Below are 56,464 nucleotides of genomic sequence, written 5' to 3' on the forward strand. Positions count from 1 at the left end.
GTGACCGGGAGGCGGGGGAGGAGCAGGGCGGTGTGCACCTCGCGGCCGGTCTCGCGGGCGAGGGTGTGGGCCTCGTCGAGGGCCGCGAGGGCGCCCTCCCGGCCGGTGAGCGGGACGAGCAGCCGGGGCGGGACGCCCCGGGGGAGGGGGGCGGGCCGGGTGCGGGCCGGCGCGGGAGGCGGTGCTGCGGGGACGGTCGCGGTCACGGGGGCTCCCACGGTGCGGCGAGGTCTCCCCCGGTCCCGGAGGACCGGCCGCGCCCGGGCCGGAGGCCGGGACTGACGGGCGGCGGCTTCGCGGATGCGGTCGGGTACTCCCCTCGCAGGAAACACGATACAGGAAATGCTCTTCCTGTACAGGGGTCCGGAGGTGCGATGGCCGCCGGCGGCGCCGTGCCCGCCGGGCACCCGCGCCGTCTACGGTTCTCCCGTGACCGCGTCCTCGCCGGGGTGGACCTTCCTCTCCAACCACGGGCACGTGCTGGTGAGCCTCGCCGTCGACCCCGAGGCCCGCATCCGCGAGATCGCCGGCCGCGTCGGCATCACCGAGCGGGCGGTGCAGATGATCCTCGCCGACCTCGAGGAGGCAGGCTACGTCGTCCGGGAGCGCGTCGGGCGGCGCAACCACTACACCGTCGTCGAGCGCGGCCGGTTCCGGCACCCGCTGGAGGACCACGTGCGGGTCGGCGACTTCCTGGAGCTGGTCGTGCGTGACCGGCCCTCGGCCGACTCCGCCTGAGCGTCCCCGCGCTCAGGCCGCGGCGCCGGTGCCCAGGCCCGCCGCGGCCGCCCCCACCGGGGCGAGGACCGAGGTCGGCAGCAGCCAACGGACGAAGGGGAATTGGGACAACGCGCTTCGCCTGTCGAGTCGACGACGCCGACGGCGACCGGCCGGTGTCCGCGGAGCGGCGGGACGTGGCCGCCGCTGTCGATACCCTGGGAGGCAGGAGGCGCGTGGCCCGGTCGGACCGGGACCTCGCCGTGTCGCCGGTCGGGTGGACCGGGCCGGCCGCGCCGCGAGCTGTGACGAGGACGTGCTGTGTTCGAGACCCTCTCCGACCGCCTCGACAAGGTCTTCACCGGCCTGCGGGGCAAGGGCCGGCTGACCGACGCCGACATCGACGCCACCGCGCGCGAGATCCGCATCGCGCTGCTCGAGGCCGACGTCGCCCTGCCGGTGGTGCGGGCGTTCATCGCCGCGGTCAAGGATCGGGCGCGCGGCGCCGCGGTCTCGCAGGCGCTCAACCCCGCCCAGCAGGTCATCAAGATCGTCAACGAGGAGCTCATCGAGATCCTCGGCGGCGAGACCCGCCGGCTGCGCTACGCCAAGCAGTCGCCCACGGTGATCATGCTGGCCGGCCTGCAGGGCTCCGGTAAGACCACCCTCGCCGGCAAGCTCGGCCGCTGGCTCAAGGGCCAGGGCCACACCCCGCTGCTGGTCGCCGCCGACCTGCAGCGGCCGAACGCGGTCAACCAGCTCTCGATCGTCGCCGGCCAGGCCGGGGTCGACGTCTTCGCGCCCGAGCCGGGCAACGGCGTCGGCGACCCGATCCGGGTGGCCGCCGACTCGATCGAGCACGCCCGCCGCACGATGCACGACGTCGTCGTCGTCGACACCGCCGGCCGCCTGGGCATCGACGCCGAGCTGATGGCCCAGGCCGCCGGCATCCGCGACGCCGTGCAGCCCGACGAGACGCTGTTCGTCGTCGACGCGATGATCGGCCAGGACGCCGTCACCACCGCCGAGGCCTTCCGCGACGGCGTCGGCTTCTCCGGCGTGGTGCTCACCAAGCTCGACGGCGACGCCCGCGGTGGTGCGGCGCTGTCGGTCCGCTACGTGACCGGGCAGCCGATCATGTTCGCCTCCACCGGCGAGAAGCTCACCGACTTCGACGTCTTCCACCCCGAGCGGATGGCCTCGCGCATCCTCGGCATGGGCGACGTGCTCACCCTCATCGAGCAGGCCGAGCAGGCCTTCGACGCCGACCAGGCCGAGAAGATGGCCGGCAAGCTCGTCAGCCGCGAGGGCTTCACCCTCGAGGACTTCCTCGAGCAGATGATGGCCATCCGCAAGATGGGCCCCATCGCCAACCTGCTCGGCATGCTGCCCGGCGCCGGCGCGATGAAGGAGCAGCTCAAGCAGGTCGACGACCGCGACCTGGACCGCACCGCGGCGATCATCCGCTCGATGACCCCGCAGGAGCGGGTCGACTCGAAGATCATCAACGCGTCGCGGCGGGTGCGCATCGCCAACGGCTCGGGCGTCACCGTCACCGAGGTCAACCAGCTGCTGGAGCGCTTCGCGCAGGCCCAGAAGATGATGGGCCAGATGGCCGGCAGCATGGGCCTGCCGGGCATGGGCCCGATGTCGAAGAAGGCCCGCGGCCGCCAGATGCAGGCGCAGTCGAAGAAGGGCAAGGGCAAGAAGGGCGGCAAGGGCAAGGCCCCGGCCCGCCGGCCGATGGGCGCCCCGGCGCTGCCGCCGGGCGCCGGCTTCGGCGGCGGGCTGCCCGGCGGGATGCCGTCGCTGCCGCCGGGCCAGGCGCTGCCCGACCTGTCCACGCTCGACTTCAGCAAGTTCGGGGACGAGCGGCCCGGCCGGTGAGCGCCCCGGCGCTGCACCTGTCCGGCGTCGTCCTCCCCGAGGGCGAGCACCGCGACCTGTGGGTCCGCGACGGCCGGATCACCACCGAGCCGGTGCCCGGCGCGGAGACCGTCGCCCGCGGTGGGTGGCTGCTGCCGGGCCTGGTCGACGCGCACTGCCACGTCGGCATCGGCCGCGGCGGGGTGCTCGTCGAGGACCTCGCCGGCCTGCGGGAGCAGGCGCTGGCCGAGCGCGCCGCCGGCGTGCTGGCGCTGCGCGACTGCGGCTCCCCGGTCGACACGAGGGCCCTCGACGACGAGCCCGACCTGCCGACGATCGTGCGCGCCGGCCGGCACGTGGCCGCGACCCGCCGCTACATCCCGGGGCTGGCCGTCGAGGTGGAGCCCGCCGACCTCGTCGCCGCGGTGCGGGTGCAGGCCCGGCGCGGCGACGGGTGGGTCAAGCTCGTCGGCGACTGGATCGACCGTGCCGTCGGCGACCTGGCACCGGAGTGGCCCGACGACGTGGTGGCCGAGGCGATCGCCGCGGCCCACGAGGAGGGCGCGCGGGTCACCGCGCACACCTTCGGCACCGACGCGCTGCCCGGCCTGGTCCGCGCCGGCATCGACTGCATCGAGCACGGCACCGGGCTGACCGAGGACCTCGTCGCCGAGATGGCCGCCCGCGGCACCGCCGTCGTCCCGACCCTGGTCAACGTGGAGAACTTCCCGGGCTTCGCGGCGGCGGGGGAGAAGCGCTTCCCCTCCTACGCCAGCACGATGCGGCGGCTGTACGCGGGCTCGGGTGCGGTCGTGCGGGCCGCCTACGAGGCCGGGGTGCCGGTGTTCGCCGGCACCGACGCCGGCGGCGGCATCGAGCACGGCCGCATCGCCGACGAGGTCCGCGCGCTGTGCGGGGCGGGGCTGCCGGCCGAGGCGGCGGTGGCCGCGGCGTCGTGGTCGGCGCGCAGCTGGCTCGGGCTGCCGGGCATCGAGGAGGGCGCGCCGGCCGACGTCGTCGTCTACGACGCCGACCCGCGCACCGACCTCGACACCCTCACCCGGCCGCGGCTGACGCTGCTGCGCGGCCGCGTGGTGGCCTGAGCGCCCCGGGCGGTCTCAGACGGCGGGGGTGGACCCGAAGCTCTCGGCCAGCCGCCGGCCGATGAGCCGGCGGGCCGCGTCGGCGTCGTCCACGATGCTGCCGAGCAGGACGAACGGGTGCACCTGGCCCCGGAAGGACTCGTAGAGCGTCGGCACGCCGGCGTCGGCGAGGGCCTGGGCGTAGGCCGCGCCCTCGTCGCACAGCGGGTCGCACTCGGCCGTCACGACGGTGGCCGGTGCCAGCCCGGACAGGTCGGGCGCGAGCGCCGGTGAGAGCCGCACGTCGGTCCGGTCGGCGTCCCCGGCGTAGGCCTGCAGGAAGTAGTCGATGTCGCGGTGGGTGAGGAAGTGCCCCTCGCCGTAGGTGCGGTAGCTGGCGGTCCGGCCCGTGCGGGCGTCGGTCAGCGGGTAGACCAGCACCTGGTGGGCCAGTGCGGGCGTGGCGTCGCGCAGGGCCTGCGCGACGCCGGCGGCCAGGTTGCCGCCGGCGCTGTCCCCGGCCACGGCGACCCGCGCCGGGTCGGTCCCCAGCCCGGCGGAGCCGTCGAGCAGGGCCCGGGTCACCGCCAGGCAGTCGTCGTAGGCGGCGGGGAACGGCGCCTCGGGCGCGCGGCGGTAGTCGACCGACACGACGACGGCGCCGGCGTACCGGGCGATGTCCCGGCAGGTCGTGTCGTGGGTGTCCAGGTCGCAGAGCACCCAGCCGCCGCCGTGGAAGTAGGCCACGGCGGGCAGCCCGTCGTCGGCACTGGGGCGGTAGACCCGGACCGGGACGGGACCGGCGGGCCCGGGCAGCGTCGTGTCCCGCACGTCCGCGAGCGGTGCGGGGTCGCCGGTCAGGGGGACGACGGCGGCGAGCTGCGCGCGGTTCTCCTCGACGGTGCAGCTGTCGAGCGGGGGTGCGTCGGCGACCATGTCGAGGAAGGCCTGCGCCTGGGGGTGTGTCGGCATGGGGCGGCACGCTAGGGGCGGCCCGGACCGGGGTGTCACCCCCGGGCGGGGGGACGCCCCGGCCGGGTGACACCCCGCCCGGGGACCGCGGTCTCAGACGCTGACGCCGGCGGCGGCGCAGGCGGTGCCGAAGTCGGTGGCCGGCTGGGTGAGGCCCTCGAAGGCGACGAACACGTCGGTGCCCGACTCGATGTCGTCGATCGCCGCGTCGGTGGCGGCCGAGACGTCCTCGGCGGCGGCCAGCACCGGGGCGCTGGCGTCCTGGTGGTCGGCCGGCGCGTCGCGCAGCGCCTCCAGCAGCGGGACGACGTTCGCCGGGTCGACGTACCCGGTCTCGTCGACCGAGATCAGCGCCAGGCCGGCGTAGCCGAACCACCCGGCCACCGCCTGGCACAGGCCGGCGTCGCCGGGGACACCGGCGCCGGGCACGGGCAGGTCCTCCCCGCCGGTGTCGGCGGGCACGGACTCCGCGGTCGGCTCGGCCGGCGTCGGCTCGGTGGGCTCGGCGGTCGGCTCGGCGGTGGGCTCGGCGGAGGTCGTCCCGCCGGTCTCCGGGGTGGCGGCGGTGGCGTCCTCGGCGGCGGAGACGAGCGTGGCCTCGCCGGTCACCGACGTCGTGCAGGCGGCGAGGGAGGCGCCGGCGGCGAGGGCGAGGGCCAGGCCGGCGAGACGGGGGCGGGTGCGCATCGGGGACTCCGGGAGGTCGGTGGCCACCGGTCGGTGGCTCGCTGCCGACGACGCTCGCGCGGGGGCCTTGCGGCGCGATTGCGAGTGACTGGCCCCGACGTGCACAGGTGTGCGGAGAACCGGTTCGCGCGGCCTGGGAGACTGCTCGCGTGCTGCTGCGGATGTCCACGCTGTTCCTGCGCACCCTGCGCGACGACCCGGCCGACGCCGAGGTCCCGAGCCACCGGCTGCTGGTGCGGGCCGGCTACATCCGGCGGGCCGCGCCCGGTGGCTTCACGTGGCTGCCGCTGGGCTACCGGGTGTTCCGCAACGTCGAGCGCGTCGTCCGCGAGGAGATGGACGCGATGGGCGCCCAGGAGGTGCACTTCCCGGCGCTGCTGCCGCGGGAGCCCTACGAGGCCACCGGCCGCTGGACCGAGTACGGCCCCAACCTGTTCCGGCTGCAGGACCGCCGGGGTGCGGACTTCCTGCTCGGCCCCACCCACGAGGAGATGTTCACCCTCCTGGTGAAGGACCTGTACTCGTCGTACAAGGACCTGCCGCTGTCGATCTACCAGATCCAGGACAAGTACCGGGACGAGGCCCGGCCCCGGGCCGGGCTGTTCCGCGGCCGCGAGTTCACGATGAAGGACAGCTACTCCTTCGACGTCGACGACGCCGGCCTCGACGCCTCCTACGCCGCGCACCGCGCCGCCTACATCCGGATCTTCGACCGGCTGGGCCTGGACTACGTCATCGTCTCGGCGATGTCGGGGGCCATGGGCGGGTCGAAGAGCGAGGAGTTCCTGCACCCCACCGAGATCGGCGAGGACACCTTCGTCCGCTCGCCCGGCGGGTACGCCGCCAACGTCGAGGCGGTGGGCACCGTCGTCCCCGACCCCGTGCCGCTGGACGGCCTGCCCGAGGCGCACGTCGAGGACACCCCCGACACCCCGACCATCGAGACGCTGGTCGCCGTCGCCCGCGAGCTCTTCCCCGACGCCGGGTACACCGCCGCGGACACGCTGAAGAACGTCGTCGTCACGCTGGTGCACCCCGACGGCACCCGCGAGCCGCTGGTCGTGGGCATCCCCGGCGACCGCGAGCTCGACGTCAAGCGGCTGGAGGCCCAGGTCGCCCCGGCCGAGGTGGAGCCGTTCACCGACTTCGCGGCGCACCCCGCGCTGGTCAAGGGCTACATCGGCCCGCAGGTGCTCGGCAAGGACAGCGAGTCGGGCATCCGCTTCCTCGTCGACCCCCGCGTGGTCCCCGGCACCCGCTGGGTCACCGGCGCCAACGCCCCCGGCCGGCACGTGTTCGACCTGGTGGCCGGCCGCGACTTCTCCTGGGACGGCACCGTCGAGGCCGCCGAGGTGCTGCCCGGTGACCCCGCCCCCGACGGCTCGGGCCCGCTGGAGCTGGCCCGCGGCGTCGAGATCGGGCACATCTTCCAGCTGGGCCGCAAGTACGCCGAGGCCCTGGACCTGCAGGTCCTCGACGAGAACGGCAAGCTCGTCACGGTCACCATGGGCTCCTACGGCATCGGCGTCTCCCGCGCCGTGGCCGCCATCGCCGAGTCCACGCACGACGAGCTCGGCCTGGTCTGGCCGCGCGAGATCGCCCCGGCCGACGTGCACGTCGTGGCCACCGGCAAGGACGCGGCGGTCTTCGAGGCCGCCGAGGCGCTGTCGCAGGAGCTGGTCGGGGCCGGGCTGACCGTCCTCTACGACGACCGGCCCAAGGTCTCGCCCGGCGTGAAGTTCAAGGACGCCGAGCTGCTCGGCATGCCGACCATCGTCACCGTCGGGCGCGGGCTGGCGCAGGGCGTCGTCGAGGTGCGCGACCGGGCCACCGGCGAGCGGTCGGAGGTCGCGGTGGCCGACGCCGCGGCCACGGTGCTGGCCCGCGCGCGGGGCTGAGCGGGGGCCTCACCCCCGGGCGGCCAGCGCCCGGTAGCGGGAGGGGGTGAGGCCGTAGGCCGCGCGGAAGGCCCGGCCGAACACCGACGGGTCGGCGAAGCCGCAGCGGCGCGCCACGGCCGACACCGGCAGGCCGCGCGCGTCGGCCCGGCCGAGCTCCTCGCGGGCCCGCTCCAGACGCCGGCGCCGCACGTGGCCGGCCACCGTCTCCTGGCGGGCGGCGAACAGCCGGTGCAGCTGGCGGACGGAGACGAAGTGGGCCGCCGCGATCTCCCGCGGGCCGAGCCCCGGGTCGGCGAGGTGCTCCTCCACGTAGGCCCGGACGGCGCCGACCAGGGCGTCCTCGCCCCGCGGCGACCCGGCCGGCCGCGGCGGCGCGGCGCCGGCCGCGGTGGTGACCAGGTCGAGCAGCTCGGCGGCGAGCCGGTCGCCGGGGTCGGCGGCGGTGACGTCGGGGCTGTGCACCAGGTCGGTCATCATCCGGCCGAGCACCCCGGTGAGGCCGGCCGAGCCGTCCAGGCGCCGCGCGGTCAGCGCGCCGGCGGAGGCCTCGGGGCGGCACCAGGTGACGACCAGGAGGGACCAGGCCGGCGCCGTCCCGGCCGACAGCTCCCAGGTGAAGGGGCGGTCGGTCTCGTAGAGGGCGTAGTCCCCGGGCTGCAGCCAGCACTCCCGGCCGTCCTGCTGCACACGGGCGGCGCCCCGCTCGAGCAGCCCGACCTGCACGTAGCGCCGCCCGTCGGCGCGGGCGAGACCGGCCGTGCGCACCGCCCGCTGGTCCACCGACCCCACCCGGGACAGCTGCAGCGACCCCAGCGTCCGGCTGGAGACCTCGCCGGAGACCGGCCGGTCGGTGACCGGGGCGACGTCGAGGTCCACGAAGTGCTCGCCCAGCAGGTCCCGCCACGGCCGGACGCCGCTGCACCGCGTGGTGGTCGACGTCGGCATCGGACCTCGCTCGGGGTCGGCCGCGCGGGCCCGCGCGCGGCACCGTCCTGGGCAGGACGGGCCGAGCGTGCCACGCGTCACCGGCCCCGCGGAAGGCGCTGGGGGTCGAGGGCGCGGCACGCACCGTCGAACCGGCGGCCCCGCGGCGCGCGACGATCCCCGCACCGCGCCGGGGACGACGTCCCCGGGGGAGGAGGACGACCATGGCCGTGACCGACCTGCCGGTGCCGGGGACGACGGGGACGACGACGGTGCACGGCGCCTGTCCGCTGGACTGCCCGGACACCTGCGCGATGGAGGTCACGGTCGAGGACGGCCGCGCCGTGCGGGTCCGCGGCGACCGGTCGCACCCCTACACCCGCGGCGTGCTGTGCGTGAAGATGAACGACTACGAGCGCACGGTCTACAGCGAGGACCGGGTGCTGCACCCGCTGCGGCGGACCGGCCCGAAGGGCAGCGGGCGGTTCGAGCGGATCTCGTGGGACGAGGCGCTCGACGAGATCGCCGGGCGCTTCACCGAGATCGTCGAGACGTCCGGGGCCGAGGCGATCATGCCGGTCAGCTACCTGGGCACGCAGGGGATCCTCAACGGCCTCAACGTCGGCGACCCGTTCTTCAACCGGCTCGGCGCGACCGTCAGCGAGCGCACCTACTGCGACTCCGGCTCCTGCACCGCCTACGCGATGACGGTGGGCGCCACCGCCGGCGTCGACCCGGAGTCCTTCGTGCACGCCCGCTACATCGTGATCTGGGCCAACAACATGCTCAGCACCAACCTGCACCTGTGGCCGTTCGTGGCCGAGGCGCAGCGGCGCGGGGCCAAGGTCGTCGTCATCGACCCGGTCCGCCACCGGACGGCGCAGCACGCCGACTGGTACATCCCCATCCGTCCCGGCACCGACGGCGCCCTGGCGCTGGCCATGATGAACGTGATCATCGGCGAGGGGCTGACCGACGAGGACTACGTCGCGCGGTACACCGTCGGCTTCGACGAGCTCGCCGAGCGCGTGGCGACCTACACCCCCGAGTGGGCCAGCGGCGAGACCGGCATCCCCGCCGAGGACATCCGGACGCTGGCGCGCGAGTACGCCGCGGCCGACCCCTCGGTCATCCGGATCGGGGTCGCCATCGAGCGGCACGCCGGCGGCGGGCAGACCGTGCGGGCCATCTCCTGCCTGCCCGCGCTCACCGGGGCCTGGCGCCGTCCGGGCGGCGGCCTGCTGCAGCTGCCGCTGTGGGCCTTCCCGGTCAACTGGCCGGCGTTCCTCGGCGCGGAGTTCATCCGGCCCGGGACGCGGGTGGTCAACCAGTGGCTGCTCGGCCGGGCGCTGACCGGCGAGCTGGACCTGGACCCGCCGATCCGGGCGCTGGTGGTCTACAACAGCAACCCGCTGGTGGTCTGTCCCGAGCAGGACCGGATGGTCGCCGGGCTCTCCCGCGAGGACCTGTTCACCGTGGTTAGCGAGCACTTCCTCACCGACACCGCCGACTACGCCGACATCGTGCTGCCCGCCACGACCCAGCTCGAGCAGCGGGACCTCATGTTCTCCTGGGGTCACCTCTACGTGACGCTGAACGAGCCGGCCGTGGCGCCGCTCGGCGAGGCGGTGCCCAACACCGAGCTGTTCCGCCGGCTGGCCGCGCGCATGGGGTTCACCGAGCCGGTGTTCCGCCGCACCGACGAGGAGATGATCGCCGAGGCGTTCGACTGGTCCTCGCCGGTCCTGGAGGGGATCACGCCGGAGACGCTGGCCCGGGACGGCTGGGCGCGGCTGCGGCTCCCCGGCCCGGACGAGTACGCCCCGCACGCCGAGGGCGGGTTCCCCACGCCGTCGGGCAAGGTGGAGTTCCTCTCCTCGGCCGCCGCCGGCGGGAACTTCGTGCTGCCGCTGTTCCGCCAGGGGTCCAACGACCACCAGGCCGGCGAGCCGGTGGACCCGCTGCCGCACTACGTCCCGCCGCGCGAGCGGCCCGACGGCCGCTACCCGCTCACGCTGCTGTCGCCCAAGTCGCACGCCTACCTGAACTCGAGCTTCGGCGACCGCCCCGGTCAGCAGCGGGTGCAGGGCGTGCCCGCCGTGCACGTGCACCCGGAGGACGCCGCGGCCCGGGGTCTCGCCGACGGCGCCGAGGCCACCGTCGTCAACGACCGGGGCCGGTTCACCGCCCGGGTGCACGTCACCACCGACGTCGCGCCCGGCGTGGTGGTCTCCCCGATGGGGGCCTGGCGCAAGCACTCGCGCGGGGCGACGGTGAACGCGCTGAGCCCCTCGGTGTTCGCCGACCTCGGCCGCGCCCCCACCTTCTCGGACAACCTCGTGGAGATCGAGCCGACCTGAGGAGCGGCGCCGTCCCCGGCTGGCTCCTGCACGCCCGCGCGCGTCTGGCATGATGGTCGGTCGAACACGGCGGCGCGCGGCCCTCTCACCGTCGCCGGCCGTGTCCCTGGCTCCGCCCCGGCGTAACCCCACGCGTCCGTCCGGCGAGCACCGACGAACAGCGTTCGAGGAGAATCCGAGCCACCGTGGCCACCAAGATCAAGCTCATGCGTCTGGGCAAGATGCGTGCTCCGTACTACCGGATCGTCGTCGCCGACGCGCGCACCAAGCGCGAGGGCCGCTCGATCGAGACGATCGGCAAGTACCACCCGAAGGAGGACCCCTCCTTCATCGAGGTCGACAGCGAGCGCGCGCAGTACTGGCTCGGCGTCGGCGCCCAGCCCACCGAGGCCGTCGCGGCCATCCTCCGCGTCACCGGTGACTGGCAGAAGTTCAAGGGCGAGCCGGCTCCGCCGCCCATGAAGGTCGCCGCCCCCAAGCCCGACCGCAAGGCCCTCTACGAGGAGGCCGTCCGCAGCTCCGGCGAGGAGCCGGCCGCGGGTGCCACCACCCCGAAGAAGAAGGCCGCCCCCAAGGCCGACGCCGCCCCGGCCGCCGACGCCACCCCGGCCGCCGACGCCACCCCGGCTGCCGACGCCACGCCCGCCGCCACCGACGGCGCGGCCGAGACGCCCGCCGAGTAAGACGTGCTCGAAGAGGCGCTCGAGCACCTGGTCAAGGGAATCGTCGACCACCCGCGCGACGTCACCGTCGACCTCGTCGGCGGTCGCCGCGGCAAGACCCTCGAGGTCCGGGTCCACCCCGACGACCTCGGCAAGGTGATCGGCCGCGGCGGCCGCACGGCCAAGGCCCTGCGCACCGTCATGGCCGGCGTCGGCGGCCGCGGCCTGCGGGTCGACGTCGTCGACACCGACGGGCGCTGAGCCCCCGCGTCCCGGACGTGGGACCCACTCCTCCGGACACCGTGGTGGTCGGCCGCATCGGCCGGCCCCACGGTGTCCGCGGTGAGGCCACCGTCGAGCTGCGCACCGACGACCCCGACGCCCGGTTCGTCCCCGGCGCGGTCCTGCGCACCGATCCCGCCGACCGCGGTCCGCTGACCGTCGCCGGCGCCCGCTGGCACCGCGAGGTGCTGCTGCTCGCGTTCGAGGGCTACGACAGCCGCGAGGCCGTCGAGACCCTGCGCGACACCCTGCTCGAGGTCCCGGTCGCCGACCTGCCGGCGCTGGAGGACCCCGAGGCCTTCTACGACCACCAGCTCGTCGGCCTGGCCGCGCGGCTCCCCGACGGCACGCCGCTGGGCGAGGTCACCGCGGTCCGCCACGAGGGCGCCGACCTGCTGGTCGTCGCGCGGGCCGACGGCGGCGAGCTGCTGGTGCCGTTCGTCACCGCGATCGTGCCGACCGTCGACCTCGCCGGCGGCCTGGTCGTCGTCGACCCGCCCGAGGGGCTGCTCGACCTGTGAGCGACCCGTACCGCGTCGACGTCGTCACCATCTTCCCCGAGTACCTGGCCCCGCTGCGGCAGTCGCTGCTGGGCAAGGCGGCCGAGCGCGGGCTGGTCGCCGTCGGCGTGCACGACCTGCGGCAGTGGACCGACGACGTCCACCGCACCGTCGACGACGCCCCCTACGGCGGCGGGCCGGGCATGGTGATGCGGCCCGAGCCGTGGGCGCGGGCGCTGGAGGCCGTCCGCCCGCCGGGCACCCGGCTGGTCGTGCCGACGCCGGCCGGGCGGCCGTTCACCCAGGCGGTCGCCGCGGAGTGGGCCGCCGAGCCCGGCCTGGTCTTCGCCTGCGGTCGCTATGAGGGCATCGACCAGCGGGTGGCCGAGTGGGCCGCCGCCTCCGGCCCCGTGTCGGAGGTCTCCATCGGCGACTACGTGCTCGCCGGCGGGGAGTCGGCGGTGCTGGTGATGGTCGAGGCGGTCACCCGGCTGCTGCCCGGCGTCGTCGGCAACCGCGAGTCGGTGGAGTTCGACTCGCACGCCGACGGCCTGCTCGAGGGCCCCTCCTACACCCGGCCGGCGTCGTGGCGCGGCCTCGACGTCCCGCCGGTGCTGCTGTCCGGCGACCACGCCGCGGTGGCCCGCTGGCGGCGCGCGGAGTCGCTGCGGCGCACCGCCGACCGCCGTCCCGACCTGCTGGCCGCGCTGCCCGAGGACGCGCTGTCGCCGGCCGACCGGGCGGTCCTCGACGGTGCCTGAGCGGCCCTGGGTCCGGCCGACGGCGCGGGTGGTCGTGCTCGATCCCGACGGGCGGGTGCTGCTGCTGGGGGCCCGGTTGACCGACCCCGCGGTCCCGCCCGGCGAGGTGCTGTTCTGGTACACGCCCGGCGGGGGAGTGGAGGACGGCGAGAGCGTCCGGCAGGCCGCCGCCCGGGAGCTGGCCGAGGAGATCGGGCTGGTCGTCGACCCCGCCGCGCTCGAGGGTCCGGTGTGGTTCCGCCGGCACGTGGGCCCCTTCGCCGGCGTCGACGTCGACTCGCGGGAGACCTTCTTCGTCCTGCGCGACGTCGTCCACGAGGTCGACCCCGCCGGCCGCACCGAGCTGGAGCTGCTGGGGGAGGAGCCGCACCGCTGGTGGACGGCGGAGGAGATCGCCGCCGGCGACGTGGAGTTCGCGCCGCGCGAGCTCGCCGCGGTGCTGCCCGAGCTGCTCGCCGGGCCGTGGCGTCGGCCACCCCGCGTGGTCGACTGACCTCCCGCGCTCGGCACGTCGGCCCGGATGTGGCACAGTAGAGAGTCGCTGCAGACCGGAGGCGCCCGCCGACGGGCACTCCCTCCCGGAGTCGCAGCCGCACACCTGGTCCGGAGCGTGGGGCACCCCGCTGCCCGGGCCGACACACGAGCCACCGCTGATCCACCGCTGAGACCGAGGACAAGCTGCGATGAACACCCTGGACGTACTCGACGCCGACTCGCTGCGCGACGACATCCCCGAGTTCCGCCCCGGGGACACCGTCAAGGTGCACGTCCGCGTCGTCGAGGGCAACCGCTCGCGCATCCAGGTCTTCCAGGGCGTGGTCATCCGGCGCCAGGGCGGCGGGATCCGCGAGACCTTCACCGTCCGCAAGGTCAGCTTCGGCGTGGGCGTGGAGCGCACCTTCCCGGTGCACACCCCGGTCGTCGAGAAGATCGAGGTCGTGACCCGCGGTGACGTCCGCCGCGCCAAGCTGTACTACCTGCGCGAGCTGCGCGGCAAGGCCGCCAAGATCAAGGAGCGTCGCGAGACCGTCGCGCGCTGAGTCGTCCCGGGCGCTGTCGAGGGCGCTGACAGCCCGGCCTGACCACGGCGGGTCTCCCGCGGCCGTACGCTGACTCCGATGAGCAGTGACCGGTCCGGGGGGCCCGCCGACGTCGTTCCCGGGGAGGACCCGCCACCCGAGTCGTCCGCCCGCCGCCGCCTGCCCTGGCAGCGCCGCGCCGCCCGGCCGGAGAAGAAGACCTCGCTGCTGCGCGAGCTGCCCGTCCTGCTGGTCGTGGCCTTCGTACTGGCGCTGCTGGTGAAGACCTTCCTGGCGCAGGCGTTCTTCATCCCGTCGGGGTCGATGGAGCAGACGCTGCACGGCTGCCCGGGCTGCACCGGTGACCGGGTGCTGGTCAACAAGGTCCCGTACTGGTTCGGCGACCCCGAGCCCGGCGACATCGTCGTCTTCCAGGGGCCGGACACCTGGGTGCCCGAGGTCGAGATCTCCGAGCCGTCGAACTGGTTCACCGGCGCCCTGCTGTGGCTCGGCCGCGCGGTCGGCGTCGCCCCGCCGAGCGAGGACGACTACGTCAAGCGCGTCATCGCCGTGGGTGGGCAGACCGTGCAGTGCTGCGACGCCGAGGGCCGGGTGACCGTCGACGGTGAGCCCCTCGACGAGCCCTACATCTACGAGAACACCCCGATCGAGACCCGCGCCTTCGGCCCGGTGACCGTGCCGGAGGGGCGGCTGTGGGTCATGGGCGACCACCGCTCGGCCTCCGCCGACTCCCGCTCGCACGTCGGTGACCGCTACGGCGGCACGATCGCCGTCGACGACGTCATCGGCAAGGCCGCGCTCATCGTGTGGCCGATCGACCGCTTCGGCACCCTCGATTCTCCCGACATCCAGGGCACCGAGGCCGCCGCGGCGGGGGGTGCGATCGGGGGCGCGGTCGGGCAGGTCGCCCCGCTGGGCCTGGGCCTGGCCGGCGCGGTCCCCGTGGCGGTGTGGAACCGCGACCGCCGCCTGCGCCCGCCCCCGGGCTGACCCCGCCCCGCGTCCTCCGACGGCGCCGTCCCGCCCCCGGGACGGCGCCGTCGTCGTTCCCGGACCTCTCGGACGACCATTCCCGGAATGGTCGTCGCCATGTCGACAACCAATCGAGGTCGTTTCCCGTGTGACGACGGTCGCGGACACTCGGCTCAGAAAAATCCCCAGAATGTGTTCAAGCAATGGTCGGTGGAACCCGATGGAGTGGTCGAGAGCAAATCGGTTCCCCGAAATGGAGTAAGTCGTGTCCGCACCCCTGGCCAGCGCCACCCGCGGCGTCACCCGCGTGCTCCTCCTGGCCGACGCCCCCGTCCTGCGCCGTGGCCTGGTCGGCATGGTCAACGAGACCGCCGGCATGCAGTCGGTGGGCACCCCCGGCGAGCTGCGCCGGGCCCTGACCCTGGTCGAGACCGCCCGTCCCGACGCCGTGGTCGTGGAGCTGGGCGCCGGGCGCGCCGCCACCCTCAACGTCATCCGCGACCTGCGCCGCCGCTTCCCGCGGGTCGCCGTGGTGGCCCTGGCCACCTCCGAGGACCCCGCCGTGGTCAACGAGGCCGTCGCCGCCGGTGTCCGCGGGTACCTGATGCTCAACACCTCGCCGACCCTGCTCGGCTGGGCGATCCTGGCCGCTCGCGCCGGCCGCACCGTCGTCGACCCGCAGATCCGCCGGGTCGAGCCCACCGCCGCGCCCGTGGGCAAGCCGCTCACCCCCGAGGTGCCGCTGACCCGCCGCGAGTCCGACGTCCTCGACGAGCTGCTGCAGGGCCAGTCCAACCGGCAGATCGGCCGCAACCTGTTCATCAGTGAGGACACCGTCAAGTCGCACGTCAAGGCGATCCTGCGCAAGCTGGGTGCCCGCGACCGGGCGCACGCGGTCTCGCTGGTGCTGTCCGCGCGGGGCTCGGCCTCCTGCACCTGCGGCGCCCACGGCCTGACCACCCCGGCCTCCGTGGAGGCATGAGCCCTCTCGTTCTGTCCGGACCGTCCGCCTCCTCGGCGGTCCGGCCCGCGGGCCCCGGCGCCCGCTCCGGTCCGCGGGCCGGTCCCCTCTGACCCCGGGGACCGGCCCGCGGTCGTTCTCGCCGACCGACCTCCTGCCGATCGCCGCCCGGTGGGCGGGCCGACCGTCCGGCCGGGCCGTCGGTGCCGGGTCGTACTGTCGGACGGCGATGGCAGGCCGTCTTCCCCCCGCCCAGCGGGCCGCCGCCGCGCCGGCCGCCCGCACCCGCCGTCCCGTCCCGCCCGCGGACGCCGGCACCGACGCCCCCGGCGACGCGCTGTGGGACATGGAGCGCTCGCTGCGCCGCCGCGGCTTCTCCGCCGTCGCCGGTGCCGACGAGGCCGGACGCGGTGCCTGCGCCGGCCCGCTGGTGGCCGCCGCCTGCGTGCTGCCCGCCGGCCGGCGCGGCCGCGTCCCGGGCCTGGCCGACTCCAAGCTGCTCACCGCCGCCGCCCGCGACCGCGTCTACGACGAGGTCGTCGCCCGCGCGGTCTCCTGGTCGGTGGTCGTCATCCCGGTGACCGACCTCGACGCGCGCGGCATGCACGTGACCAACCTCGAGGCCCTGCGCCGCGCGGTGAGCACGCTCGACCCCGCGGCCGACTACGTGCTGACCGACGGCTTCGCCGTGCCCGGCCTGGGCGTGCCGACCCTCGCCGTGTGGAAGGGCGACCGGGTCGCGGCCTGCGTGGCCGCGGCGTCGGTGCTGGCCAAGGTGACCCGCGACCGGATCATGCTCGACCTGCACGAGCGCTTCCCGCAGTACGACTTCGCGGTGCACAAGGGCTACACGACCGAGGCCCACACCGCCGCGCTGGAGCGTCACGGGCCCTGCCCCGAGCACCGGTCGCGCTTCGTCAACGTCGTCCGCGCCCGCGACGCGCGCGCCGGCCGGGAGCTCCAGCTCACCGCCGCGGGCGGCATGGTCGATGATGGGGGCATGCGCACCGTCTCCGGAGAGCCGCGATGAGCACCGAGGACCTGGAGAAGTACGAGACCGAGATGGAGCTGCAGCTCTATCGCGAGTACCGGGACATCGTCCGGCAGTTCACCTACGTGGTGGAGACCGAGCGCCGCTTCTACCTGGCCAACTCCGTCGACCTGCAGGTCCGCGAGGCCGGCGGCGAGGTGTTCTTCGAGCTCAAGCTCTCCGACGCCTGGGTCTGGGACATGTACCGGCCGGCCCGGTTCGTGCGCAACGTGCGGGTGCTGACGTTCAAGGACGTCAACGTCGAGGAGCTCGACAAGCCCGACCTCGAGCTGCCCGACGGGCCCCGCATCACCTGATCCGCTCTCCACGCCCCGGAGGCTGACCCGCCGGGACGACACGACCGCCCCGGCCGTCCACAGCCCGCGCCGCCGTCCACAGACCCCGGCGGGCCCCGCCGCCGGCGCCCGGCGGCGGTCACGGTCGGCGGGTGTCCACCACCACCTCCCTCGGCAGCCGCGGCGAGTCGATCGCCGCGGCCTACCTCACCGACGCCGGGCTGCGCGTCCTCGACCGCAACTGGCGCTGCCGCGACGGCGAGCTCGACATCGTCGCCCGCGAGGGCGCGGCGATCGTCTTCTGCGAGGTGAAGACCCGCCGCGCCACCGGCTTCGGCCACCCCGTCGAGGCGGTGCCGGCGGCCAAGCGGCGGCGGCTGCGCACGCTGGCCCAGCGCTGGCTGGCCGCGCACGACGAGCACGCGCCCGACCTGCGCTTCGACGTCGTCGGCGTGCTCGTCCCGCCGACGGGGCCGGCCGTCGTCACCCACCTGCGCGGGGCCTTCTCGTGACCCTCGCCCGCACCTGGTCGGTGGGCCTGGCGGGGGTCACCGGCGCGATGGTCGAGGTCGAGGTGGACATGTCCGCCGGGCTGCCCGGCGTCGTCCTCGTGGGTCTCCCCGACGCGGTGGTGCGCCAGTCGGTCGACCGCGTCCGCGCCGCCGTCGTCAACACCGGCGCCTCCTGGCCGATGCGCCGGATCACCATCGGGCTGTCGCCGGCCGCCATGCCCAAGCAGGGCAGCGGGTTCGACCTCGCGCTGGCCGCCGCGGTCCTGGCCGCCGCGGGCACGCTCCCGGCCGAGTCCGCCGACGGCCTGGTCCTGCTCGGCGAGCTGGGGCTCGACGGGTCGGTGCGCCCGGTCCGCGGCGTGCTGCCGGCCGTGCTCGCCGCGGCACGCGCCGGTCACGCCACCGTCGTCGTCCCGGCCGGCAACGCCGACGAGGCGGCGCTGGTCGCCGGGGTCGACGTCCTCGCGGCCGCCACGCTGGGCGACCTGGTGGACCACCTGTCGGGCCGCACCCGCCTGACGCCGCACGTCCGGGGGCCGCTGCCGCCCCCGGCGCCCGTTCCCGACCTCGCCGACGTGGTCGGGCAGGCGGCCGGGCGGCGCGCGGTCGAGGTGGCCGCCGCCGGCGGGCACCACCTGTACCTCACCGGCCCGCCCGGGGCGGGCAAGACGATGCTCGCCGAGCGGCTGCCCGGCCTGCTGCCGGTGCTCGACGAGGAGGCCGCCCTCGAGGTCACCGCGATCCACTCGGTCGCCGGCACCCTCCCGCCCGGCGCACCGCTGGTGGGCCGGCCGCCCTTCGAGGCGCCGCACCACTCGGCCACCATGGCCGCGCTCGTCGGCGGCGGCTCGGGGGCGATCCGTCCCGGCGCGCTGTGCCGGGCCCACCGCGGGGTGCTCTTCCTCGACGAGGCGCCGGAGTTCCCGCGCGCGACGCTGGACACCCTGCGCCAGCCGCTGGAGCGCGGGTCGGTGACGATCAGCCGGGTCGCCGGGTCGGCGACCTTCCCCTGCCGGGCGCAGCTGGTGCTGGCGGCCAACCCGTGCCCGTGCGCGAGCGCCGCCGGGGACGTCGCGTGCACCTGCAGCCCGCTGGAGCGGCGCCGCTACCGGTCGCGGCTGTCGGGTCCGCTGCTCGACCGCATCGACCTGCGGGTGGAGCTGCCGCCGGTCACCCGGGCCGCGTGGCTGGCCGCCGACGTGGCGCCGGAGCCCACGGCCACGGTGGCCGCGCGGGTCGCCGTCGCGCGGGGGGCCGCCGGTGCCCGGCTGCGGGGAAGCGGGCTGTCGCTCAACAGCCAGGTGCCCGGGCGGCTGCTGCGGGAGCGCTGGCCGCTGCCGCGGACCACCCTGGCGTTGGCCGAGCGGGCGCTGGACCGCGGTCTGCTGTCGGTGCGGGGCCTGGACCGGGTGCTGCGGGTCGCCTGGACGCTGGCCGACCTCGACGGCCGGACGACGCCCGGCGGCGACGACGTCGCCGAGGCGCTGGGCATGCGGCTGCAGCGGGCGGCGGCGTGAGCGGGCTGGAGGACGACCTGGCGGCGGCCGTCGACGACCCGGCCTCACCGGCCGGCGCCGCGGGGCTGCGGCGGGCGCGGGCGTGGCTGACCCGCGCGGCCGAGCCGGGTTCGGTGGAGCTGTGGCGGTTCGTCGAGGACACCGGCCCGGCCGGGGTGGTGCGCGCGCTGCGCGACGGCACGGCGCCGGCCGCCCTCCGCGCCCTCGTCGGCGCCCGGGCCGAGCAGGACGCCAGCCTGGCCGACCTGCGCCGCGCGCAGCGCTGCGGCGCGCGGCTGGTCGTCCCCGAGGACGACGAGTGGCCGGGCCCGGCGCTGCACCCGCTGACGCTGGCCGCGCACGCCGGTGGGCACGGCGACGACCCGGGCGCCCGGCGCGACCGTACGACCGCGCTGGTGCCGCCGCTGGCGCTGTGGGTGCGCGGTGCGGCCCCGCTCGACGCCACGGTCGACCGCTCGGTGGCGGTGGTGGGGTCCCGGGCGTCGACCGCCTACGGCGAGCACGTGGCCGCCGACCTCGGCGCCCAGCTGGGGGAGCGGGGCTGGACGGTGGTCTCCGGCGGGGCCTACGGCATCGACGTCGCCGCCCACCGGGGCGCGCTGGCCGCGGGGGCGCCCACCGTGGTGGTGCTCGCGTGCGGGATCGACCGGGCCTATCCGGCCGCCCACTCGGCGGTGTTCGAGCGCGTCGTCGACGGCGGCGGCCTGCTGGTCAGCGAGTGGCCGCCGGGCGCGGCGCCGCACCGGCACCGTTTCCTGGTCCGCAACCGCATCATCGCCGGGCTGACCCGCGGCACCGTGGTGGTCGAGGCCGCGGCCCGCTCCGGCGCGCAGGCCACCGCCCGGCGGGCCCGCGCGCTGGGCAAGCAGGTGCTGGTCGTCCCCGGCCCGGTCACCTCGGCGATGTCGGTGGGCTGCCACGAGCTGCTGCGCGAGGAGGAGAGCGGCGCCCGGCTGGTGGGCAACGCCGCGCAGGTGATCGAGGCGGTCGGCAGCCTCGGGGAGGACCTCGCCGACCCCGCCGAGCGGCCGGTGTCCCCGCGCGACGGGCTCTCCGACCTCGCCCGCCGGGTGCTCGACGCCTGCCCGGTCCGCGTCGGGGTCAGCGCCGAGCGGCTGGCGGCCGTCGCCGGCTGCGACCCGCTGGAGGCGATGCGGGTGCTCCCGGGCCTGGAGGTCGCCGACCTCGTGCAGTGGACCGGCACCGGCTGGCGACTGGCCCCGGCGCCGCGGGAACGGGGGCGCCGCTGAGGTCGGTGGGACAGCGGTTCCGTCGCGGGCGACCGACCGGCGCGGCGCCTTGACCGGGCGACGGCGCCGTCGGACGGTCGGACCGTGACCGCCCGCACCGCCGACGCCCGCGCCGCGCTGCCCCCGGTGCTCGCGGCGGCGCTCGAGGGCTACGAGGAGTTCCTCACCGGCGAGCGGGACCTGTCCCCGCACACCGTGCGCGGGTACGTCACCGACGCCGTCTGGCTGCTCGACCACCTGGCCCGCCGCGGCGGCACCCGCGTCGACGAGCTCGACCTCGCCGCGCTGCGCAGCTGGCTGGCGCAGGGCAGGACGCGGGGCGCCGGCCGCGCCACCACCGCCCGCCGCGCGGCCGCCGCCCGCTCCCTCACCGCCTGGCTGCGCCGCGCGGGGCTCACCCCGGAGGACGTCGGCCAGCGGCTGGTCAGCCCGAAGGCCCACCGCACGCTGCCCGACGTGCTCGCCCCCGACCAGGCCCGCGCGGTCGTCGAGTCCACCGCCGACGCCGAGGAGCCGGTGGGGCTGCGGGACGCCGTCGTGCTGGAGCTGCTCTACGCCAGCGGGATCCGGGTCAGCGAGCTCGTCGGCCTCGACGTCGACGACGTCGACCGCGGCCGCCGGCTGCTGCGGGTCCTCGGCAAGGGCCGCAAGGAGCGCAGCGTCCCCTACGGCGCCCCGGCCGAGCGGGCGCTGGACGCCTGGCTGGTCCGCGGCCGCCCCGCGCTGGCCACCGCCGAGTCCGGACCGGCCCTGCTGCTCGGACTGCGCGGGCGCCGGCTCGACCCCCGCGAGGCCCGCCGCACGGTGCACGCCGCGGTGGCCCGCGCACCGGGTGCGCCCGACGTCGGACCGCACGGTCTGCGGCACTCCGCGGCCACCCACGTGCTCGAGGGCGGCGCCGACCTGCGCTCGGTCCAGGAGCTGCTGGGCCACGCTAGCCTCGCCACGACGCAGATCTACACGCACGTGACGGTCGAGCGGCTGCGCGCCGTGCACGCCCAGGCCCACCCGAGGGCCTGACCGGGGCCCGTGCCCGACTCCACCCAGTCCACCGCCTCCCCGCGGCACCGCGGGGACCGAGCCCACCACGAAGCGGGGAGTGCCGACGTGCCCGAGGCGACCATCCACCGGATCGGCGGCGACCCCGACGAGGACGCCGACGCCGCACTCGCCGACCTGTGGGCGCAGTACGTCGCCGACCGGTCACCGGCGCTGCGCGACCGGCTGATCCTGCACTACGCGCCGTTGGTGAAGTACGTCGCCGGCCGGGTCGGCAGCGGCCTGCCCGCGCACGTCGAGCACGCCGACCTCGTCTCCTACGGCACCTTCGGCCTCATCGACGCGATCACCCGCTACCAGCCCTCGCGCGAGGTCAAGTTCGAGAGCTACGCGATGTCCCGCATCCGCGGCGCGATCATCGACGAGCTGCGCAGCACCGACTGGATCCCGCGGTCGGTGCGCATGCGGGCCCGGCAGTTCGAGCGGACCGTCGCCGCCCTGGAGAGCCGGCTGCAGCGCAGTCCCACCGACGAGGAGATCGCGGCGGAGATGGACATGGACGTCGAGGAGGTGCGCAAGTTCCTCGGCCAGCTGTCGCTGGTCAACGTCGTCGCCCTCGACGAGCTGCTCACCGACGACGACGGTGGCGCCCCGCGCCTGGTGGACACGCTGCAGGACGCCAACGCCCTCGACCCGCAGGCCGTCGCCGAGCACGGGGAGTCGCGCCAGCTGCTGGCCCGCGCCGTCGAGCAGCTGCCCGAGCGGGAGAAGGTCGTCGTCAGCCTCTACTACTTCGAGGGGCTGACGCTGGCCGACATCGGCCGCGTCCTCGGCGTCACGGAGAGCCGCATCTGCCAGCTGCACACCAAGGCCGTCCTGCACCTGCGCACCAAGCTCGCCGACATCGCCTGACGTCGGCGCGCGGGAGGTCACCCGAGCGGCAGCAGCCGCACCCGCGGCGGCCGCAGCAGCGCCAGGGGGTCGAGGTACACCTCGCCGCGGCGCAGCCCCCAGTGCACGCAGGCCGCGGCGGGGCAGCCCTCGTGGCCGGCGGCCAGCGTGCCCAGCGGGTCCCCGCGCCGCACCTGCTGCCCGGCCCCGACGGCGGGCGCGACCGGCTCGTAGGTGGTCCGCAGCCCGCCGGCGTGGTCGACGCTGACCACCGGCCGGCCGGCGACCATCCCGGCGAAGACGACGACGCCGTCCCCGGCCGCGCGGACCACGTCCCCGGGCGCCCCGGCCAGGTCCGCGCCCCGGTGCCCCGGCCCGTACGCCGACGGCGGGGGAGCGAAGGGCCGGGTCACCGCCGGCGGCTCGCCGAGCGGGGAGACCCACGGCGGCGCCGCGACCGGGACGGCGGGACCCGCCGCGGCCCCGGCCGGGGCGAGGGCGGCCGCGCAGGCCACCAGGACGGCGAGGAGCAGGTGGGCGCGCACCCGCAGCAGCCTCGCCGTCCGGCGGCCGGGAGGAGAGCGGTCGCCGGGGCCTGTGGACGGCGCCGCCCTCGGGGGAGGAGGCCGCCCGCCACGGCGTATGCTCGTCGGCGCGACCCGTGTGCACGGGTCGACTCCGCGCGTCCTCCTCCCGCCCGCACCGGCGGGGCAGCCCCACCTCGGTCCCGGTCCCGCACCGGGTCGGTGGCGCCGCGGGACGCCAGGGCGGGCCGTCACCCGGCGCCCGCGTCAACCGAGGAGCGTGGCCGCCCGGCGGCCGCGCGCAGACAGGAAGGCTGCGGCCATGGCAGTCGTCAGCATGAAGCAGCTGCTCGACAGCGGCGTCCACTTCGGGCACCAGACCCGTCGCTGGAACCCGAAGATGAAGCGGTTCATCTTCACCGAGCGCAACGGCATCTACATCATCGACCTGCAGCAGACGCTCGGGTACATCGACTCGGCCTACGAGTTCGTCAAGCAGACGGTCTCCCACGGCGGGACGATCCTGTTCGTCGGCACCAAGCGCCAGGCGCAGGAGGTCGTCGCCGAGCAGGCGCAGCGCGTCGGCATGCCCTACGTCAACCAGCGCTGGCTGGGCGGCATGCTCACCAACTTCCAGACGGTGCACAAGCGGCTGCAGCGGCTCAAGGAGCTCGAGGACATGGAGCAGACCGGCGTGCTGGTCAGCCTGTCCAAGAAGGAGCAGCTCGGCCTGACCCGCGAGAAGGCCAAGCTCGAGCGCAGCCTCGGCGGCATCCGCGACATGCAGAAGGTGCCCAGCGCCATCTGGATCGTCGACACCAAGAAGGAGCACATCGCCGTCGGCGAGGCGCGCAAGCTCAACATCCCGGTCGTCGCGATCCTCGACACCAACTGCGACCCCGACGAGGTCGACTACAAGATCCCCGGCAACGACGACGCAATCCGCAGCATCACCGTGCTGACCCGCGTGGTCGCCGACGCCGTCGCCGAGGGCCTCATGGCCCGCTCGGCCGCGCAGGCCAACGCCGGGCGCGAGGACGGCGGCGAGCCGGCCATCGGCGGCGGCGAGCCGCTGGCGGACTGGGAGCGCGAGCTGCTGACCGGCCAGGCCGACGGCGCCGCCGCGGACGCGCAGGCCGCCCCGCTGCCCGAGACCCCGGTCGCCCCGCCCGCCGTGTCCGCCGAGGAGATCGCCCCGGTCGAGGGCGTGCCCGCCACCGGCGACACCGCCACCGGCACCCAGGGCGCCCAGAACGGCTGACCCGCCGGCGCCGCCGTCCCGCGCACCTGCGCCCGGGCGGCGGCGCCGCCGCACGTCCGCACCCACCCCGCTCTCCACCTGAGGAGGAAGTGACATGCCTGCCTTCACCGCCGCCGACGTCAAGCGGCTCCGCGACGCCACCGGCGCCGGCATGATGGACGCCAAGAAGGCCCTGACCGACGCCGACGGCGAGTACGACAAGGCCATCGAGCTGCTGCGCATCAAGGGCGCCAAGGACGTCGGCAAGCGCCTCGAGCGCTCCACGACCAACGGCATCGTCGTCAGCAAGCACGGCGCGCTGCTCGAGCTCGACTGCGAGACCGACTTCGTCGCCAAGAACGCCGACTTCGTCGCGCTCGCCGAGCGGCTCATCGAGATCGTGCTCGAGAAGTCCCCGGCCAGCCTCGACGAGCTGCTGGCCACCGAGGTCGACGGCCAGACCGTCGCCGCGCTGATCGAGGGCGAGTCCGCCCGCATCGGCGAGAAGCTCGTCCTCTCCCGCTTCGCCACCTTCGAGGGCCCGACCGCGGTGTACCTGCACAAGCGGGCGACCGACCTGCCCCCGGCCATCGGTGTCGCGGTGCAGTACCAGGGCGGGGACGAGGAGGCCGCGCGGTCGCTGGCGATGCACATCGCCGCCGCCCGCCCGCGCTTCCTCAGCCGCGAGGAGGTCCCGGCCGAGGCGGTCGAGACCGAGCGCCGCGTCGCCGAGCAGACCGCCAAGGAGGAGGGCAAGCCCGAGCAGGCGATCACCAAGATCGTCGAGGGCCGGGTCAACGCCTACTACAAGGACTTCGTCCTGCTCGAGCAGCCGTCGATCACCGAGCCCAAGCGCACGGTGAAGCAGATCCTCGACGACGCCGGCCTGACCGTGCAGCGGTTCGCCCGCTTCGAGGTCGGCCAGGCGTAACGAGCCGCACCGAAGGACCCCGTCGTCCCCGTCCGGCCCCGTTCCCTTCCTGGGACGGGGCCGGTGGCGTGTCCGGGCCCGGCTGGCAGGATCACCCAGAACGACGTCGAGCGAGGGATGAGCAGTTGACCGAGACCGCCACGCCGCAGACGACCCCCCTGACGCACGCACCGCTGTCGGCGCCCACCGCGTTCGCACCCGCCGACGGCGCGGGCTACAAGCGGGTGCTGCTCAAGCTCTCCGGTGAGGCCTTCGGCGGCGGCAACGTCGGCGTCGACTCCGGCATCGTGCAGTCCATCGCCGGTCAGCTGGCCGCCGTCGTCCGCGGCGGCACGCAGGTCGCCGTCGTCGTCGGCGGGGGCAACTTCTTCCGGGGCGCGGAGCTCGCCGAGGCCGGGATGGACCGCCGGCACGCCGACTACATGGGCATGCTCGGCACGGTCATGAACGCCCTGGCGCTGCAGGCGTTCTGCGAGCAGGTCGGCCTGCAGACGCGGGTGCAGACGGCCATCGAGATGGGCCAGGTCGCCGAGCCCTACATCCCGCGCAAGGCCGTGCGGCACATGGAGAAGGGCCGGCTGGTCATCTTCGGCGCCGGCGCCGGCATGCCCTACTTCTCCACCGACACCGTCGCCGCCCAGCGCGCCCTGGAGATCGGCTGCCAGGTGCTGCTCATGGCCAAGAACGGCGTCGACGGCGTGTACGACGACGACCCCCGCACCAACCCCGACGCGGTCCTGTACGAGGACCTCGACTACGCCACCGTGCTGGCCAAGCAGCTGAAGGTCGCCGACGCCACGGCGATCAGCCTCTGCATGGACAACAGCATGCCGATCGTCGTCTTCAACCTGCTCAGCGACGGCAACATCGCCCGCGCCGTGGCAGGTGAGAGGATCGGGACGCTGATCAGCTGAGGCGGGCGCCCACCGCGCCTGCCGCACCGCAGAGCACGGCGGGGACGCCCCGCCCCAGGAGGAGAGACCCGTGATCGACGACACCCTGCTCGACGCCGAGGAGCGGATGGACAAGGCCCTGTCGGTCGCGCGGGAGGACCTCGGGTCGGTGCGGACCGGCCGCGCCGCGCCGTCGATGTTCAACAAGATCCTCGTCGACTACTACGGCGCCCCCACCCCGGTCCCGCAGATGTCCTCGATCACCGTGCCCGAGGCGCGGATGGCGGTCATCAAGCCCTACGACAACGGCCAGCTCTCGGCCATCGAGCGGGCGATCCGCGACAGCGACCTGGGCGTCAACCCCACCAACGACGGCCAGATCATCCGCGTGGTCTTCCCGCAGCTGACCGAGGAGCGCCGCCGCGACCTGGTGAAGATGGCCCGCAGCAAGGGCGAGGACGCCAAGGTCGCCATCCGCAACGTGCGCCGCCGGGCCAAGGACGAGCTCGACCGCATCGGCCGGGACGGCGAGGCCGGCGAGGACGAGGTGCGCCGCGCGGAGAAGGAGCTCGACGACCTCACCGCCCAGCACGTCGCGAGCATCGACGAGGCCGTCAAGAACAAGGAGGGCGAGCTGCTCGAGGTCTGAGCCGCTCCCTCCGCGTCCCTCCGCGCTCCTCCGATGACCTCCCGTCCCGACGCCGCCGGGGCCGGCCCGTCCGGCGACGCAGCCGACACCGGGCCGATCCCGGTCGTCCGGCGCACCGGGCCGTTGCCGCCCCCGCCGGTCGTGCCCGGCGCCGGCCCGGCTCCCGACCCGGTCCGGCCGGTCGGGCCGCCCACCGCGCCCGTCGCCCGGCCGCAGGCGCCCACGCCGGCCACCCAGGAGATCGCCGTCCCGGTGGCCGCCCCCGCCGGCGCCAGCGCGGCCACGGGACTCGACGCGGACGGCGCCCTCGGCCCGGGCGGCGTGCCGGACCCCGAGCCGGACCTGGTGCCGCCGACGAGCAGCCGCGCCGGCCGCAACCTGGTCGCCGCCATCGCCGTCGGGCTCGGGCTGGGCGCGGTCATCCTCGCCTCGCTGCTGGTCTACCGGCCGGCGTTCCTGCTGGTCGTCGGCGTGGCGATCCTGGTCGGCGTCGTCGAGCTGGTCCGCGCGCTGGAGGCCGGTGGCGCGCGTGCCCCGCTGGTGCCGCTGCTGGTCGGCACGGTCGCCATGCTGGCGCTGGCCTGGACCCGCGGGGCCGACGGGCTGGTGGCCGCGTTCCTGTTCACCGTGGTCGCCGTCCTGCTGTGGCGGCTCGCCGACGGGCCCGAGGACTACCTCCGCGACGCCACCACCGGCGTCTTCGTCGCCCTGTACGTGCCGCTGCTCGCCGGCTTCTGCGTGCTGCTGCTGGTGCCCGACGACGGCGCGGCGCGGGTGCTCGCCTTCATCGCCACCGTCGTCGGCAACGACGTCGGCGGGTACACCGCCGGCGTGCTGTTCGGCCGGCACCCGATGGCGCCGTCGGTCAGCCCGAAGAAGTCCTGGGAGGGGATGGGCGGGTCGATCGTGGCCTGCGTCGCCGTCGCCACCCCGATAGTCACCCTCGCCCTCGACGGGCCCTGGTGGGGTGGCGTGCTCCTCGGGGTCGCCCTGGCGGTCACCGCCACGGTCGGCGACCTCGGCGAGTCCCTGATCAAGCGCGACCTCGGCATCAAGGACATGGGCACCCTGCTGCCCGGCCACGGCGGGATCATGGACCGCCTCGACAGCCTGCTGCCCTCGGCCGCGGTGGCCTACCTGCTGCTGTCCTGGGTGGCACCTGCAGGCTGAGGGCCGGTCACGTCCCAGACCGAGCCGACGACGGCGAAGCCGCGCCGCGCGTACCAGTGGCGCGGCCAGTCCGCGGCGTCGGCCTCCAGCACGACCAGGTCGCACCCGGCGCCGGCGGCCAGCTCCAGGGCCCGCGCGAGCACCGCGTCGGCGTGCCCGCGGCCGCGAGCCTCCGGGTCGGTCATCACCGACTCGACGGCCGCCGTGGCGCCGTCCACCCGGAGCTGGCCGGCCGCCACCACCCGGCCGTCGGTCCGCACGACGACGTCGTGCACCGCCACCACCCGCCCGGTGCGGTGCTCCCGGCCGACGAGCTGCGCGACGACCTCGTCGAGGTCGGGCGCCCCGGCCAGGGAGCGGCGCCACGAGGCCTCCCACAGCGGGTGCACCACCCGCTGGTCGACCACCTCGGCGCGCTCGGCGCCGGGCAGCCCGGGGGCCGGTGAGCGGGCCATGACCAGCAGCTCCTCCGCCTGCCACCCGCGCCCGGCCAGCCGGGCGGCGACCTCGCCGGCGCCGTTCCAGGTCAGCGTCGCGGCGGGGTGCGGCAGGCCCACCTCGACGGCGGTCCGGGCGATCGTCTCGGCGTCGACCGGTTCCCCGAGCACCAGCCGGTTGTCGTCGTAGGAGTGCGGGAACTGCCGGTCGAGCACCGCGACGCCGCCGGCGACGTCGCGCACCTCGGCGGCCCGACGTGTCCGCACCGACAGCGACAGCGCTCCCGCCCGGCCCAGCGCGTCGTCCGGCGCCGGGAGCACGGGCTCGGCCGGCGGCCGGTACGGCACGACGGCGACCACCGCGCTCGTCGGGAGCGGCCCGTGGAACCGCGGGGAGCGCGTGCCGTCGGCGCCGGGCTCCTCCCGCACCGGGTCCGGCAGCCGGGCGGGGTCGACGACGAGCAGCACGAGGTCGCGCCGACCGGGGTGCAGCCGCGCGGCGGGCAGGTGCACCTGCCCGGGGTGCCAGAGGTGCACGACCGGGCCGGGTGGCCGCAGCGCCCCGGCGTCGAGCGCGGCCCGCCAGTCGGCCGGCGTGCAGAGGTGGACGAGCGTGCTCACGCCACCGGGGCGTCCGGGTCGACGCCGCGGGCGGCCAGCGCCGACTCGATCGCCTCGCACACCGTGCGGACGACGGCGACCCGCGCGTAGCGCTTGTCGTCGGCCGGCACGACCGTCCAGCGCCCGCCCGGGTGGTCGGTGCGCTCGAGCATCTCCTCGACGGCGTCCTCGTAGGCCTCCCGCTTCTCGCGGTTGCGCCAGTCCTCGTCGGTGAGCTTCCACGCGCGGTAGGGGTCGTCGCGGCGGGACTCGAAGCGGCGCAGCTGCTCCTCGGGGGAGACGTGCATCCAGAACTTGACCAGCACGGTGCCCTCGGCCGCCAGCGTGGTCTCCAGGTCGACGATCTCCTGGTAGGCGCGTTGCCACTGCTCGTCGGTGGCGAAGCCCTCGACCCGTTCCACGAGCACGCGGCCGTACCAGGTGCGGTCGAGCACGGCCATGCCGCCCCAGCCGGGCAGCACCGGCCAGAAGCGCCACAGGAAGTGGTGCCGCTTCTCGTCGTAGGAGGGGGCGGCGAACTGGGCGACCCGCACGTGCCGCGGGTCGAGCTCGTCGACCAGCCGCTTGATCGCCCCGCCCTTGCCCGAGGCGTCCCAACCCTCGAAGAGCACGCACAGCGGCGGGCCGAGCTCCCCGGACCCGATCTGCCCGCCGAGCAGGAGGCGCAGGTGCACCAGGCGCTGCTGGGCCTCGGCGAGCTGCTGCTTGCCGTCCTTCTTCGACAGCTGCGCGGACAGGTCGACGTCGTCGAGTCGGCTCACCCCGCCGAGCCTGGCCCACCGGGCCGGGGTCGGCACGCGGGAGCCTCAGCCGGCCCCGAGGTCGGCGTGCTGCCGGATCCACGCGTGCATCGCGATGCCCGCCGCGACGCCGGCGTTGATCGAGCGGGTCGACCCGAACTGGGCGATGGACAGCACGTCGCCGGCCACCCCCCGGGCCTCCTCCGACAGCCCGGTGCCCTCCTGGCCGAACAGCAGCACGCACGCCCGCGGCAGCTCCGCCGTCTCCAGTGGCCGGGCGCCGGGCAGGTTGTCGACGGCGAGGACCGGCAGGCCGGCGTCGCCCGCCCAGGCACCCAGCGCCGCGGCGTCGGGGTGGTGGCGCACCGAGAGGTAGCGGTCGGTGACCATCGCGCCGCGGCGGTTCCAGCGGCGACGGCCGACGACGTGCACCTCGGCGGCGAGGAACGCGTTCGCGGTGCGCACGACCGTGCCGATGTTGAGGTCGTGCCGCCAGTTCTCGATGGCGACGTGGAAGTCGTGCCGCCGCGGGTCGAGGTCGGCCACGATCGCCTCGACGGTCCAGTAGCGGTACCGGTCGACGACGTTGCGCCGGTCGCCGGCGGCCAGGAGCTCCGGGTCGTAGCGGGGGTCCTCGGGCCAGGGACCCTCCCACGGGCCCACCCCGACGCTGTCGAGCGGGACGGGCGCCTCCTCGGCGTGACTCACCTCCCCGACGCTAGCTGGCCGCGCCTCCGGCACCCGGCCGCGTCCGTCCGGCACGATGACTCCTCCGGGTGATCTCTGAATGACGATGCGTTACGGCGAGGTGGGATGACGGCACAGCAGGACGACGAGGTGCCGGAGGTCCCGGACGGAGCCGGGACCGCCGCCGACCAGGAGACGGCGCCGGGGGCTCCGCTGCCGTCGGCGGTGGAGGAGTGGCAGGACTGGCTGCCCGAGTGGCTGACGGAGCCCGCGGAGCCGGAGCCCGAGGCGGGGGGTCCCGCGGAGGCGGCTCTCCCGGCCGACCCCGCCACGGGGGAGGAGGTCCCTGCCGAGGTCCCCGCCGAGGTCGACACCGAGGTCCCCGAGCCGGCGGAGGTCCCCGAGCCGGCGGAGGACCCCGAGCCGGCGGAGGACCCCGAGCCGGAGGCAGACCTCGAGGAGCTCGCCGCCTACGAGGAGACCGACGCCCCGGAGGAGACCGGCGCCTCCGAGGAGGCCGCCGTCCCCGAGGAGGTCGCCGTCCCACCGGCGTTCGCCGATCTCTCCTGGCCGGACGCGACCGACACCGGGACCGTGCCGCCGCGGGTCGTCGTCCGCCCGCGGGAGCGGCCCCGCCGCCGGCTGGGGGTCGCCGTCCTGGCCTGCCTGTTCGCGATCGGCGGCATCGTGGGCGCGGCCCTGGTGGAGCGGTCCTCGTCCGGGACGGCGCCGTCGGCCGCCGTGCAGGCCTCACCGAGTGCGGGACCCACGCCCAGCAGGGCGGCCCCCACACCCCGGGACACCGGCATCGGCGACGCCGTCGCGGCCGCGCCGACGACCGACGTCCCGGCACCGACGGTGGCCGAGCAGCCGCCCTCCCCGGCCCCGGTGCCGACCCGAGAGCCGGAGCCCGTCCTCGCCGCGACGCCTCCCGCCACCCCGCCCGCGCCCGTGCCCGTCGCCGCGCCGGCGCCGCCGCCCGCGGCCGCCCCGTCCGCGGCGCCCGAGCCGTCGCCCGTCCTCCCGCAGCAGCCGGCCGCGCCGACCTCGATCGGCACGGGTTCGATCGGCAGCGGGCCGGGTCCGCGGCCGGCCCCCGGCGGGACGCCGTCCCCCGAGCCCGAGCCGACGCCGACGTCCCCGTCGGCCCCGCCGCCGCCGATCACCCCCGACCCGCCGGTCCCGCCGCCGGTCGACGACACCACCGAGCCGGAGGACCCGGAGGGACCGACCGACCCGCCGGAGCCCGACGGCGGGCAGGCCGAGCCCGCGCCGGTGGCCACCCCGACCGACGCCGGGCAGCCGGGGGCCTGAGCGAGCCACCTCACCGGCGGGCGGGCCCACGGGCGGCACGCGGGTGGGACCATGGGAGGGCCATGACTGCCCTGCCGCTCGTCTTCGACGCCCCCCGCCGGGGCAAGCCGCCGCGCCACCTCGCCGACCTCACCCGCGAGGAGGCGCGTGCCGCCGTCACCGAGCTCGGGCAGCCGGCCTTCCGCGCCGACCAGCTGGCCCGGCACTTCTTCCGCGGGGTCACCGACCCGGCGGAGATGACCGACCTGCCCGCCGCCGCGCGCGACAGCCTCGCCGGGACGCTGCTGCCCGGGCTGCTGACGCCCGTGCGCACCCTGAGCGCCGACGGCGGCCGCACGCGCAAGACGCTGTGGCGGCTGCACGACGGCGCGCTGGTAGAGAGCGTGCTCATGCGCTATCCCGACCGGGCCACCGTGTGCATCTCCAGCCAGGCCGGCTGCGGCATGGCCTGCCCCTTCTGCGCCACCGGCCAGAACGGGCTGACCCGGAACCTCTCGGCGGCGGAGATCATCGGCCAGGCGGTCGCGGCGGCCGCGGCGATGGCGAACGGGGAGGTCCCCGGCGGGCCGGGACGGCTGTCCAACGTCGTCTTCATGGGCATGGGAGAGCCGCTGGCCAACTACGCCCGGGTCCGCCGGACCCTCGACGCGCTCGTGACGCCGGCACCGCACGGCCTGGGCCTGTCCCAGCGGTCGGTGACCGTCTCCACGGTCGGCGTCGTCCCGGCCATCCGGAAGCTCACCGAGGAGGGCCTCGCGGTCACCCTCGCGGTCAGCCTGCACGCGCCCGACGACGAGCTGCGCGACACCCTCGTGCCGATCAACACCCGGTGGAAGGTGGGCGAGGTCGTCGACGCCGCCGACGCCTACGCCGCCCGCACCGGCCGCCGCTACTCGGTGGAGTACGCGCTCATCCGCGACGTCAACGACCAGCCCGAGCGGGCCGACCTGCTCGGCCGGCTGCTGGCCGGGAAGCGCGCCCACGTGAACCTCATCCCGCTCAACCCGACGCCGGGCAGCCCGTGGGACGCCAGCCCGCTGCCCGCGCAGCGGGAGTTCGTGGCCCGGCTGCGCGCCGCCGGGGTGCCGACGACGGTCCGCGACACCCGCGGGCAGGACATCGACGGCGCCTGCGGGCAGCTGGCCGCCGCCGACCGGGTCGAGGGCGTCCCCGCCGTGGCCGTGCCCGCGCCGTCCCTCGAGCCGCCGGTGGAGCTGGGCGCCGAGGCGGACGAGTGACCTCGGAGGCCCCGGCCGAGGCCCACGAGCACAGCCACGCCGACGTCTCGGGCGGGTGGCTGCGGGCCGCCGTCTTCGGCGCGATGGACGGGCTGGTCACCAACACCGCGCTGGTCGCCGGCGTCGGCGGCGGCGGCGCCTCCTCGCGCGCGATCGTGCTCTCCGGGGTGGCGAGCCTGGTCGCCGGCGCCATCTCGATGGCGCTGGGGGAGTACACCTCGGTGCGCACCCAGAACGAGCAGCTCGACCTCGAGGTGGAGAAGGAGCGGCGCGAGCTCGAGCGCAACCCCGGCGGTGAGCTTGCCGAGCTGGTGGAGATGATGCGGGTCCGCGGGGTGGACCCCGGCCTGGCGCGGCAGGTGGCCGTGCAGCTGCACCGCGACCCCGACGTCGCCCTGCGGCTGCACGTGGTCGCCGAGCTCGGGCTCAGCCCGAGTGACAAGCCCTCCCCGCGGACGGCGGCGGTCTCCTCGTTCCTCACCTTCGCCACCGGTGCGGTGGTCCCGCTGCTGCCCTACCTGCTCGGGTTCTCGCTGCTGTGGGTGGCGCTGCTGGCCGGCGGGATCGGCCTGTTCACCGCCGGGGCGCTGTCCGCGCGCTTCACCCCGCGGCCGTGGTGGTACGCGGGCGGGCGCCAGCTGCTGTTCGGCGCGCTGGCCGCGGGGATCACCTACGCCGTCGGCGCGGCCATCGGGGTCACTGCGGCGACGTGACGAAGGACCCCCTCCTCCCCACCGCTCGCAGGCTCGCGGCGGTGCCCTGGAGGGGGCCGACTAGATGAGTAAGTCCGAACCCAATCAGTGGTCGTAGGCGATCAGGGATCGGGTGATCGGCTGTCCGGTGGCGCGGTTGTGCCAGATGGCGGCGGTGAGCGCCAGCAGCCGCTGGGCGACGCGAGTGGCCACCCCGGTCAGGCTGCGACCGCCGTGTAGTTCCAGGTCGAGTTGGCCTTTGAGGGTGTCGTAGACCGACTCGATCAGCTGCCGGATCGGCGCGAGCAGCGCCTGCCCGGGCCGGGGTGCGCGGTTGCGGTAGGAGGGCCGCAGCAGGTCCGCGCCGCGGGCGTGCAGGTAGTCGTCGAGCTCGGCGGAGACATAGCCCTTGTCCGCGATCAGCAGCAGCCCCGGCCGGGCGGCGAGCAGGTCGGCGTCGCCGTCGAGCACGCACAGCAGCACCTGGCGCTCGTCGATCGTCGGGGTGGCCAGTGCCCAGGTGATCGGCAGCCCGGCCGGCGTGCAGATCAGGTGCAGCCGCAGTCCCCAGAACCAGCGCGAATGGGACGGGCAGTAGCCGTAGCCGGCGATGCCGGCCAGGTCCGAGCGGGCCACGGTCGGCCGGGAGCGGGCGCACTCGACCGCCGTGGAGTCGACCAGCCACACCGGGTCGGCCCACAGGTCGGTGTCGGCGGCGAGCTCCCGGATCAGGCGCTTGAGCAGCGGCAACGCCGAGCGCAGCCGCTTGTTGTAGCCCGACTGGCCGGGCAGGTACGGAAAGGCGCCGGGCAGCGCGGCGGGCACCAGCCGCAGCCAGCGGGCCTCGGAGGGCACGCCGAGCAGCGCTTGGGCCACGGCCAGGGTGAGCAGCTCGGAGTCGGTCAGCCGCGGGCGGCGTCCGGCGCGCACACGAGGGCTCAGGTGGTCGTCGATGCGGACGTAGAGTGCGGTCAGGAGGGTGTTGAGGTCGGTCGTCACAACCCGAGCCTGAACACCCTCCGCCCGCGTCTACAGCGCCCTTCGACCCTCCCGGCCGTTCGGACTTACTCGTCTAGGGGCGCCAGGCGGTGCGCTTGCGGCGCAGGTCCCACAGCAGCATGCCGGCCATGATCGCGGCGATGGCCAGCAGCCACAGGTCCTCCATGCGGGCCTCGTGGTTGCCCCACAGGTAGGACAGGATCGCCAGGGTCATCACCCAGCCGACGATCTGCGCCCACTTGCCGGCGCGGGCGTGCCAGCCCCAGTCCTCGGGGCGCTCCTCCTCGATCGGGTGTGCCCCGGCCCGGACGACGCCCTCCTCGCGGTTGGGCTGGTTGACCCGCGCCGTGGCGGGGTTGTCCTGCGCGATCCGGGCGCGGTGCAGCTCGCTCACGGTCCCCATCCTGCCAGCCGCCCCCGCGTCGCACCGGCCGAGGGGACGGCGGGTCGTCAGCCGTCGCAGGACAGCCCGGCGGCGGCCACGGTGGCGTGCGTCCCCGCCGTCGCCTCGCGGGCCAGCGTGCCGCCCTCCGGCTCGCCGGCCGGCAGGACGGTGACCGGGCCGACGTCGGCCCGGGCCAGGGACGCCAGGTCGGCGACGGAGGTCCCGGGGTCGACGGTGAGGGCGCCGGAGGCGGCCCAGGCCACCGACTGCAGCCGCCACGGCGCGGCCAGGGCCCGCTGCACCTGCTCGGTCAGGGCGGCCAGGACGCTGCCCGCCGCGCCGGCGCGGCCGTCGGGGTCGACCGGCGCGGGCACCCAGGCGCCGTCGACGAGGTGCTCGGGGTGGCGGGAGCGGACGAGGGCGAGTGCGGTGGCGCCGTCGACGCGCTGGCGGCCGGCGCGTTCCAGCAGCAGGCCGGCCGGCTGGTCGCGGACGGGCTCGGGGACGTCGACCTCCAGCCCGCCGGCGGCGTCGACCACCGCGGCGAAGCCGGCGAGGTCCACGCCGGCCAGGTGGTCGGTGGGGATGCCGAGGCCGCACAGTGCGGCCACGGTGGTCTGCGGGCTGTCGAGCCACGTCAGTGCGAGGCGCCCGGGGCGCCCGTGGACGCGGACGACGAGGTCGCGCGGGACCGAGGTGACCGTGGTGCCCGCGTCGGTCTGGTGGACCACCAGGACCACGTCGGCCCGGCTGCCCGGCACGGCCTCCTCGGTGCCGAAGTCGCGCGGGTCGGCGCCCTCGGGGAGGCGGGCCCGGGAGTCCAGGCCGACCAGGACCCAGGTGCGGCCGTCGGAGTCGTCCGCGGCCAGGTCGACGTCGACCTCGCCGACCCGGCCGGCGAGGACGGCGGCGTCGGCGCCCACGACGGCGAGCAGCAGCACGAGGACGGCGAGGGCGACCCTGGGCCACCTCCGCCGTCCGGAACGCGGCCGACGCCGGCCAGGGGAGCCCTGGCCGGCGTCGGTGTCGTGCGGTGCGGTCATGCTCAGACCTGCGCGGCCTCCGCGGCCTGCGCCGAGCGGCGGCGGGTGACGAGCACCAGGCCACCACCCAGCGCCAGGGCGCCGGCGCCCAGGCCCAGCGGCAGCGCGATGCTGGCGCCGGTGTAGGCCAGGTGGTCACCGGAGCCGGAGCCCGCGGCGGCGGCCACGGTGAAGGCCTCCTGGAAGTAGGTGCCCTGGTCGCCCTCGTAGACCAGCGTGTGCGCACCGGCCGGGGTGCCGGCGGGCAGGGTGAACTCGACGCGGACGTAGCCGCGGGTGTCGGCGGTGGCGGTGGCGACCGTCTGCGGGGCGGAGTGCAGGGTCACGGTGACCTTCTCGCCCGGCTTGAAGCCGCTGAGGATCTTCACGACCTTCTGGCCGGGGGCGGCGGTGTCGCCGGTCGCGCCGCCGCTGTCGGGGCTGGCCACACCGGGGGTGTTGGCCGCGGTGCCGCGGATCTGGCCGGTCGGCGCGACGGTCGGCTTGGCCGGGGTGGTCGGCTCGGCGGTGGGGGTGGCGGCCGGCGCGGCCTCGAGGGTGAAGGAGAAGTCGGGGTAGTAGTCCGCGACCTCCGCGTACGGCTCGCAGGTGGCCCAGACGACGTACTCGCCGGGGGCCGCGGCGGTCGAGAACAGCGCCGTGGCCGTCCAGGTGCCCTCAGCGTCCACCGGCCCCTCGAGGCTGAGCACCGGCTCGGCGGTGTCGGGGGAGGTCTCGACGTCCGCCGCCTTGAGGAAGTCCACGTAGACGATGGCCTGCTCGCCCTCGGGGGCGACGCAGTCGGTGCCGGTCAGCAGGTAGGGCTGGCCGATGACGGCCGTGCCGGAGCCCTCGAGGGGCGGGAGGGAGCCGTCGACGGGGACGGCGAGGGCCGCGGGCGCGAACGCGAGACCGGCCGCGGCGGTGCCGACGGCGAGCCCTGCGACGGTGCAGAGGCGGAGCGGGGACACGCGGGACATGAGGCCCTCCTGGGTCTGTGGCCCGGGCGGTCGGGCCGTCAACAGCTACATCGGCAGACACACGCCGCGCTGTACCGGAGTGATCAATCGGGGGCAGGAGGGGCAGATGAGTCCCCTGGGGCCTGATACCGCTCCTGGGACGGGGTTGGCAGGATCACCGCATGAGCGAGCCGCGCGAGGTGACCGTGCTGGGCTCCACCGGCTCGATCGGCCGGCAGGCGATCGCGGTCGCCGGGCAGAACCCCGACCGGCTGCGGATCACCGCGCTGGCCGCCGGCGGCGGGGACGTCGCCCGGCTGGCCGAGCAGGCCCTCACCCTCGGCGTGCGCACCGTGGCCGTCGCCCGCGCGACGGCGGCCCAGGACCTGCAGCTGGCGTTCTACGCGGCGGCGTCGCGGCGCGGGTGGGCGAAGGGCGAGTACGCGCTGCCGGAGATCCTCGCCGGCCCGCGGGCGGCCGAGGAGCTGGCCGCCCGCCCCGCCGACGTCGTCCTCAACGGCATCACCGGCTCGATCGGCCTGGGCCCCACGCTCGCGGCGCTCCGGGCCGGCACCGTCGTCGCCCTGGCCAACAAGGAGTCGCTGGTCGCCGGCGGCGACCTGGTCACCGCCGCGGCCGCGCCCGGCCAGCTGGTGCCGGTCGACTCCGAGCACTCGGCGCTGGCCCAGTGCCTGCGCGGCGGGCGGCCCGACGAGGTGGCCCGGCTGGTGCTCACCGCCAGCGGCGGGCCGTTCCGCGGCCGCGACGCCGCCGACCTCGCCGACGTCACGCCCGACCAGGCGCTGGCGCACCCGACGTGGGACATGGGCCCGGTCGTGACGATCAACTCCGCGACCCTGGTCAACAAGGGCCTGGAGCTCATCGAGGCGCACCTGCTCTTCGGCGTCCCCTACGCCGACATCGACGTCGTGGTGCACCCGCAGTCGATCGTGCACTCGATGGTCACCTTCACCGACGGCGCCACCCTCGCCCAGGCCAGCCCGCCGGACATGCGGCTGCCGATCGCGCTGGCCCTGGCCTGGCCCGACCGGCTGCCGCACGTGCAGCCGGCCCTCGACTGGTCGACGGCGAGCACGTGGGAGTTCGCGCCGCTGGACGACGACGCGTTCCCCGCCGTCCGGCTGGCGCGCGCCGCGGGGGAGGCCGGCGGCGTCGTCCCGGCGGTGTTCAACGCCGCCAACGAGGAGGCGGTCGCGGCGTTCCTCGCCGGCCGGCTGCGTTTCCCGGACGTCGTGGGCCTGGTCGCGCGTACGCTCGACGACGCGCCGGACCTCGGCGCCCCCACCTGCGTGGACGACGTGCTGGCCGCCGAGCGCTGGGCCCGGCAGCACGCCCGCGCCGCCCTCGTCGGAGGTCAGAGCTGAGCACCCTCCTGACGGTCCTCGGGATCGTCGCGTTCGCCGTCGGGCTGCTCGCCTCCATCGCCTTCCACGAGGCCGGGCACTTCTGGTGGGCGCGGAAGTTCGGCATGCGGGTGCCGCAGTTCATGGTCGGGTTCGGGCCGACGGTCTTCTCCCGGCGCCGGGGCGAGACCGAGTACGGCATCAAGGCCATCCCGCTGGGCGGCTACGTCCGCATCGTCGGCATGATCCCGCCGGCCGAGGAGGGCGAGAGCACGCGCGCCACCCGGATGCGCAGCTTCATCGCCGAGGTGCGCGGCCAGGCGCTCAACGACGTCCTGCCCAGCGACGCCGGCCGGGTCTTCTACGCCAAGCCCTGGTGGCAGCGCGTGGTCGTCATGGCCGCCGGGCCGCTGCACAACCTGGTCCTGGCCGTCCTGTTCTTCACGATCACGCTCACCGCGATCGGCACGAACGTCATCACCACCCAGGTGCAGACCGTCCCCGCGTGCGTCGTGCCGGCCGGGGCCGAGAGCATCGCCGTCGCCGAGGCCGACCGCAGCGACGTCTGCGACATCCCGATCGTCACCAGCGGCGCCGACGCCGGGCAGGTCTGCGAGGAGGGCAGCGCGAACTGCGCCCGCCCGGTGCCCAGCCCCGCGGCCGAGGCGGGCCTGCGGCCGGGCGACACGATCGTCGCCATCGACGGGCAGCCGGTCGACCCCACCGCCCACGACAGCTGGACGGTGGTGCAGTCGGCGATCCGCGGCTCGGCGGGGGAGCCGCTGGACCTCGTCGTCGAGCGCGACGGCGAGCGCCGCGACCTGACCGTCACCCCGATCGAGAACGTCATCGCCACCGAGGACGGCACGGTGACCGCCGGCTACCTCGGCGTCGGCCCGGTGGTCGGCTTCGCCCGCCAGTCCGTCGCCGACCTGCCCGGCTACTTCGGCACGGTGGTCAGCCAGTCGGTGCAGCGGCTGGTCGAGATCCCCGAGAAGGTCCCCCAGCTGTTCCGCGCGGCCTTCCTGGGCGAGGAGCGCGACGAGAACGGGCCCATCGGCGTGGTCGGCGTCGGCCGGATCTCCGGTGAGGTCTTCGCCATCCAGGAGTTCAGCGGCGCGGAGAAGCTCAGCTTCTTCCTCAGCCTGCTGGCCAGCGTCAACCTCGTGCTGTTCCTGTTCAACCTGCTGCCGATCTACCCGCTCGACGGCGGTCACGTGGCCGGGGCGCTGTACGAGAAGGCCCGCTCCGTCGTCGCCCGACTGCGCGGCCGGCCCGACCCCGGCCCGTTCGACATCGCCCGCCTGATGCCGGTCGCCTACGTCGTCGCCGGGCTGTTCATCGCCCTGTCGGGGCTGCTGCTCGTCGCCGACGTCGTCAACCCGATCACACTCCGGTAGGCGTCGGCGCTCCTCCCGCCGCAGCGGGGATACTCGGGGTCATGGCGACCTCCGTCGGTCTCGGCATGCCCGCACTGCCCCCGCCCGTCCTCGCGCCCCGGCGCAAGACCCGCCAGCTCATGGTGGGCGACGTCGGCGTCGGCAGCGACCACCCCGTCAGCGTGCAGTCGATGACGACGACGAAGACCGCCGACGTCAACGCCACGCTGCAGCAGATCGCCGAGCTCACCGCGTCGGGCTGCCAGATCGTGCGCGTCGCCGTCCCCGACACCGACGACGCCGAGGCGCTGCCGGTCATCGCCCGCAAGTCGCAGATCCCGGTCATCGCCGACATCCACTTCCAGCCGCGCTACGTCTTCGCCGCGATCGACGCCGGCTGCGCCGCCGTGCGCGTGAACCCCGGCAACATCAAGAAGTTCGACGACAAGGTCGGCGACATCGCCAGGGCGGCCAAGGCGGCCGGCATCCCGATCCGCATCGGCGTCAACGCCGGCTCGCTGGACAAGCGGCTGCTGGCCAAGTACGGCAGGGCCACGCCCGAGGCGCTGGTCGAGTCGGCGCTGTGGGAGTGCTCGCTGTTCGAGGAGCACGACTTCCGCGACATCAAGATCTCGGTCAAGCACAACGACCCCGTCGTCATGGTGCGCGCCTACGAGCTGCTCGCCGCGCAGTGCGACTACCCGCTGCACCTCGGCGTCACCGAGGCCGGCCCCGCCTTCCAGGGCACCATCAAGTCCGCCGTCGCCTTCGGCGCCCTGCTCAGCCAGGGCATCGGCGACACCATCCGCGTCTCCCTCTCCGCGCCGCCCGCGGAGGAGGTCAAGGTCGGCAACCAGATCCTCGAGTCGCTCAACCTCAGGCAGCGTGGGCTGGAGATCGTCAGCTGCCCGTCGTGCGGCCGCGCCCAGGTCGACGTCTACAAGCTCGCCGACGAGGTCACCGCCGGGCTCGAGGGCATGGAGGTGCCGCTGCGGGTGGCCGTCATGGGCTGCGTCGTCAACGGCCCCGGCGAGGCCCGCGAGGCCGACCTCGGTGTGGCCTCCGGCAACGGCAAGGGCCAGATCTTCGTCAAGGGCGAGGTCATCAAGACCGTGCCCGAGTCGCAGATCGTCGAGACGCTCATCGAGGAGGCCATGCGGCTCGCCGGCGAGCAGCTCGACGACGGCGTCGCCTCCGGCCCGCCGGTCGTCAGCGTCGGCTGACCTCCCGCTCCGCCCGTGCTCCGCTCACCGACCGCCCGCGTCCTCGACGAGGGCGACGAGGCGGCCGTCCGCCGCCTGCTGGCCGCCGACCCGGTCGCGGCCTGCGTGCTCGCCGGCCGGGTGGAGGCGGTCGGCACCGCCCCGACGGCGCTCGGCGCGCCGCTGTGGGGCATTGGCAGCAGCCGCAGCCTCGACGCGGTCTGCCTGGCCGGGGCCAACCTGATCCCGTTCGCCGTCCCCGGCGCCGAGCGGGCCGCCGCCACCGCCTTCGCCGAGCGGGCCCGGCGGGCCGGGCGGCGCTGCTCGACGATCGTCGGCCCGGCCGCCGCCGTCGACCCGCTGTGGGAGCAGCTCGAGCCCTCCTGGGGGCCGGCCCGCGACCACCGGCCCCGGCAGCCGCTGCTGGCCATCGAGGGCCCGCCGGCCGTCGTCCCCGAGCCGCGGGTGCGGCCGGTCCGCCCGTCCGAGGTCGACGTGCTGCTGCCCGCCGCGGTGGCCATGTTCACCGAGGAGGTCGGGGTCAGCCCGCTGCGGGTCGACGGCGGCGCCGGCTACCGCGCGCGGGTCGAGGACCTGGTGCGCGCCGGGCAGTCGCTGGCCTGGATCGAGGACGGCCGGGTGCTGTTCAAGGCCGAGATCGGGGCGGTGTCGCGCGCGGCCTGCCAGGTGCAGGGCGTGTGGACCGCGCCGGAGGTGCGGGGCCGCGGGATCGGCGCGGCCGGGATGGCCGCCGTCGTCGAGTACGCGCGGACCGCGATCGCCCCCGTCGTCAGCCTCTACGTGAACGACTACAACGCCCCGGCCCGCGCGGTGTACCGCCGCGTCGGGTTCGCCGAGGTCGGCTGCTACGCCAGCGTCCTCTTCTAGCCTCCCGCGGATCGTCGTCACCGTCTGACAGGGTGTGCCGACGTGGCAGCACGACGCACGGCGGTCCTCGGCACGGTCCTCACCCTCCTGTCCGCAGCCGTCCTCACGGCCTGCTCGGGCAGCTCCGAGGACGACGTCCGCGCCGCCGCCCAGGCCTTCCTCGACGACTGGACCGGCGGCGACACCGACGCGGCCGCCGCGGGCACCAGCGACCCCACCGCGACCACCGCACTGCTCGAGCAGACCGCCACCGACCTGCCCGGCGCCACGCTGGCCGCCGAGCTCGGCGACGTCGCCGTCGACGACGGCACCGCCACCGCCGCCTGGACCGCCACCTGGGACCTCGCCGCGGCTCCGGACTGGACCTACGACGCCACCCTCGAGCTGCGGGAGGCCGCGGAGGGCTGGGAGGTCGTCGCCGGGCCGGCGCTGGTGCACCCCGAGCTGGGGGAGGGGCAGCGCCTGCAGCTGACCCGCTCGCTGCCCGAACGCGCCGCGATCACCGACGCCGCCGGCCAGCCGCTGTTCGCCCCCACCGAGGTGGTCAACGTCGGCGTCGACACCGCCCAGGTCACCGACCTGCCGGCGCTCGCCTCGGCGCTGTCGGCGGCCACCGGCGTCGCCGCCGAGGAGATCACCGCCGACGTCCAGGCCGCCCCGCCCGGCCAGTTCGTGCCCGTCATCACCCTGCGCCGGCCGCAGTTCGAGGCCATCCGCGCGCAGGTGTTCGACCTCCCCGGCGCCGTCTTCCCCACCGACACCCGGCTGCTCGCCCCGTCCCCCCGCTTCGCCGCCGCACTGCTCGGCCGGGTCGGCGAGGCCACCGCCGAGGTGATCGAGGAGACCACCACCGACGGGGTCGCCGCCTACGCCGCCGGCGACCAGCTGGGCCTGTCCGGCCTGCAGCGGGCCTTCCAGGAGCAGCTCACCGGCACCCCCGGCTACACCGTCTCGGTGGTCAGCACCGACGAGGCCACCGGCGACCCCGGCCGCGAGGTGGCCGCCGTCGCGCCGGTGCCCGGCAGCCCGCTGCAGACGCCGATCGTCCGCGCGCTGCAGGAGGCCGCCGACGGCGCCGTCGCCACCCAGCCGCTGCCCACCCACCTGGTCGTCGTGCGGCCGGGCACCGGCGAGCTGCTCGCCGTCTCCTCCAACGAGGCCGCCGCGGCCGGCAACGCGCTGACCGGGCAGTACCCGCCCGGCTCGAGCATGAAGACGATCACCGCGACGGCGCTGCTGTCGGCCGGCACGGTGACCCCCGACACCCCGGTCCCGTGCCCGGGGACGACGGTCGTCGACGGCCGGGAGTTCGAGAACCAGGACCAGTTCGACCTCGGCACCGTGCCGTTCACCGAGGCCTTCGCCCAGTCCTGCAACACGACCTTCATCGAGGCCGCCCTGCAGCTGCCCGACGACGCGCTGGCCGCCGCGGCCGCCTCCTACGGCGTCGGCAGCGACTGGCAGCTCCCCGTCGAGCTGTTCTCCGGCAGCGTCCCGTCGGACTCCACCGGCACGACCAAGGCGGCCGACGCCATCGGTCAGGGTCAGGTGCTGATGAGCCCGGTCCAGATGGCGCTGGTGGCCGCCGGTGTCGCGGCCGGGACCCCGGCCGTCCCCGTCGAGGTGGTGGGCGCCGAGCCGGCCGGTCCCGCCCCGGCCGGCCCGGCCCCGGCGGTGCTCGACCAGCTCCGGCCGCTGATGCGCCAGGTGGTCCTCGGCGGCACCGCGCGGGAGCTCGCCGACCGCGGCGAGGTGTACGGGAAGACCGGCACCGCGGAGTTCGGCAGCAACACCCCGCCCGACGCGCACGGCTGGTTCGTGGGCTACCAGCTCGCCGGCCCGCAGGGCGACGTCGCGTTCGCGGTGCTGGTCGAGGGCGGGCAGTCCAGCAGCACCGCCGTCGCCGTCACCGACGCCTTCCTCGGCGCCCTGGGCTAGGAGATTCCGGGCAGCGCCGCGGTGGTCTCCGGCCGGCCGGCCGCGGCGCGCCAGGCGACGGCGCGGACCTCCGCGGCCACGAGCGCGTCGAGGGCCAGCCGGCGGACGCCGGTGTCCTCCGCGGCGTCGAGCAGCGCCACCCAGCTCGCCGAGACGCCCTCCTCGAGGACGGCGCCGAGCGCGGCGGCGTCGACCGGCGACAGCACCGGGAAGGGCAGCTCGTAGCCCGCCTCGGCCGGCACCGGGTCGGCGTCGCGCTCGTCGAGCAGCGCGGCCAGCCGGTCGCGGACGTCGCGGTGGGCCTGCTCCCCGTCCACCGCCGGCGCGCGCCCCGCCGGCGGCAGCGCCGCGCCGACGACGCCGTAGCCCCACACCGACGCGTGCTCGGCGGCCAGGGCCTCCCGCAGGGCGCGGTCCTCCCCGCCGGTCTCCGTCCCGTCAGCGGTCACGTCGGTGCCTCCTCACCAGAGCAGCCCTCACACCAGCGCGGCCTCGTGACCGCGCAGGCCGGCCGCCACCGACCCCAGCAGCGCCGCCCGCGCGCCCGAGGCGTCCAGGCACGCGTCGGCGTGGGAGGCCGCGGCGGCGGCGACCTGCTCGCGCAGCCAGCCCAGCGGGTCCGCACCGGCCGGGGGCGCGGGCGCGGGTGCCGTCGGCGGGGCGGTCGCGGCGGGTGCCGCCTCCCGCAGCCGGTCGAGCTGCTCGCGGGCCTGCGCGGCGAGGGGAGTCACCCGGCCGCCGAGCGCCGGGTCGGCGGCCACGGCGGCGTCGTAGGCGGCCACCACCGCCTCCTGCACGGGCACCTGGCCGGCCAGCCGGTCGTCCTGCTCGGCGGACCGCGCGGCCTCGCCGGCGGATCCGCCGCCGTCCTCGCCGGAGGTGCACCCGGCCGCCAGCAGCGCCAGTCCGGTGGCGCCGGCCAGCAGCCGGCGCCGGGAGAACCCGGCGGGGGAGGAGGTCGACATCGCGGCCATCCTCCCAGGCGCCCGGTCGCGTCGCGGACAGCGACGGGCGGGTCGGCGGTCGCGGTGTCCCGCCCCGGAGCGGCCGGGACCGGTGCCGCGGGGGAGCGGTAGCCTGACTCCCTCCCGGGTACGTCGCCGTCAGCGGCCGCGCGTGCGCGCCGCCGAGCCGCGGTGCCCGGGGAGTGCGGTCCGCCGAGCACGAGCTCCGACCGGTGCAGAGGGGAGGGAGCCCGTGTCCGCCACGCGTCAGCAGGACCCGGCCGCGACGAGGCTCGCCGGCTGGATCGAGCCGGTCGTCACCGCCGCCGGGTACGACCTCGAGGAGCTGGTGGTCACCCCCGCCGGCCGGCGCAGCGTCGTCCGGGTCGTCGTCGACCGCGACGAGGGCGTGTCCCTCGACGACGTCGCCGAGGTCAGCCGGGCCGTCTCCGCCGTGCTCGACCGCGAGGACGGCGAGCTCGGCCGCGCCCCCTACGTGCTCGAGGTGACCAGCCCCGGCGTCGACCGGCCGCTGACCGAGCCGCGGCACTGGCGGCGCAACACCGGCCGGCTGGTCGCGGTCACCGTCGGCCCGGCCGGCGCCGCCGAGCAGGTGACCGGGCGGGTCACCGCCGTCGACGACGCCGGGGTCACCCTCGCCGTCGAGAAGCCGGGCAAGCCCGGCGCCAAGCGCAAGCCGCCCACCCCGCGGCAGGTGCCGTGGGCGCAGCTGGGCGCCGGCCGGGTGCAGGTCGAGTTCGGCCGCCCCATCCGCGACGACGGCGCCGCCCACGACGAGGACCTGCACGACGAGGACCTGCACGACGACCCGGCGGACGAGGACCTGCACGACGACGACCTGCACGACGACCCGGCGGACGACGACGAGGGCGACGACGGAGGAGGACAGTGAACATCGACGTGACCGCCCTCAAGGCGGTCGAGCGGGAGAAGGGCATCCCCGCCGACACGGTCATCGAGGCCATCGAGACGGCGCTGGTGACCGCCTACCGGCACGCCGACGGCGCCGCCAAGCACGTGCGGGTGCACGTGGACCGCAAGAGCGGCGAGGTCGCGGTGCTCGCCCAGGAGCTCGGCGCCGACGGCGAGGTCGTGCGCGAGTGGGACGACACCCCCTCCGACTTCGGCCGGATCGCGGCCAGCACCGCCAAGCAGGTGATCGTCCAGCGGCTGCGCGACGCCGAGCACGAGCAGACCTTCGGGGAGTACGCGGGCAAGGAGGGCGACATCGTCAGCGGCGTCGTCCAGGCCGACGCCCGCCGCAACGCCCAGGGCTCGGTCCTGGTCGACATCGGCAAGGTCGAGGCGGTGCTCCCGGCCGCCGAGCAGGTGCCCGGCGAGCGCTACCCGCACGGCAGCCGGCTGCGCGCCTACGTCGTGTCGGTGTCGCGCACCTACCGCGGCCCCCAGGTGACCGTCTCGCGGACCCACCCGAACCTGGTGCGCAAGCTGTTCGCGCTCGAGGTCCCCGAGATCGCCGACGGCAGCGTCGAGATCGTCGCCGTCGCCCGCGAGGCCGGGCACCGCTCGAAGATCGCCGTCCGCACCTCCGTGCCCGGCCTCAACGCCAAGGGCGCCTGCATCGGGCCGATGGGCCAGCGGGTGCGCAACGTCATGAGCGAGCTGCACGGCGAGAAGATCGACATCGTCGACTGGTCCGACGACCCGGCCACCTTCGTCGCCTCGGCGCTGAGCCCGGCCCGGGTGAACAGCGCGACGCTGGTCGACCCCAAGGCCAAGGCGGTGCGCGTCGTCGTCCCCGACTACCAGCTGTCGCTGGCCATCGGCAAGGAGGGGCAGAACGCCCGCCTGGCCGCCCGGCTGACCGGCTGCCGCATCGACATCCGCAGCGACGCCCAGGCCGACGACGCGGCGCCCTCGCCCGGGGTGGGGCGCCCGCCGCTGCGCTCGGGTCCGCCGCCGGTGCGCGCCGGCGCCGCCGGCGGCCGTCCGTCCCCCGGCGGAGGGGGCCTGCGCCCCGGTGCCCGGCGCCCGGAACAACGGGGGCCCGCCGCGCGCTAGGATGACGGGTGGCCGAAACGTCGATCCCGGTGCGCACCTGTGTGGGCTGCCGGAAGCGCGCTCCGGTCACCGACCTGCTGCGTGTCGTCCACCGGTCCGGGACCCTCGTGCCCGATCCGCGGAGGAGGCTCCCCGGCCGGGGAGCGTCCCTGCACCCCACCCCGGAGTGCCTGCACGCAGCGGAGCGACGCCGGGCCTTCCCCCGGGCGCTGCGCCTCCCCGGAGGCGGCGCCGCGGTGGAGGCCGGTCCGCTCCGGGCCCACGTCCTCGGCGCCGCGGCGCAGGGGGACCACGACCCGGGACGGGCGACACCGAACGAACGACAGACCGCACCCCAGACGGACCGGCACCCGGCCGGTCCGCACGTCGAGAGCAGGACGTCGTCGGATGAGTCAGCCGTGAAGTCCCCACGATGACAAGCCAGACCATGCACCACTGACGACGAGGTCGCGCGGGCGAGCCGCCGGCCTCACCAGAGGAGATCCGTGCCAGGCAAAGCCCGCGTCCACGAACTCGCCAAGGAGTTCGGGGTCGACAGCAAGACCGTGCTCGCCAAGCTCAAGGAGCAGGGCGAGTTCGTGAAGTCCGCCTCCTCCACCGTCGAGGCCCCCGTGGCCCGGCGGCTGCGGGAGGCCCTCGGCGCCGCGACCGGCGGTGGCAACGGCGGTGGCAACGGCGGCAACGGGAGCGCGGCTCCCGCGGCCCGCCCGGCCGCCCCGCGCCCGTCCGCGCCGCAGCCCGCCGCGCAGGCGCCCGCCGCTCCGGCGGCGCCCGCTCCGTCGGTCGGCCAGACCCCGGGCCCGCGCCCGGGTGCGCCGCGTCCCGGTGCCCCGACCCCCGGTCCGCGACCGGTCGCGCCCCAGGCGCCGGCCGCCAGCGCCCCGGCGGCCAGCGCTCCGGCGGCCAGTGCTCCGGTGCAGCAGCCGGCCGCGCCGCAGGGTCCGCGTCCGGCGGCTCCCGGCGCCCCGCGTCCGGGTGCGCCGGCGCAGCGTCCGGCCGGTGGCCCCGTCCCCGGTCCGGCCCGTCCGGCCGCCCCGCGTCCGGCGGCTCCCGGCGCTCCCCGTCCCGGCGGTCCCGCCGCCGCTCCGGGCGCCCCGGGTGCCGGTCCGCGTCCGGGTCCCCGCCCGGCTCCGCGGCCGGGCAACAACCCCTTCAGCAGCGCGCCGCGTCCGGCTGCGGCCGGCCCGCGCCCGGGTCCGGCGGCCGGTGGCCCGCGTCCGGGTCCCGGTGCCGGCGGTCCGCGCCCCGCGCCCGGCGCCGGTGGTCCCCGTCCCGGTGGCCCGCGTCCGGGTCCCGGTGCCGGTGGCCCGCGTCCCGCGGCCGGTCCGGGTGGTCCCCGGCCCAACCCGGGCATGATGCCGCCCCGGCCCTCGCCGGGCATGATGCCGCCGCGTCCGGCCGGTGCCGGCCGTCCCGGCGGTGGTCCCGGTGGTCCCGGCGGCCGTGGCCGCCCGGGTGCCCCGGGTGGTGGCGGTGGCTTCCGTCCCGGTGGCGGTGGCCCCGGTGGCGGCGGCGGCGCGCCGGCCGGCGGGTTCCGCAGCGGCGGTGGCGGTCGCGGCCGTGGCCGCGGTGGCTCCGGTGCCGGCACCGCGGGTGCCTTCGGCCGTCCGGGCGGGCGCGGTCCCGTCCGCGGGCGCAAGAGCAAGAAGCAGCGGCGCCAGGAGTTCGACCAGATGGCCGCGCCCAGCATGGGCGGCGTCAGCCTGCCCCGCGGCAACGGGCAGGTCGTCCGCCTGCCCCGCGGCGCGTCGCTGACCGACCTGGCCGAGCGCATCGGCGCCCAGCCGGCGGCGCTGGTGACCGCCCTGTTCCACCTGGGCGAGATGGTCACCGCGACGCAGTCGGTCAACGAGGACACCCTGCAGCTGCTCGGTGCCGAGATCGGCTGGGACATCCAGGTCGTCTCGCCGGAGGACGAGGACCGCGAGCTCCTCGAGACCTTCGACCTCACCTTCGGCGACGAGGGCGACGAGGACGACTGGGTGGCCCGTCCGCCGGTCGTCACCGTCATGGGTCACGTCGACCACGGCAAGACCAAGCTGCTCGACGCCGTCCGCAACACCAACGTGGTGGCGCGGGAGGCCGGCGGCATCACCCAGCACATCGGCGCCTACCAGGTGCTCACCGAGCTGGAGGGCGAGGAGCGCCCGATCACCTTCATCGACACCCCGGGTCACGAGTCGTTCACCGCGATGCGTGCCCGTGGGGCGAAGGTGACCGACATCGTCGTCCTGGTCGTGGCCGCCGACGACGGCGTCATGCCGCAGACGGTCGAGGCGCTCAACCACGCCCAGGCCGCCGCGGTGCCGATCGTGGTCGCGGTCAACAAGGTGGACAAGGAGGGGGCCAACCCCGCCAAGATCCGCCAGCAGCTCACCGAGTACGGCCTGGTGGCCGAGGAGTACGGCGGCGACACGATGTTCGTCGACGTCTCCGCGACCACCCGGCAGGGCATCGACGACCTGCTCGCGGCGATCCTGCTGACCGCCGACGCCTCGCTGGACCTGCGCGCCAACGCCGAGCAGGACCCGCAGGGCGTGGTCATCGAGGGCAAGCTGGACAAGGGCCGCGGCCCCGTCGCCACGGTGCTCGTCCAGCGCGGCACGCTGCGCGTCGGCGACTCGATCGTGGCCGGCGACGCCTACGGCCGCGTCCGGTCGCTGCTCGACGAGTACGGCAACAAGCTGAAGGAGGCCTCGCCGGCCCGCCCCGTGCAGGTCGTCGGCCTCACCTCGGTGCCGCGTGCCGGTGACACCTTCCTCGTCGTCGAGGAGGACCGCGTCGCCCGGCAGATCGCCGACCGGCGGCAGGCCCGCATCCGCAACGCGCAGAACGCCTCGATGCGCAAGCGGATCAGCCTCGAGGACCTCGACGCCGCGCTCAAGGAGAACCGCCAGCTCAACCTGATCATCAAGGGCGACAACTCGGGCACCGTGGAGGCGCTCGAGGAGGCGCTGATGAAGATCGAGGTGAGCGACGACGTCTCGCTGCGGGTCATCCACCGCGGCGTCGGGTCGATCACCAAGAGCGACATCGACCTGGCGCTGGCCGACGACGTCATCGTCCTGGGCTTCAACGTCCGGGCCGAGGGCCAGGCCACCGAGCTCGCCAACCGCGAGGGCATCGACGTCCGGTACTACTCGGTCATCTACCAGGCGATCGAGGAGATCGAGGCGGCCCTCAAGGGCATGCTCAAGCCGGAGTACGAGGAGGTCGCGCTCGGCACCGCCGAGGTCCGCGAGGTCTTCCGCGTGCCGCGCATCGGCAACGTCGCGGGCTCCATCGTCCGCAGCGGCACGATCAACCGGAACTCCAAGGCCCGGCTGGTCCGTGACGGGGTCGTCGTCGCCGACAACCTCACCGTCGAGTCGCTGCGCCGGTTCAAGGACGACGTCACCGAGGTCCGCGAGGGCTACGAGTGCGGCATCGGCCTGGGGTCGTTCAACGACATCAAGGTCGAGGACGTCATCGAGACCTTCGAGGTCCGCGAGAAGCCGCGCGCCTGACGCACGGGGACGTCGCCCGGCAGCAGTGAGGGAGGAGCACCTGGTGTTCACCGGGTCGCTGACCGCCGACCTGCTGCTGGGCGACGTCCACTCGCTCAAGGGCAAGCGCGCCCTGGTCCGGCCGATCGTGGCCGAGCTGCGGCGCCGCTTCGCCGTGGCCGCGGCCGAGGTGGGCGACGTCGACCTGCACCGGCGCGTGCAGGTCGGCGTCGCCACGGTCGCGGGGGACGCCGGTCAGGTGACCGACGTCCTCGACGCCTGCGAGCGGTTGCTGGCCGAGCGGCCGGAGGTGACCCTGCTGTCGACGCACCGGCAGCTGTTCTCCGACACCGACGACTAGCCGCCCCCGCCCACCCCTGCCCGACCAGGGCGCGCCTCCGCGCGCCCCCGATCCCCGGAGGTCCGCCGTGGCCGATCCCGCCCGCGCCCGCAAGCTCGCGGTGCGCATCCGCCAGATCGTCTCGTCGGCCATCGAGTCGCAGATCAAGGACCCGCGGCTGGGCATGGTCACGGTGACCGACGCCCGGGTCACCAGCGACCTGCGCGAGGCCACAGTCTTCTACACCGTGTACGGCGACGCGACCCAGGCCGCCGACTCCGCGCGTGCCCTCGCCAGCGCCACCGGCGTGCTGCGCTCCACCGTCGGCCGGCAGACCGGCATCAAGTTCGTGCCGACGCTGGCCTTCGTCGCCGACCACGTGCCCGACACCGCCCGGGAGCTCGACGAGGCACTCGAGCGGGTCCGGCACGCCGACGCCGAGCTGGCCCGGCTGCGCGAGCACGCCACCTACGCGGGGGACGCCGACCCCTACCGGCACCCCGAGGCCGACGACGAGACCGCCGGTGCCGAGGCCCCCGACGCCGAGAGCGCCGAGGCCGGCGAGGTCCCGCCCGAGCAGAGCAGGAACGCCTCGTGAGCGAGAACGACCCCGATCCGCACCTGCCCGACGAGGGCCTGGGCCGCTCGGAGCTCGGCGGGCGCGCCCAGCCCGACGCCGGCGACCCCACCGACGGCGGCCGCACCGGGCAGATCGGCGCGGTCCCCAGCATCGCCGAGGACGAGCCCGACGACGGCGGCCCCCCGCTGCCCCCCGGCGGCGGCCTGGTCACCGAGGACACCGACGCCGCCCCGGTCGCCGACCCCGGTCCGGACGCCTGAGCGCGTGACCGCCACCCCCACGCACCCGGCGGTCGGCACCCCGGAGGCGGTGCTGGCCGCGGCCGCCGACACCGGGGCGACCGTCGTGCTCTCCGGGCACGTGCAGCCCGACGCCGACGCGCTGGGCAGCACCCTCGCCCTCGCCGAGGGGCTGCGCCGGCGCGGCGCGCGCGTGGTCCCGACCTTCCCGGGCCGGCACGCGCTGCCGGCCTCCCTGGGCTGGCTGCCGGGCGCCGAGGGGCTGCTGCCGTCCACGGCCGTCGACCCCGTCCCGGACGTCTTCGTCAGCCTCGACGCCGCCTCCCCGGCCCGGCTCGGCGAGCTCGCGCCGCTGCTGGAGCGGGCCGGGACCTCCGTGGTGCTCGACCACCACGCCAGCAACCCCGGCTTCGGCGACGTGCGGCTGGTCGACCCGGCGGCACCGGCGACCGTCGTCCTGGTCGCTGGCCTGCTCGACGCGCTCGGCGTCGACCTCGACGCCCAGCTCGCGACGCTGCTCTACGCCGGCCTGGCCGCCGACACCGGCTCCTTCCGCTTCGGCAGCACCCGCCCGGAGACGCACGCGCTGGCCGCCCGGCTGCTGGCCACCGGCATCGACCACGCGGCGATCAGCCGTCGGCTGTTCGACACCGCCCCCTTCGGCTGGCTGCGGCTGCTCTCGGCGGTGACCGGCCGCGCGGTGCTCGAGCGCGAGGTCGGCGGCGGCCTGGTGTGGACCTGGTCCAGCAGCGCGGAGGCGGCCGAGCACGGCCTGCCCGGCGAGCAGCTGGAGGCGCTGGTCGACGTCGTGCGCACGACCGCGGAGGCCGACGTCGCCTGCGTGCTCAAGGGCCAGGACGACGGCACGTGGTCGGTGTCGCTGCGCTCCCGCGGGGGCACCGACGTCGCGCGCGTCGCGATGGCGCTGGGCGGGGGCGGGCACCGGGCCGCGGCCGGCTACACCTCGCGGCTGGACCTCGGGGGCTCGATCGCGGCACTGCGCGCGCAGCTCGGGGCGTGACCGCGCGCCGGCCCTCGGTCCTCGCGCTGGCGGCGCCGGCACTGGTGGTGCTGGCGGCCGAGCCGCTGTACCTGCTCGTCGACACGGCCGTCGTCGGCAACCTGGGCACCGTGGCGCTGGGCGGGCTCGCCGTCGGCGGCGGGCTGCTGGCCTGGGCCGCGGCGCTGCTCAACTTCCTCGCCTACGGCACCACCGCCCGCGCCGCCCGTCGCGCCGGGGCGGGGGACCGCGCCGGCGCCGTCGCCGAGGGCGTGCAGGCCACCTGGCTGGCGCTGCTGCTCGGCGCCGCCGTCGTCGTGCTCTTCCAGGTCCTCGCCGGGCCGCTGACCCGCGCGCTGGCCGGCGGGCCCGGCGAGGTGGCCGCCGCGGGGGAGCAGTGGCTGCGCATCGCCGGCTGCGGCGCGCCGCTGCTGCTGGTGTCCCTGGCCGGCAACGGCTGGCTGCGCGGGGTGCAGGACCTGCGTCGGCCGGTGCGCTTCGTGCTGGCCGGCAGCCTGCTCAGCCTGGTGCTGTGCCCGCTGCTCGTGCACCCCGCCGGGCTGGGGCTGCCGGGGTCGGCGGTGGCCAACGTCGCCGGCCAGTCGCTGACGGCGGCGCTGTTCGTGCGGGCGCTGCTGCGCGAGGGTGCCGACCGGCGGTTCCGGCCGGCCGCCGTCCGGGCCCAGCTGGTCCTGGGCCGCGACCTGCTGCTGCGGGCCACCGTGCTGCAGCTGGCCTTCCTCGTCGCGGCCGGCGTCGCCGCCCGCGCCGGGCAGGCCCAGCTCGGCGCCCACCAGATCGCCCTGCAGCTGTTCCTCTTCCTCGCGCTGGTCCTCGACGCCTACGCCATCGCCGCGCAGACGCTGGTCGGGCACGCCCTCGGCGCCGGGCGCCCCGGCGAGGCCCGCGCCGTCGCCCGGCGGGTGACGCTGTGGGGCCTGGGCACCGGCGTCCTCGTCGCCGCCCTCCTGCTGGCCGGCCGGGAGCTGCTCGTCCCGCTGTTCACCGGCGACCCCGCGGTGCGCGCGCAGGCCGAGCTGGTCTGGTGGTTCCTCGCCGGGTTCCAGCCGCTGGCCGGCGTCGTGTTCGCCCTCGACGGCGTCCTCATGGGCGCCGGCGACGTCGCCTACCTGCGCACCGTCACCGTCGGGGCCGCGCTGGTCGGGTTCCTCCCGCTGTCGCTGCTGTCCGGCCCGCTCGGCTGGGGCCTGGCCGGCGTGTGGACCGGGCTGACGGCGTTCATCGCGCTGCGGCTGGTCGCGGTCCTGGTCCGGGTGGCGGGGGACCGGTGGCTCTCGGCACCTGCGACGGTGGGGACATGAGCTCACCCCGCGAAGACGCTCCGCTGGCGCTCCACGTCTTCGCGGGGACCCCGAGGTGAGCCGCCGCCGCGCCGCCGACGCCGACGTGACCCCCGGCGTCCTGCTCGTCGACAAACCCGCCGGGATGACCTCGCACGACGTCGTCGCCCGCGCCCGGCGGGTGCTCTCGGTCCGCCGGGTCGGCCACGCCGGCACCCTCGACCCCATGGCCACCGGGCTGCTGGTGCTCGGCGTCGGGACCGCCACACGGCTGCTGGGCCACCTCGCCGGCTCGGACAAGGTCTACGACGCGACCGTGCGGTTCGGGCAGACGACGGTCACCGACGACCGCGAGGGGGAGGTGCTCACCACCACCTCGGCCGCCGCCCTCGACGACGACGCCGTCCGCGCCGCGCTCGCCGCCCAGACCGGCGCCCTGCAGCAGGTGCCCTCCTCGGTGAGCGCGGTCAAGGTCGGCGGCCGCCGCTCCTACGACCGGGTGCGGGCCGGCGAGGAGGTGGTGCTCGAGCCGCGCCCGGTCACCGTGCACCGCATCGACGTGCACCGCCTCACCCGGCCCACGCCCGACCTGGTCGACGTCGAGGTCACCGTGGCCTGCACCGCGGGCACCTACGTGCGGGCCATCGCCCGCGACGCCGGGGCCGCGCTCGGCGTCGGCGGCCACCTCACCGCGCTGCGCCGCACCGCGTCGGGCCCGTTCACCACGGCGCAGGCCGCGCCGGTCGAGGAGGCCGCGGCCGCGCTGGCCGCCGGCGGCGGGCCGGGCGTGCTCGGCCTCCCCGACGCCGCCACCGCGGTCTTCCCCGAGCGCCGGCTCACCGACGACGAGGCGCGCGCCCTCGGCTACGGGCAGCGGGTGCCCGCGACCGGCCGCCCGGGGCTGGTGGCCGCCGTCGACCCCGCCGGCCGGTTGGTGGCGCTGGTCGAGGACGCCGGCTCGACCGCCCGGGTCACGGTCGGCTTCCCCGCGTGAGGTCCGGGGACGGCTCCCGCGCGGGGGCCCTCCGTCAGTCCCCGGTCAGCTTCCCGATCAGCGACTCGTCCAGGTGGGCGAGCAGGTCGGCCGGGGTGTCGTAGACCTCGTCGGCCCCCTCCTCGACCAGCTCCGCCCGGGAGATGCCGCCGCAGGTGAGCGCGATGCAGGGGAAGCCGGCGTCCTTCGCCGCCCGCACGTCCCAGACGGTGTCGCCGACCGTGACCGTGCGCGCCGGGTCGAGGCCGTGCTGCCCGGCGGCGGTCTGCAGCAGGTCCGGCGCGGGTTTGGCCGACTCGACGTCGGCCGACGTCGTGGACCCGTCGACGACGTCCTCCCCGCCGATCGCCGGGACCATCCACTCCAGGTCGGAGTCCTTGCCGCTGGTGGCCAGCACCACGGCCAGGCCGCGGTCCCGGCAGGCGGCCAGCAGGTCGTCGACGCGGGGGAAGGGCGTCACCAGCTCCCGCAGCGGCTCGTAGCGGCGGTTCTTGGCCTCCGACACCTCCTCGGCGTCGGCGGCCCCGTCGTCGCCGAGCAGGTGGGTGACCAGCTGCTCGCTGGCGATGCCGATCGCGCGGTGGCAGTCGGCCATCGACACGTCCTCGTGCCCGGTGTCGCGGAACGCCTGCCACCAGGCGAGGACCTGCAGGTAGTTGGTGTCGAGCAGGGTCCCGTCGACGTCGAACAGCACGCCGGGCCGCTTGTCCTGGGTCACCGCGCCATCCTCACCCGGCGGCGCGGTCCCCGCTGCGGTTAGCCGGGGGGCGGGGACGGGCAAGGGGAGCGCATGAGCGTCGTGAAGATCAACGCGATCACCGTGCCGCACCACGCCCAGGAGCGCTTCGAGGAGCGCTTCCGCGGCCGGGGCGGCGCCGTGGAGAAGACCCCGGGCTTCGAGTGGTTCGAGCTGCTGCGCCCCCTGGAGGGCACCGACCAGTACCTGGTCTACACCCGCTGGGAGAGCGAGGAGGCCTACCGGGCGTGGGAGGACGGCCAGGACTTCGCCCGCGCCCACGACGGCGGCGGCGACGAGCTCGCCCCGGCGGCCAGCGACTCCCACCACCTGTGGTCCTACGAGGTCATCGAGAGCTCGGCGCCCGACCGGCCCTGAAGCCCGCGGCGGTCGGCGCCCGGCCGCTGCGGGGCCCGGCGCTACTGTGAGCCGGGGCCGGACGTCCGCCGGCCCGGTTCCAGCACGAGCTCACGCAGGTGGGAGACATGACCGACACGCTCGCCGACAGCCGCACCTCCACCCGGGTCTTCACCGAGGGCGTGCCGGTGACCGTGGAGGACGTCGCCCGCCGCCCGGTCGCCGCGCGCGAGGCGGTGCTCGCCGACCCCGGCTTCGGCCGCCACTTCACCGACTCGATGTTCGTGGCCCGCTACACCGCCGGCCGCGGCTGGCACGACGCGCGGCTGACGCCGTACGCGCCGCTGCAGGTCGACCCCGCCACCGCCGCGCTGCACTACGCGCAGTCGATCTTCGAGGGGCTCAAGGCCTACGCCCAGCCCGACGGCAGCGTGGCCACCTTCCGGCCCGAGGCCAACGCCGCCCGCTTCGCCCGCAGTGCCCGCCGGCTGGCCATGCCGCCGGTGCCCGAGGAGGCGTTCCTCGCCGCCGTCGACGCGCTCGTCGACTCCGACCGCGACTGGGTGCCCACCGGCCCCGACCAGACGCTCTACCTGCGGCCCTACCAGCTGGCCACCGAGCCCTTCCTCGGGGTGCGGCCGGCCAACGAGTACCTCTTCCTGGTCATCGCCAGCCCGGCCGGCGCGTACTTCCCGCGCGGGGTCCAGCCGGTGTCGGTGTACCTGTCGGAGGACTACATCCGCGCCGCGCCCGGCGGCACCGGCGACGTCAAGTGCGCCGGGAACTACGCCGCGAGCCTGCTGGCCCAGGAGCAGGCGATCGCCGCCGGCTGCGACCAGGTGGTCTGGCTCGACGCGACCGAGAAGCGCTACGTCGAGGAGATGGGCGGGATGAACCTGTTCTTCGTCCTCGGCTCCGGCGACGACGCCGAGCTGGTCACCCCCGAGCTCACCGGCACCCTGCTGCCCGGCATCACCCGCGACTCGCTGAT

At 76.0% G+C, this 56,464-nt stretch carries 60 protein-coding genes and 1 pseudogene (2 of these 61 cut by a window edge); 46 read left to right on the forward strand and 15 right to left on the reverse strand.

Annotated features, from left to right (window positions below):
* Positions 1–206: the 5' end (the start) of a hypothetical protein gene (locus ACI780_RS08135; protein ID WP_456870469.1), read on the reverse strand. It extends 229 nt beyond the left edge of the window; only the first 206 of its 435 coding nucleotides appear in the window; it begins with the start codon at positions 204–206; its stop codon lies off the left edge, out of view.
* Between the two features lie 223 nt (positions 207–429).
* Here ACI780_RS08135 and ACI780_RS08140 point away from each other — a divergent pair, with 223 nt between their 5' ends.
* The 3 genes from ACI780_RS08140 to ACI780_RS08150 all read left to right on the forward strand — a co-directional run bounded on the left by ACI780_RS08140 (position 430) and on the right by ACI780_RS08150 (position 3,686).
* Entirely contained in the window at positions 430–738 is a 309-nt protein-coding gene (locus ACI780_RS08140; RefSeq protein ID WP_089402513.1) for a helix-turn-helix transcriptional regulator, read from the forward strand.
* Positions 739–1,038: 300 nt separating this feature from the next.
* Complete coding sequence (gene ffh, locus ACI780_RS08145; RefSeq protein ID WP_457002089.1) at positions 1,039–2,604, forward strand: signal recognition particle protein; 1,566 nt, start codon at positions 1,039–1,041, stop codon at positions 2,602–2,604.
* A complete protein-coding gene (locus ACI780_RS08150) occupies positions 2,601–3,686 on the forward strand; it encodes an amidohydrolase family protein (protein WP_456870471.1) in 1,086 nt (361 codons plus the stop codon). The genes ffh and ACI780_RS08150 overlap by 4 nt, the downstream gene beginning before the upstream one ends.
* Positions 3,687–3,701: 15 nt before the next feature.
* Here the strand turns inward: ACI780_RS08150 and ACI780_RS08155 are convergent, their stop codons facing one another.
* Both ACI780_RS08155 and ACI780_RS08160 read right to left on the reverse strand, forming a co-directional pair.
* Positions 3,702–4,637 (reverse strand): alpha/beta hydrolase, encoded by a 936-nt coding sequence (locus ACI780_RS08155; protein ID WP_457002091.1) that lies wholly within the window; start codon positions 4,635–4,637, stop codon positions 3,702–3,704.
* A gap of 93 nt (positions 4,638–4,730) precedes the next feature.
* Complete coding sequence (locus tag ACI780_RS08160; RefSeq protein ID WP_457002093.1) at positions 4,731–5,324, reverse strand: hypothetical protein; 594 nt, start codon at positions 5,322–5,324, stop codon at positions 4,731–4,733.
* 149 nt (positions 5,325–5,473) lie between these two features.
* On the opposite strand from ACI780_RS08160, the gene ACI780_RS08165 reads away from it, so the two are divergent.
* Complete coding sequence (locus ACI780_RS08165; protein ID WP_457002095.1) at positions 5,474–7,222, forward strand: proline--tRNA ligase; 1,749 nt, start codon at positions 5,474–5,476, stop codon at positions 7,220–7,222.
* Positions 7,223–7,231: 9 nt separating this feature from the next.
* Here the strand turns inward: ACI780_RS08165 and ACI780_RS08170 are convergent, their stop codons facing one another.
* Positions 7,232–8,170: a helix-turn-helix domain-containing protein gene (locus ACI780_RS08170; protein WP_457002097.1), complete on the reverse strand. Its 939-nt coding sequence runs from the start codon at positions 8,168–8,170 to the stop codon at positions 7,232–7,234.
* A gap of 203 nt (positions 8,171–8,373) precedes the next feature.
* Between ACI780_RS08170 and ACI780_RS08175 the strand changes: the two genes are divergently transcribed.
* The 16 genes from ACI780_RS08175 (at position 8,374) to whiG (ending at position 22,203) form a co-directional block, all read left to right on the forward strand.
* A complete protein-coding gene (locus ACI780_RS08175) occupies positions 8,374–10,509 on the forward strand; it encodes a molybdopterin-containing oxidoreductase family protein (protein WP_457002099.1) in 2,136 nt (711 codons plus the stop codon).
* A gap of 185 nt (positions 10,510–10,694) precedes the next feature.
* The gene (rpsP, locus tag ACI780_RS08180) at positions 10,695–11,192 is read left to right on the forward strand and encodes a 30S ribosomal protein S16 (RefSeq protein ID WP_457002101.1); all 498 of its coding nucleotides are present in this window, start codon (positions 10,695–10,697) and stop codon (positions 11,190–11,192) included.
* Positions 11,193–11,195: 3 nt separating this feature from the next.
* Positions 11,196–11,432, forward strand: a complete 237-nt coding sequence (locus ACI780_RS08185; protein WP_073421815.1) for an RNA-binding protein — start codon at positions 11,196–11,198, stop codon at positions 11,430–11,432.
* Between the two features lie 17 nt (positions 11,433–11,449).
* Entirely contained in the window at positions 11,450–11,974 is a 525-nt protein-coding gene (gene rimM / locus ACI780_RS08190) for a ribosome maturation factor RimM (protein WP_456870478.1), read from the forward strand.
* Entirely contained in the window at positions 11,971–12,714 is a 744-nt protein-coding gene (gene trmD / locus ACI780_RS08195) for a tRNA (guanosine(37)-N1)-methyltransferase TrmD (protein ID WP_456870479.1), read from the forward strand. The genes rimM and trmD overlap by 4 nt, the downstream gene beginning before the upstream one ends.
* Positions 12,707–13,207, forward strand: coding sequence for an NUDIX hydrolase (locus ACI780_RS08200; RefSeq protein WP_457002104.1), 501 nt, complete (start codon positions 12,707–12,709; stop codon positions 13,205–13,207). Before trmD ends, ACI780_RS08200 begins: the two co-directional genes overlap by 8 nt.
* Positions 13,208–13,397: 190 nt before the next feature.
* Positions 13,398–13,754, forward strand: a complete 357-nt coding sequence (gene rplS, locus ACI780_RS08205) for a 50S ribosomal protein L19 (RefSeq protein ID WP_089402526.1) — start codon at positions 13,398–13,400, stop codon at positions 13,752–13,754.
* A gap of 78 nt (positions 13,755–13,832) precedes the next feature.
* Complete coding sequence (gene lepB, locus ACI780_RS08210) at positions 13,833–14,744, forward strand: signal peptidase I (protein ID WP_456870481.1); 912 nt, start codon at positions 13,833–13,835, stop codon at positions 14,742–14,744.
* A 247-nt stretch (positions 14,745–14,991) separates the two neighbouring features.
* The gene (locus ACI780_RS08215) at positions 14,992–15,708 is read left to right on the forward strand and encodes a LuxR C-terminal-related transcriptional regulator (RefSeq protein ID WP_456870482.1); all 717 of its coding nucleotides are present in this window, start codon (positions 14,992–14,994) and stop codon (positions 15,706–15,708) included.
* Between the two features lie 208 nt (positions 15,709–15,916).
* Entirely contained in the window at positions 15,917–16,717 is an 801-nt protein-coding gene (locus tag ACI780_RS08220) for a ribonuclease HII (RefSeq protein ID WP_456870483.1), read from the forward strand.
* On the forward strand, positions 16,714–17,034 hold the full coding sequence (locus ACI780_RS08225; protein WP_073421822.1) for a DUF2469 domain-containing protein: 321 nt from the start codon (positions 16,714–16,716) through the stop codon (positions 17,032–17,034). Before ACI780_RS08220 ends, ACI780_RS08225 begins: the two co-directional genes overlap by 4 nt.
* A gap of 131 nt (positions 17,035–17,165) precedes the next feature.
* Positions 17,166–17,525 (forward strand): YraN family protein, encoded by a 360-nt coding sequence (locus tag ACI780_RS08230; protein WP_457002108.1) that lies wholly within the window; start codon positions 17,166–17,168, stop codon positions 17,523–17,525.
* On the forward strand, positions 17,522–19,042 hold the full coding sequence (locus ACI780_RS08235) for a YifB family Mg chelatase-like AAA ATPase (protein ID WP_457002110.1): 1,521 nt from the start codon (positions 17,522–17,524) through the stop codon (positions 19,040–19,042). Before ACI780_RS08230 ends, ACI780_RS08235 begins: the two co-directional genes overlap by 4 nt.
* A complete protein-coding gene (dprA, locus tag ACI780_RS08240) occupies positions 19,039–20,292 on the forward strand; it encodes a DNA-processing protein DprA (RefSeq protein ID WP_457002112.1) in 1,254 nt (417 codons plus the stop codon). The genes ACI780_RS08235 and dprA overlap by 4 nt, the downstream gene beginning before the upstream one ends.
* A gap of 84 nt (positions 20,293–20,376) precedes the next feature.
* Positions 20,377–21,312 carry a tyrosine recombinase XerC gene (locus tag ACI780_RS08245; RefSeq protein WP_456870487.1) on the forward strand — a complete coding sequence of 312 codons (936 nt, stop codon included), beginning with the start codon at positions 20,377–20,379 and terminating at the stop codon, positions 21,310–21,312.
* Between the two features lie 87 nt (positions 21,313–21,399).
* On the forward strand, positions 21,400–22,203 hold the full coding sequence (gene whiG / locus ACI780_RS08250) for an RNA polymerase sigma factor WhiG (RefSeq protein ID WP_089402533.1): 804 nt from the start codon (positions 21,400–21,402) through the stop codon (positions 22,201–22,203).
* A gap of 17 nt (positions 22,204–22,220) precedes the next feature.
* Here the strand turns inward: whiG and ACI780_RS08255 are convergent, their stop codons facing one another.
* Entirely contained in the window at positions 22,221–22,727 is a 507-nt protein-coding gene (locus ACI780_RS08255) for a murein hydrolase activator EnvC family protein (RefSeq protein WP_457002114.1), read from the reverse strand.
* A 301-nt stretch (positions 22,728–23,028) separates the two neighbouring features.
* Here ACI780_RS08255 and rpsB point away from each other — a divergent pair, with 301 nt between their 5' ends.
* The 5 genes from rpsB to ACI780_RS08280 all read left to right on the forward strand — a co-directional run bounded on the left by rpsB (position 23,029) and on the right by ACI780_RS08280 (position 27,589).
* The gene (rpsB, locus tag ACI780_RS08260) at positions 23,029–23,967 is read left to right on the forward strand and encodes a 30S ribosomal protein S2 (protein WP_457002116.1); all 939 of its coding nucleotides are present in this window, start codon (positions 23,029–23,031) and stop codon (positions 23,965–23,967) included.
* Positions 23,968–24,061: 94 nt separating this feature from the next.
* Complete coding sequence (tsf, locus tag ACI780_RS08265) at positions 24,062–24,877, forward strand: translation elongation factor Ts (RefSeq protein WP_456870490.1); 816 nt, start codon at positions 24,062–24,064, stop codon at positions 24,875–24,877.
* 125 nt (positions 24,878–25,002) lie between these two features.
* A complete protein-coding gene (gene pyrH / locus ACI780_RS08270) occupies positions 25,003–25,791 on the forward strand; it encodes a UMP kinase (RefSeq protein WP_456870491.1) in 789 nt (262 codons plus the stop codon).
* Positions 25,792–25,861: 70 nt separating this feature from the next.
* A complete protein-coding gene (gene frr / locus ACI780_RS08275; protein WP_457002118.1) occupies positions 25,862–26,419 on the forward strand; it encodes a ribosome recycling factor in 558 nt (185 codons plus the stop codon).
* A gap of 33 nt (positions 26,420–26,452) precedes the next feature.
* Positions 26,453–27,589, forward strand: a complete 1,137-nt coding sequence (locus ACI780_RS08280) for a phosphatidate cytidylyltransferase (protein ID WP_457002120.1) — start codon at positions 26,453–26,455, stop codon at positions 27,587–27,589.
* On the opposite strand, the gene ACI780_RS08285 is transcribed toward ACI780_RS08280, so the two are convergent.
* Genes ACI780_RS08285 through ACI780_RS08295 form a run of 3 tightly spaced genes read right to left on the reverse strand, consistent with a single transcriptional unit; the run spans position 27,553 to position 30,095 of the window.
* On the reverse strand, positions 27,553–28,647 hold the full coding sequence (locus tag ACI780_RS08285; RefSeq protein WP_457002122.1) for a GNAT family N-acetyltransferase: 1,095 nt from the start codon (positions 28,645–28,647) through the stop codon (positions 27,553–27,555). The genes ACI780_RS08280 and ACI780_RS08285 overlap by 37 nt on opposite strands.
* Positions 28,644–29,408, reverse strand: a complete 765-nt coding sequence (locus ACI780_RS08290; RefSeq protein ID WP_457002124.1) for a polyphosphate kinase 2 family protein — start codon at positions 29,406–29,408, stop codon at positions 28,644–28,646. The genes ACI780_RS08285 and ACI780_RS08290 overlap by 4 nt, the downstream gene beginning before the upstream one ends.
* Positions 29,409–29,453: 45 nt before the next feature.
* Positions 29,454–30,095 carry a TrmH family RNA methyltransferase gene (locus ACI780_RS08295; protein WP_457002126.1) on the reverse strand — a complete coding sequence of 214 codons (642 nt, stop codon included), beginning with the start codon at positions 30,093–30,095 and terminating at the stop codon, positions 29,454–29,456.
* A gap of 105 nt (positions 30,096–30,200) precedes the next feature.
* On the opposite strand from ACI780_RS08295, the gene ACI780_RS08300 reads away from it, so the two are divergent.
* From ACI780_RS08300 to ACI780_RS08310, 3 genes are all read left to right on the forward strand, one after another.
* Positions 30,201–31,388 (forward strand): hypothetical protein, encoded by a 1,188-nt coding sequence (locus ACI780_RS08300; RefSeq protein WP_457002128.1) that lies wholly within the window; start codon positions 30,201–30,203, stop codon positions 31,386–31,388.
* Between the two features lie 62 nt (positions 31,389–31,450).
* A complete protein-coding gene (gene rlmN / locus ACI780_RS08305) occupies positions 31,451–32,626 on the forward strand; it encodes a 23S rRNA (adenine(2503)-C(2))-methyltransferase RlmN (RefSeq protein ID WP_457002130.1) in 1,176 nt (391 codons plus the stop codon).
* On the forward strand, positions 32,623–33,339 hold the full coding sequence (locus ACI780_RS08310) for a VIT1/CCC1 transporter family protein (protein WP_456870498.1): 717 nt from the start codon (positions 32,623–32,625) through the stop codon (positions 33,337–33,339). Before rlmN ends, ACI780_RS08310 begins: the two co-directional genes overlap by 4 nt.
* Positions 33,340–33,423: 84 nt before the next feature.
* On the opposite strand, the gene ACI780_RS08315 is transcribed toward ACI780_RS08310, so the two are convergent.
* From ACI780_RS08315 to ACI780_RS08330, 4 genes are all read right to left on the reverse strand, one after another.
* Complete coding sequence (locus ACI780_RS08315) at positions 33,424–34,317, reverse strand: IS982 family transposase (protein WP_457002132.1); 894 nt, start codon at positions 34,315–34,317, stop codon at positions 33,424–33,426.
* A gap of 73 nt (positions 34,318–34,390) precedes the next feature.
* Positions 34,391–34,711: a DUF2631 domain-containing protein gene (locus ACI780_RS08320; RefSeq protein WP_456870499.1), complete on the reverse strand. Its 321-nt coding sequence runs from the start codon at positions 34,709–34,711 to the stop codon at positions 34,391–34,393.
* Positions 34,712–34,767: 56 nt separating this feature from the next.
* The gene (locus tag ACI780_RS08325; RefSeq protein ID WP_457002134.1) at positions 34,768–35,745 is read right to left on the reverse strand and encodes an LCP family protein; all 978 of its coding nucleotides are present in this window, start codon (positions 35,743–35,745) and stop codon (positions 34,768–34,770) included.
* Between the two features lie 2 nt (positions 35,746–35,747).
* On the reverse strand, positions 35,748–36,704 hold the full coding sequence (locus ACI780_RS08330; RefSeq protein ID WP_456870501.1) for a hypothetical protein: 957 nt from the start codon (positions 36,702–36,704) through the stop codon (positions 35,748–35,750).
* Between the two features lie 161 nt (positions 36,705–36,865).
* On the opposite strand from ACI780_RS08330, the gene dxr reads away from it, so the two are divergent.
* From dxr to ACI780_RS08355, 5 genes are read left to right on the forward strand one after another with little or no spacing between them, the layout of a single operon-like run.
* Complete coding sequence (dxr, locus tag ACI780_RS08335) at positions 36,866–38,068, forward strand: 1-deoxy-D-xylulose-5-phosphate reductoisomerase (RefSeq protein ID WP_456870502.1); 1,203 nt, start codon at positions 36,866–36,868, stop codon at positions 38,066–38,068.
* Between the two features lie 23 nt (positions 38,069–38,091).
* Positions 38,092–39,447, forward strand: a complete 1,356-nt coding sequence (locus ACI780_RS08340) for a M50 family metallopeptidase (protein ID WP_457002164.1) — start codon at positions 38,092–38,094, stop codon at positions 39,445–39,447.
* 41 nt (positions 39,448–39,488) lie between these two features.
* Entirely contained in the window at positions 39,489–40,649 is a 1,161-nt protein-coding gene (gene ispG / locus ACI780_RS08345; protein ID WP_456870503.1) for a flavodoxin-dependent (E)-4-hydroxy-3-methylbut-2-enyl-diphosphate synthase, read from the forward strand.
* A gap of 15 nt (positions 40,650–40,664) precedes the next feature.
* Complete coding sequence (locus ACI780_RS08350) at positions 40,665–41,516, forward strand: GNAT family N-acetyltransferase (RefSeq protein ID WP_457002137.1); 852 nt, start codon at positions 40,665–40,667, stop codon at positions 41,514–41,516.
* A gap of 42 nt (positions 41,517–41,558) precedes the next feature.
* The gene (locus ACI780_RS08355; protein ID WP_457002139.1) at positions 41,559–43,454 is read left to right on the forward strand and encodes a penicillin-binding transpeptidase domain-containing protein; all 1,896 of its coding nucleotides are present in this window, start codon (positions 41,559–41,561) and stop codon (positions 43,452–43,454) included.
* Here ACI780_RS08355 and ACI780_RS08360 read toward each other — a convergent pair.
* Both ACI780_RS08360 and ACI780_RS08365 read right to left on the reverse strand, forming a co-directional pair.
* Positions 43,451–43,903: a ferritin-like domain-containing protein gene (locus tag ACI780_RS08360; protein WP_457002141.1), complete on the reverse strand. Its 453-nt coding sequence runs from the start codon at positions 43,901–43,903 to the stop codon at positions 43,451–43,453. The genes ACI780_RS08355 and ACI780_RS08360 overlap by 4 nt on opposite strands.
* A gap of 27 nt (positions 43,904–43,930) precedes the next feature.
* The gene (locus tag ACI780_RS08365; RefSeq protein ID WP_457002143.1) at positions 43,931–44,419 is read right to left on the reverse strand and encodes a hypothetical protein; all 489 of its coding nucleotides are present in this window, start codon (positions 44,417–44,419) and stop codon (positions 43,931–43,933) included.
* Positions 44,420–44,651: 232 nt separating this feature from the next.
* Here ACI780_RS08365 and rimP point away from each other — a divergent pair, with 232 nt between their 5' ends.
* The 11 genes and pseudogenes from rimP to truB all read left to right on the forward strand — a co-directional run bounded on the left by rimP (position 44,652) and on the right by truB (position 54,380).
* Complete coding sequence (rimP, locus tag ACI780_RS08370) at positions 44,652–45,311, forward strand: ribosome maturation factor RimP (protein WP_457002145.1); 660 nt, start codon at positions 44,652–44,654, stop codon at positions 45,309–45,311.
* Positions 45,308–46,441 (forward strand): transcription termination factor NusA, encoded by a 1,134-nt coding sequence (gene nusA, locus ACI780_RS08375; RefSeq protein WP_457002147.1) that lies wholly within the window; start codon positions 45,308–45,310, stop codon positions 46,439–46,441. The genes rimP and nusA overlap by 4 nt, the downstream gene beginning before the upstream one ends.
* 41 nt (positions 46,442–46,482) lie before the next feature.
* Positions 46,483–46,857, forward strand: a complete 375-nt coding sequence (locus tag ACI780_RS08380) for a YlxR family protein (protein ID WP_456870525.1) — start codon at positions 46,483–46,485, stop codon at positions 46,855–46,857.
* A 69-nt stretch (positions 46,858–46,926) separates the two neighbouring features.
* Positions 46,927–47,070 (forward strand): annotated as a pseudogene (locus ACI780_RS08385) (translation initiation factor IF-2 N-terminal domain-containing protein); the annotation flags it as partial.
* A 1,044-nt stretch (positions 47,071–48,114) separates the two neighbouring features.
* A complete protein-coding gene (gene infB / locus ACI780_RS08390) occupies positions 48,115–49,947 on the forward strand; it encodes a translation initiation factor IF-2 (protein WP_456870526.1) in 1,833 nt (610 codons plus the stop codon).
* A 25-nt stretch (positions 49,948–49,972) separates the two neighbouring features.
* Positions 49,973–50,287, forward strand: a complete 315-nt coding sequence (locus ACI780_RS08395; RefSeq protein ID WP_456870510.1) for a DUF503 domain-containing protein — start codon at positions 49,973–49,975, stop codon at positions 50,285–50,287.
* 67 nt (positions 50,288–50,354) lie between these two features.
* Positions 50,355–50,864 (forward strand): 30S ribosome-binding factor RbfA, encoded by a 510-nt coding sequence (rbfA, locus tag ACI780_RS08400; RefSeq protein WP_456870511.1) that lies wholly within the window; start codon positions 50,355–50,357, stop codon positions 50,862–50,864.
* Positions 50,861–51,106: a hypothetical protein gene (locus tag ACI780_RS08405; RefSeq protein WP_456870512.1), complete on the forward strand. Its 246-nt coding sequence runs from the start codon at positions 50,861–50,863 to the stop codon at positions 51,104–51,106. Before rbfA ends, ACI780_RS08405 begins: the two co-directional genes overlap by 4 nt.
* A gap of 4 nt (positions 51,107–51,110) precedes the next feature.
* Complete coding sequence (locus tag ACI780_RS08410; RefSeq protein ID WP_456870513.1) at positions 51,111–52,106, forward strand: DHH family phosphoesterase; 996 nt, start codon at positions 51,111–51,113, stop codon at positions 52,104–52,106.
* Positions 52,103–53,407, forward strand: a complete 1,305-nt coding sequence (locus ACI780_RS08415; protein ID WP_456870514.1) for an MATE family efflux transporter — start codon at positions 52,103–52,105, stop codon at positions 53,405–53,407. Before ACI780_RS08410 ends, ACI780_RS08415 begins: the two co-directional genes overlap by 4 nt.
* Before the next feature lie 55 nt (positions 53,408–53,462).
* Complete coding sequence (truB, locus tag ACI780_RS08420; RefSeq protein WP_456870515.1) at positions 53,463–54,380, forward strand: tRNA pseudouridine(55) synthase TruB; 918 nt, start codon at positions 53,463–53,465, stop codon at positions 54,378–54,380.
* Between the two features lie 34 nt (positions 54,381–54,414).
* On the opposite strand, the gene ACI780_RS08425 is transcribed toward truB, so the two are convergent.
* Positions 54,415–55,098 (reverse strand): HAD family hydrolase, encoded by a 684-nt coding sequence (locus tag ACI780_RS08425; RefSeq protein ID WP_456870516.1) that lies wholly within the window; start codon positions 55,096–55,098, stop codon positions 54,415–54,417.
* 72 nt (positions 55,099–55,170) lie between these two features.
* Here ACI780_RS08425 and ACI780_RS08430 point away from each other — a divergent pair, with 72 nt between their 5' ends.
* A complete protein-coding gene (locus ACI780_RS08430; RefSeq protein WP_089402563.1) occupies positions 55,171–55,494 on the forward strand; it encodes an antibiotic biosynthesis monooxygenase family protein in 324 nt (107 codons plus the stop codon).
* Between the two features lie 107 nt (positions 55,495–55,601).
* Positions 55,602–56,464, forward strand: the 5' portion of a protein-coding gene (locus ACI780_RS08435; RefSeq protein WP_456870518.1) for a branched-chain amino acid aminotransferase. The gene runs 277 nt beyond the window's last position; the window shows 863 of its 1,140 coding nt (coding positions 1–863); the start codon lies at positions 55,602–55,604; its stop codon lies beyond the right edge, outside the window.

Source organism: Geodermatophilus sp. SYSU D00814, assembly GCF_054050055.1.

Coding starts and splice junctions, on each gene's coding strand:
- ACI780_RS08155 (WP_457002091.1), bottom strand. CDS start 4,637: ATGCCGACACACCCCCAGGCGCAGGCCTTCCTCGACATGGTCGCCGAC.
- ACI780_RS08160 (WP_457002093.1), bottom strand. CDS start 5,324: ATGCGCACCCGCCCCCGTCTCGCCGGCCTGGCCCTCGCCCTCGCCGCC.
- ACI780_RS08170 (WP_457002097.1), bottom strand. CDS start 8,170: ATGCCGACGTCGACCACCACGCGGTGCAGCGGCGTCCGGCCGTGGCGG.
- ACI780_RS08175 (WP_457002099.1), top strand. CDS start 8,374: ATGGCCGTGACCGACCTGCCGGTGCCGGGGACGACGGGGACGACGACG.
- rplS (WP_089402526.1), top strand. CDS start 13,398: ATGAACACCCTGGACGTACTCGACGCCGACTCGCTGCGCGACGACATC.
- lepB (WP_456870481.1), top strand. CDS start 13,833: ATGAGCAGTGACCGGTCCGGGGGGCCCGCCGACGTCGTTCCCGGGGAG.
- ACI780_RS08220 (WP_456870483.1), top strand. CDS start 15,917: ATGGCAGGCCGTCTTCCCCCCGCCCAGCGGGCCGCCGCCGCGCCGGCC.
- ACI780_RS08225 (WP_073421822.1), top strand. CDS start 16,714: ATGAGCACCGAGGACCTGGAGAAGTACGAGACCGAGATGGAGCTGCAG.
- rpsB (WP_457002116.1), top strand. CDS start 23,029: ATGGCAGTCGTCAGCATGAAGCAGCTGCTCGACAGCGGCGTCCACTTC.
- tsf (WP_456870490.1), top strand. CDS start 24,062: ATGCCTGCCTTCACCGCCGCCGACGTCAAGCGGCTCCGCGACGCCACC.
- ACI780_RS08280 (WP_457002120.1), top strand. CDS start 26,453: ATGACCTCCCGTCCCGACGCCGCCGGGGCCGGCCCGTCCGGCGACGCA.
- ACI780_RS08300 (WP_457002128.1), top strand. CDS start 30,201: ATGACGGCACAGCAGGACGACGAGGTGCCGGAGGTCCCGGACGGAGCC.
- rlmN (WP_457002130.1), top strand. CDS start 31,451: ATGACTGCCCTGCCGCTCGTCTTCGACGCCCCCCGCCGGGGCAAGCCG.
- ACI780_RS08325 (WP_457002134.1), bottom strand. CDS start 35,745: ATGACCGCACCGCACGACACCGACGCCGGCCAGGGCTCCCCTGGCCGG.
- ACI780_RS08330 (WP_456870501.1), bottom strand. CDS start 36,704: ATGTCCCGCGTGTCCCCGCTCCGCCTCTGCACCGTCGCAGGGCTCGCC.
- dxr (WP_456870502.1), top strand. CDS start 36,866: ATGAGCGAGCCGCGCGAGGTGACCGTGCTGGGCTCCACCGGCTCGATC.
- ispG (WP_456870503.1), top strand. CDS start 39,489: ATGGCGACCTCCGTCGGTCTCGGCATGCCCGCACTGCCCCCGCCCGTC.
- ACI780_RS08365 (WP_457002143.1), bottom strand. CDS start 44,419: ATGTCGACCTCCTCCCCCGCCGGGTTCTCCCGGCGCCGGCTGCTGGCC.
- infB (WP_456870526.1), top strand. CDS start 48,115: ATGGCCGCGCCCAGCATGGGCGGCGTCAGCCTGCCCCGCGGCAACGGG.
- ACI780_RS08430 (WP_089402563.1), top strand. CDS start 55,171: ATGAGCGTCGTGAAGATCAACGCGATCACCGTGCCGCACCACGCCCAG.